58 protein-coding genes (2 of these 58 running past the window's edge) are annotated in these 57,671 nt (G+C 45.0%); 44 read left to right on the forward strand and 14 right to left on the reverse strand.

Translation table 11 applies throughout. From position 1 onward, the window contains the following. Positions 1 to 371, reverse strand: partial view of a hypothetical protein gene (locus C0638_RS25735; protein ID WP_233902209.1) — the 5' portion only. 52 nt of this gene lie to the left of the window's left edge; the window shows 371 of its 423 coding nt (coding positions 1–371); the start codon lies at positions 369 to 371; its stop codon lies beyond the left edge, outside the window. Positions 372 to 397: 26 nt separating this feature from the next. Then, a complete protein-coding gene (locus C0638_RS25740) occupies positions 398 to 799 on the reverse strand; it encodes a copper amine oxidase N-terminal domain-containing protein (protein ID WP_233902210.1) in 402 nt (133 codons plus the stop codon). A gap of 492 nt (positions 800 to 1,291) precedes the next feature. On the opposite strand from C0638_RS25740, the gene C0638_RS15185 reads away from it, so the two are divergent. The 8 genes from C0638_RS15185 (at position 1,292) to C0638_RS15220 (ending at position 10,838) form a co-directional block, all read left to right on the forward strand. Further along, positions 1,292 to 2,164, forward strand: a complete 873-nt coding sequence (locus C0638_RS15185) for an AraC family transcriptional regulator (protein ID WP_058712324.1) — start codon at positions 1,292 to 1,294, stop codon at positions 2,162 to 2,164. A gap of 444 nt (positions 2,165 to 2,608) precedes the next feature. Then, complete coding sequence (locus tag C0638_RS15190) at positions 2,609 to 2,914, forward strand: hypothetical protein (RefSeq protein WP_051718051.1); 306 nt, start codon at positions 2,609 to 2,611, stop codon at positions 2,912 to 2,914. A 402-nt stretch (positions 2,915 to 3,316) separates the two neighbouring features. Next, positions 3,317 to 4,711 carry a TldD/PmbA family protein gene (locus tag C0638_RS15195; protein ID WP_058711617.1) on the forward strand — a complete coding sequence of 465 codons (1,395 nt, stop codon included), beginning with the start codon at positions 3,317 to 3,319 and terminating at the stop codon, positions 4,709 to 4,711. Positions 4,712 to 4,714: 3 nt separating this feature from the next. After that, positions 4,715 to 6,058: a TldD/PmbA family protein gene (locus C0638_RS15200; RefSeq protein WP_058711616.1), complete on the forward strand. Its 1,344-nt coding sequence runs from the start codon at positions 4,715 to 4,717 to the stop codon at positions 6,056 to 6,058. 213 nt (positions 6,059 to 6,271) lie between these two features. Beyond that, entirely contained in the window at positions 6,272 to 7,663 is a 1,392-nt protein-coding gene (gene thrC / locus C0638_RS15205; protein ID WP_058711615.1) for a threonine synthase, read from the forward strand. A gap of 419 nt (positions 7,664 to 8,082) precedes the next feature. Next, complete coding sequence (gene gdhA / locus C0638_RS15210) at positions 8,083 to 9,459, forward strand: NADP-specific glutamate dehydrogenase (protein ID WP_025679301.1); 1,377 nt, start codon at positions 8,083 to 8,085, stop codon at positions 9,457 to 9,459. A gap of 282 nt (positions 9,460 to 9,741) precedes the next feature. After that, entirely contained in the window at positions 9,742 to 10,134 is a 393-nt protein-coding gene (locus C0638_RS15215) for a MarR family winged helix-turn-helix transcriptional regulator (protein ID WP_058711620.1), read from the forward strand. A 50-nt stretch (positions 10,135 to 10,184) separates the two neighbouring features. Beyond that, positions 10,185 to 10,838 (forward strand): nitroreductase family protein, encoded by a 654-nt coding sequence (locus C0638_RS15220; RefSeq protein WP_058711614.1) that lies wholly within the window; start codon positions 10,185 to 10,187, stop codon positions 10,836 to 10,838. Between the two features lie 143 nt (positions 10,839 to 10,981). On the opposite strand, the gene C0638_RS15225 is transcribed toward C0638_RS15220, so the two are convergent. Both C0638_RS15225 and C0638_RS15230 read right to left on the reverse strand, forming a co-directional pair. Next, entirely contained in the window at positions 10,982 to 12,139 is a 1,158-nt protein-coding gene (locus tag C0638_RS15225) for a VanZ family protein (RefSeq protein ID WP_102163584.1), read from the reverse strand. 7 nt (positions 12,140 to 12,146) lie between these two features. Then, positions 12,147 to 13,490, reverse strand: a complete 1,344-nt coding sequence (locus C0638_RS15230) for an amino acid permease (RefSeq protein WP_013372423.1) — start codon at positions 13,488 to 13,490, stop codon at positions 12,147 to 12,149. A gap of 272 nt (positions 13,491 to 13,762) precedes the next feature. Here C0638_RS15230 and C0638_RS15235 point away from each other — a divergent pair, with 272 nt between their 5' ends. Next, positions 13,763 to 15,757, forward strand: a complete 1,995-nt coding sequence (locus tag C0638_RS15235) for an AraC family transcriptional regulator (protein WP_082689657.1) — start codon at positions 13,763 to 13,765, stop codon at positions 15,755 to 15,757. A gap of 117 nt (positions 15,758 to 15,874) precedes the next feature. Here the strand turns inward: C0638_RS15235 and C0638_RS15240 are convergent, their stop codons facing one another. Next, positions 15,875 to 16,927, reverse strand: coding sequence for a 2,3-butanediol dehydrogenase (locus C0638_RS15240; RefSeq protein ID WP_058711612.1), 1,053 nt, complete (start codon positions 16,925 to 16,927; stop codon positions 15,875 to 15,877). Positions 16,928 to 17,268: 341 nt separating this feature from the next. On the opposite strand from C0638_RS15240, the gene C0638_RS15245 reads away from it, so the two are divergent. Next, positions 17,269 to 18,306: a LacI family DNA-binding transcriptional regulator gene (locus C0638_RS15245; RefSeq protein WP_013372419.1), complete on the forward strand. Its 1,038-nt coding sequence runs from the start codon at positions 17,269 to 17,271 to the stop codon at positions 18,304 to 18,306. 87 nt (positions 18,307 to 18,393) lie between these two features. Then, the gene (locus C0638_RS15250; protein ID WP_058711611.1) at positions 18,394 to 19,029 is read left to right on the forward strand and encodes a hypothetical protein; all 636 of its coding nucleotides are present in this window, start codon (positions 18,394 to 18,396) and stop codon (positions 19,027 to 19,029) included. Between the two features lie 97 nt (positions 19,030 to 19,126). Here C0638_RS15250 and C0638_RS15255 read toward each other — a convergent pair whose 3' ends face one another. Then, the gene (locus C0638_RS15255; RefSeq protein WP_058711610.1) at positions 19,127 to 20,056 is read right to left on the reverse strand and encodes an AraC family transcriptional regulator; all 930 of its coding nucleotides are present in this window, start codon (positions 20,054 to 20,056) and stop codon (positions 19,127 to 19,129) included. 350 nt (positions 20,057 to 20,406) lie between these two features. Between C0638_RS15255 and C0638_RS15260 the strand changes: the two genes are divergently transcribed. The 3 genes from C0638_RS15260 to C0638_RS15270 all read left to right on the forward strand — a co-directional run bounded on the left by C0638_RS15260 (position 20,407) and on the right by C0638_RS15270 (position 22,898). Then, a complete protein-coding gene (locus tag C0638_RS15260) occupies positions 20,407 to 21,144 on the forward strand; it encodes an SDR family oxidoreductase (protein WP_040103170.1) in 738 nt (245 codons plus the stop codon). A gap of 229 nt (positions 21,145 to 21,373) precedes the next feature. Beyond that, positions 21,374 to 21,652: an ArsR/SmtB family transcription factor gene (locus tag C0638_RS15265; protein WP_013311367.1), complete on the forward strand. Its 279-nt coding sequence runs from the start codon at positions 21,374 to 21,376 to the stop codon at positions 21,650 to 21,652. A 73-nt stretch (positions 21,653 to 21,725) separates the two neighbouring features. Beyond that, on the forward strand, positions 21,726 to 22,898 hold the full coding sequence (locus C0638_RS15270) for an MFS transporter (RefSeq protein WP_058710331.1): 1,173 nt from the start codon (positions 21,726 to 21,728) through the stop codon (positions 22,896 to 22,898). Positions 22,899 to 22,998: 100 nt separating this feature from the next. Here the strand turns inward: C0638_RS15270 and C0638_RS25745 are convergent, their stop codons facing one another. Both C0638_RS25745 and C0638_RS15285 read right to left on the reverse strand, forming a co-directional pair. Then, a complete protein-coding gene (locus tag C0638_RS25745) occupies positions 22,999 to 23,469 on the reverse strand; it encodes a GNAT family N-acetyltransferase (protein ID WP_233902211.1) in 471 nt (156 codons plus the stop codon). 429 nt (positions 23,470 to 23,898) lie between these two features. Further along, a complete protein-coding gene (locus tag C0638_RS15285; RefSeq protein WP_013311365.1) occupies positions 23,899 to 24,078 on the reverse strand; it encodes a hypothetical protein in 180 nt (59 codons plus the stop codon). A 182-nt stretch (positions 24,079 to 24,260) separates the two neighbouring features. Here C0638_RS15285 and C0638_RS15290 point away from each other — a divergent pair, with 182 nt between their 5' ends. Beyond that, positions 24,261 to 24,632 carry a hypothetical protein gene (locus C0638_RS15290; protein ID WP_058710332.1) on the forward strand — a complete coding sequence of 124 codons (372 nt, stop codon included), beginning with the start codon at positions 24,261 to 24,263 and terminating at the stop codon, positions 24,630 to 24,632. Between the two features lie 210 nt (positions 24,633 to 24,842). Here the strand turns inward: C0638_RS15290 and C0638_RS15295 are convergent, their stop codons facing one another. Continuing rightward, positions 24,843 to 25,844 (reverse strand): chitosanase, encoded by a 1,002-nt coding sequence (locus C0638_RS15295; RefSeq protein ID WP_058710333.1) that lies wholly within the window; start codon positions 25,842 to 25,844, stop codon positions 24,843 to 24,845. 420 nt (positions 25,845 to 26,264) lie between these two features. Here C0638_RS15295 and C0638_RS15300 point away from each other — a divergent pair, with 420 nt between their 5' ends. The 4 genes from C0638_RS15300 to C0638_RS15315 are packed head-to-tail and all read left to right on the forward strand — an operon-like array spanning position 26,265 to position 28,459. Beyond that, the gene (locus tag C0638_RS15300; RefSeq protein WP_058710298.1) at positions 26,265 to 27,068 is read left to right on the forward strand and encodes an isocitrate lyase/PEP mutase family protein; all 804 of its coding nucleotides are present in this window, start codon (positions 26,265 to 26,267) and stop codon (positions 27,066 to 27,068) included. A gap of 20 nt (positions 27,069 to 27,088) precedes the next feature. Continuing rightward, entirely contained in the window at positions 27,089 to 27,649 is a 561-nt protein-coding gene (locus tag C0638_RS15305) for a bifunctional transcriptional activator/DNA repair enzyme AdaA (protein WP_058710297.1), read from the forward strand. Positions 27,650 to 27,672: 23 nt separating this feature from the next. After that, positions 27,673 to 28,200 (forward strand): methylated-DNA--[protein]-cysteine S-methyltransferase, encoded by a 528-nt coding sequence (locus C0638_RS15310; protein WP_013372407.1) that lies wholly within the window; start codon positions 27,673 to 27,675, stop codon positions 28,198 to 28,200. After that, a complete protein-coding gene (locus C0638_RS15315) occupies positions 28,172 to 28,459 on the forward strand; it encodes an antitoxin Xre/MbcA/ParS toxin-binding domain-containing protein (protein WP_058710296.1) in 288 nt (95 codons plus the stop codon). Before C0638_RS15310 ends, C0638_RS15315 begins: the two co-directional genes overlap by 29 nt. A 114-nt stretch (positions 28,460 to 28,573) precedes the next feature. On the opposite strand, the gene C0638_RS15320 is transcribed toward C0638_RS15315, so the two are convergent. Then, positions 28,574 to 29,131: a YdhK family protein gene (locus C0638_RS15320; RefSeq protein WP_058710295.1), complete on the reverse strand. Its 558-nt coding sequence runs from the start codon at positions 29,129 to 29,131 to the stop codon at positions 28,574 to 28,576. A 288-nt stretch (positions 29,132 to 29,419) separates the two neighbouring features. Here C0638_RS15320 and C0638_RS15325 point away from each other — a divergent pair, with 288 nt between their 5' ends. Both C0638_RS15325 and C0638_RS15330 read left to right on the forward strand, forming a co-directional pair. Then, on the forward strand, positions 29,420 to 30,259 hold the full coding sequence (locus tag C0638_RS15325; RefSeq protein ID WP_025679282.1) for a MetQ/NlpA family ABC transporter substrate-binding protein: 840 nt from the start codon (positions 29,420 to 29,422) through the stop codon (positions 30,257 to 30,259). 66 nt (positions 30,260 to 30,325) lie between these two features. Next, a complete protein-coding gene (locus C0638_RS15330; protein WP_058710294.1) occupies positions 30,326 to 31,501 on the forward strand; it encodes an aminotransferase class I/II-fold pyridoxal phosphate-dependent enzyme in 1,176 nt (391 codons plus the stop codon). 193 nt (positions 31,502 to 31,694) lie between these two features. Here the strand turns inward: C0638_RS15330 and C0638_RS15340 are convergent, their stop codons facing one another. From C0638_RS15340 to C0638_RS15355, 4 genes are all read right to left on the reverse strand, one after another. Then, positions 31,695 to 32,180, reverse strand: coding sequence for a DUF5381 family protein (locus tag C0638_RS15340; protein WP_058710293.1), 486 nt, complete (start codon positions 32,178 to 32,180; stop codon positions 31,695 to 31,697). Further along, complete coding sequence (locus C0638_RS15345; protein WP_058710292.1) at positions 32,173 to 33,009, reverse strand: hypothetical protein; 837 nt, start codon at positions 33,007 to 33,009, stop codon at positions 32,173 to 32,175. The genes C0638_RS15340 and C0638_RS15345 overlap by 8 nt, the downstream gene beginning before the upstream one ends. A gap of 34 nt (positions 33,010 to 33,043) precedes the next feature. Next, positions 33,044 to 34,129, reverse strand: a complete 1,086-nt coding sequence (locus tag C0638_RS15350; protein WP_025679278.1) for a WXG100 family type VII secretion target — start codon at positions 34,127 to 34,129, stop codon at positions 33,044 to 33,046. A gap of 274 nt (positions 34,130 to 34,403) precedes the next feature. After that, positions 34,404 to 35,153 carry an MORN repeat-containing protein gene (locus C0638_RS15355; RefSeq protein WP_058710291.1) on the reverse strand — a complete coding sequence of 250 codons (750 nt, stop codon included), beginning with the start codon at positions 35,151 to 35,153 and terminating at the stop codon, positions 34,404 to 34,406. A 157-nt stretch (positions 35,154 to 35,310) separates the two neighbouring features. Here C0638_RS15355 and C0638_RS15360 point away from each other — a divergent pair, with 157 nt between their 5' ends. The 23 genes from C0638_RS15360 to moaA all read left to right on the forward strand — a co-directional run. Next, positions 35,311 to 36,237 (forward strand): cell division protein ZipA C-terminal FtsZ-binding domain-containing protein, encoded by a 927-nt coding sequence (locus C0638_RS15360; RefSeq protein WP_058710290.1) that lies wholly within the window; start codon positions 35,311 to 35,313, stop codon positions 36,235 to 36,237. 11 nt (positions 36,238 to 36,248) lie between these two features. Further along, the gene (locus C0638_RS15365; RefSeq protein WP_233902212.1) at positions 36,249 to 36,959 is read left to right on the forward strand and encodes a DUF1963 domain-containing protein; all 711 of its coding nucleotides are present in this window, start codon (positions 36,249 to 36,251) and stop codon (positions 36,957 to 36,959) included. A 24-nt stretch (positions 36,960 to 36,983) separates the two neighbouring features. Next, the gene (locus C0638_RS15370; RefSeq protein WP_058710288.1) at positions 36,984 to 37,454 is read left to right on the forward strand and encodes a DUF6097 family protein; all 471 of its coding nucleotides are present in this window, start codon (positions 36,984 to 36,986) and stop codon (positions 37,452 to 37,454) included. Positions 37,455 to 37,504: 50 nt separating this feature from the next. Next, complete coding sequence (locus C0638_RS15375) at positions 37,505 to 37,975, forward strand: hypothetical protein (protein WP_058710287.1); 471 nt, start codon at positions 37,505 to 37,507, stop codon at positions 37,973 to 37,975. 34 nt (positions 37,976 to 38,009) lie between these two features. Further along, positions 38,010 to 38,807, forward strand: a complete 798-nt coding sequence (locus tag C0638_RS15380) for a hypothetical protein (protein ID WP_058710286.1) — start codon at positions 38,010 to 38,012, stop codon at positions 38,805 to 38,807. Between the two features lie 123 nt (positions 38,808 to 38,930). Continuing rightward, a complete protein-coding gene (locus tag C0638_RS15385) occupies positions 38,931 to 39,719 on the forward strand; it encodes a YwiC-like family protein (RefSeq protein WP_043886028.1) in 789 nt (262 codons plus the stop codon). A 15-nt stretch (positions 39,720 to 39,734) separates the two neighbouring features. Next, positions 39,735 to 40,841, forward strand: coding sequence for a TIGR04053 family radical SAM/SPASM domain-containing protein (locus tag C0638_RS15390; protein ID WP_025679268.1), 1,107 nt, complete (start codon positions 39,735 to 39,737; stop codon positions 40,839 to 40,841). Beyond that, entirely contained in the window at positions 40,834 to 42,255 is a 1,422-nt protein-coding gene (gene hemY / locus C0638_RS15395; RefSeq protein ID WP_058710285.1) for a protoporphyrinogen oxidase, read from the forward strand. The genes C0638_RS15390 and hemY overlap by 8 nt, the downstream gene beginning before the upstream one ends. Positions 42,256 to 42,364: 109 nt before the next feature. Continuing rightward, a complete protein-coding gene (locus C0638_RS15400) occupies positions 42,365 to 43,072 on the forward strand; it encodes a DUF542 domain-containing protein (RefSeq protein ID WP_058710284.1) in 708 nt (235 codons plus the stop codon). A 46-nt stretch (positions 43,073 to 43,118) separates the two neighbouring features. Continuing rightward, on the forward strand, positions 43,119 to 43,970 hold the full coding sequence (gene modA, locus C0638_RS15405) for a molybdate ABC transporter substrate-binding protein (protein WP_058710283.1): 852 nt from the start codon (positions 43,119 to 43,121) through the stop codon (positions 43,968 to 43,970). Continuing rightward, entirely contained in the window at positions 43,967 to 44,644 is a 678-nt protein-coding gene (gene modB / locus C0638_RS15410; RefSeq protein WP_102163588.1) for a molybdate ABC transporter permease subunit, read from the forward strand. The genes modA and modB overlap by 4 nt, the downstream gene beginning before the upstream one ends. 198 nt (positions 44,645 to 44,842) lie before the next feature. Continuing rightward, positions 44,843 to 48,517 (forward strand): nitrate reductase subunit alpha, encoded by a 3,675-nt coding sequence (locus C0638_RS15415; protein ID WP_102163590.1) that lies wholly within the window; start codon positions 44,843 to 44,845, stop codon positions 48,515 to 48,517. Continuing rightward, complete coding sequence (gene narH / locus C0638_RS15420) at positions 48,507 to 50,096, forward strand: nitrate reductase subunit beta (RefSeq protein ID WP_016324613.1); 1,590 nt, start codon at positions 48,507 to 48,509, stop codon at positions 50,094 to 50,096. The genes C0638_RS15415 and narH overlap by 11 nt, the downstream gene beginning before the upstream one ends. Next, positions 50,089 to 50,655: a nitrate reductase molybdenum cofactor assembly chaperone gene (narJ, locus tag C0638_RS15425; RefSeq protein ID WP_013372382.1), complete on the forward strand. Its 567-nt coding sequence runs from the start codon at positions 50,089 to 50,091 to the stop codon at positions 50,653 to 50,655. The genes narH and narJ overlap by 8 nt, the downstream gene beginning before the upstream one ends. Further along, positions 50,652 to 51,335, forward strand: a complete 684-nt coding sequence (gene narI / locus C0638_RS15430) for a respiratory nitrate reductase subunit gamma (protein WP_013372381.1) — start codon at positions 50,652 to 50,654, stop codon at positions 51,333 to 51,335. Before narJ ends, narI begins: the two co-directional genes overlap by 4 nt. Before the next feature lie 45 nt (positions 51,336 to 51,380). Further along, positions 51,381 to 51,833 carry a GAF domain-containing protein gene (locus C0638_RS15435; protein ID WP_013372380.1) on the forward strand — a complete coding sequence of 151 codons (453 nt, stop codon included), beginning with the start codon at positions 51,381 to 51,383 and terminating at the stop codon, positions 51,831 to 51,833. Between the two features lies 1 nt (position 51,834). Further along, complete coding sequence (locus tag C0638_RS15440) at positions 51,835 to 52,899, forward strand: PAS domain-containing sensor histidine kinase (RefSeq protein WP_102163592.1); 1,065 nt, start codon at positions 51,835 to 51,837, stop codon at positions 52,897 to 52,899. 7 nt (positions 52,900 to 52,906) lie between these two features. Continuing rightward, positions 52,907 to 53,554: a response regulator transcription factor gene (locus tag C0638_RS15445; RefSeq protein ID WP_040103856.1), complete on the forward strand. Its 648-nt coding sequence runs from the start codon at positions 52,907 to 52,909 to the stop codon at positions 53,552 to 53,554. 208 nt (positions 53,555 to 53,762) lie between these two features. Then, complete coding sequence (locus C0638_RS15450) at positions 53,763 to 54,959, forward strand: nitrate/nitrite transporter (protein WP_013372377.1); 1,197 nt, start codon at positions 53,763 to 53,765, stop codon at positions 54,957 to 54,959. Between the two features lie 108 nt (positions 54,960 to 55,067). Further along, on the forward strand, positions 55,068 to 56,087 hold the full coding sequence (locus C0638_RS15455; RefSeq protein ID WP_013372376.1) for a ThiF family adenylyltransferase: 1,020 nt from the start codon (positions 55,068 to 55,070) through the stop codon (positions 56,085 to 56,087). An 86-nt stretch (positions 56,088 to 56,173) separates the two neighbouring features. Then, the gene (locus C0638_RS15460) at positions 56,174 to 56,617 is read left to right on the forward strand and encodes a molybdenum cofactor biosynthesis protein MoaE (RefSeq protein WP_058830144.1); all 444 of its coding nucleotides are present in this window, start codon (positions 56,174 to 56,176) and stop codon (positions 56,615 to 56,617) included. Beyond that, positions 56,610 to 56,843: a MoaD/ThiS family protein gene (locus tag C0638_RS15465; RefSeq protein ID WP_025679245.1), complete on the forward strand. Its 234-nt coding sequence runs from the start codon at positions 56,610 to 56,612 to the stop codon at positions 56,841 to 56,843. The genes C0638_RS15460 and C0638_RS15465 overlap by 8 nt, the downstream gene beginning before the upstream one ends. Before the next feature lie 69 nt (positions 56,844 to 56,912). Next, on the forward strand, positions 56,913 to 57,671 hold the 5' portion of the coding sequence (gene moaA, locus C0638_RS15470) for a GTP 3',8-cyclase MoaA (RefSeq protein ID WP_102163594.1). Its footprint extends 258 nt past the window's final position; only the first 759 of its 1,017 coding nucleotides appear in the window; the start codon lies at positions 56,913 to 56,915; the stop codon falls past the right edge of the window.

The raw sequence follows: 57,671 nt of genomic DNA on the forward strand, positions 1-57,671 counted from the left end.
AAATTGTTGGAAGAACTTGTAGACGAAAGATCTATTTTGTTCCAGGTACGCGTAAAAGTTGCTCCTGCTTGCACTGCAGGTCGATCTCTATCCTGCTTATCGTATTGGTAGCTTATATCTGTAATGAAAGTGGGCCGAAGGTCTTCGCTACCTAATTTCAAATCCTTACCAGATATATTTCGAGCGGTTATAGATAATGTTGCCATTTTTGAACTGCTACCATCTCCCGGTAAGGTTAGCTCATAAGATAGCGGGCGAATTTTATTGGTATCTATGTCCGTGCTTAAGGGGATTGTATTTGGATCGTAGCCGCCCTCTAAATAGGAAATCACTTTACTTTTTTTGAATTTATTATCTTTAATCGTTAACAATTGATCCTCCCAGCTGCCCTTAATGTTTAAGCCGTCAAGTAGTACCTTGGAGGAATAAAAACTTGTTTTTGTTTAAGAACAGGTACAGTATCAATTTTTGTATTTTTTCCATTATACGTTACATTGTTAGAGTTAATTGTAACTTCTATATTCTTGTGATCCCAAGAAATTGTGGCTGTTTTTTTAGGCACATCGTAATTTACTGTCGCTCCAAGCAACTCGCTTACTGCACGTAATGGAATCATAAAGCGCTGTTGTTTGTCGATGTATGGCGCGTCAGGTGATGTGTATAAGATGTAATATTGGTTGATTTTAAGAATCACTGGTGCCTTAATGACAGTCGCTTTCGCATCTACGTTCCCCATGTTTAACGAAAACAATAATAAGGACATCAAAGAAAATAAAACAATACTTTTACATAATATCATATAACATTGCCCTCCATTCATTTATACTGCACTAGATATTTTACTCCAATAATTACAGTTTAGAGGGCTAGCTATAAAGGTTCCCCTTAATGAAATTGCCCTGTGCTAACATTTCTTACTCACAAAAAAACCTAATTTTACCTATAATACCATGAATAACAAATTAAAATACTTCAGATTTAAAATTCGGTGACAGTCAAACGCTTGCTGGAAAAGGGCTTGCAGCCATCTATTCCTGATAAGTACCTCAAACGCCAGAATGTGAAGCTCTATGGTTGCATCGGCTACATGCTGATTCAAATGTAATTGAGAATATCAAGATTTTTACAAGGCTGAATTGAAAAGTTAAACTGATACATATGGTGAATAGGCTCTGTTATATATGTTTTCGCACTAAATTTATGAATAAGAATAGACCCTACATAATCGTGCAGGAATTATCGGATGGATACATTCAACTACTGTTATTCTATTGATGAAGGAGGTCATATAGTGGATTTGCTTAAGAGCATGAATGAAGCAATCAAGTATATTGAAGAAAACCTGACTAACGAAATTGACTTTAAAGAGGTAGCAAGGCTGGCTTACTGCTCTGAATTTCATTTTAAAAGGATGTTTTCTTTTCTTGCAGGTGCTACGTTATCAGAATACATCCGCCGCAGACGCCTCACTCTTGCAGCATTTGAGCTTAAAGATAGCAACGTAAAGGTCATAGATATCGCGATTAAATACGGGTACAATTCACCAGATTCTTTTGCAAGAGCTTTTCAAAATTTACATGGCTTAACGCCGTCTGAAGCCAGAATTAATGGCCGTTCACTTAAAGCATATCCACGAATGGCTTTCCAGTTATCAATTAAAGGGGGAAGTGAAATGAACTATCGAATTGAAGAAAAAGGGGCATTTCGCATCGTTGGTATCCAAAAAAGAGTTCCCATTATTTTCAACGGAGTCAATCCAGAGATTGCTGCGATGTGGGAAAGTTTAGATGGTGAAACGATCAATAATCTTAAAAGAATTTCTAATATCGAGCCTATGGGGTTGCTTAGTGCATCCACGAACTTTTCTGAAGGTAGAATGGAGGAAAAAGGGGAGCTTGATCACTATATTGGCGTTGCAACAACAAAGGAGTGTTCGGATAACCTAACACAACTTAAAGTTGCTGCCTCAACATGGGCAGTATTCGAAGCAATCGGATCATTTCCTGATGCGCTACAAGATGTGTGGGGACGTATTTATTCCGAATGGTTTCCATCCTCAAACTATGAACAAATAGAAGGCCCGGAAATCTTGTGGAATGAGAATAAGGATATAACCTCACCGAATTTCAAAAGTGAAATATGGATACCAATCTTAAAAAAGTAAAATAATGCGTGTGATTATGATGTATCCCTTGAGCTGTTTCGGCAGCTCTTTTTTCAATTGTTACAATTGAAGCTTATTTTGTGAAGAAGGTATTTTTTTAAGGTACAGCCATTTGGCGAGAAAGATCAGGTAATTTATTTTACGGGACTAATGGTTTGAAAAGAAATAATACCTATGTAATTGAAATATAATGTAGCGACTGACTGAGAGCAGCGTAGAGAGGTTTAAGGTGTTGAGATAATATTATTTATTTAGTTGTACTTTTATAAAGTTTGATGTAATCGCTTATCTAGGAATGATGTCTAAGAGTCTTATTTTATCTTGCATATAAATTGTTCTAATTTGTTCTAATAATCTTATCTACTATTCTACCATTGCTACGTATCTACGTACCACCTTCGTTATCATCCTTTGCTACACTTTGAATAAAAAGGAGATGATAACTTGGACACCCAACCCAAGATACTAAAGAGCGTGGAACATACAAGCTCATCTGGAAATACAGCTGAAGAATATGAAAGTTTGGTACAGCAGGAAGACGAACACATAGAGAGACTTAAAACATGTACAAAGCTTATTTGGGATGCGCTAGCTATTATTTCTCAAAAGGCAAGTGTACTTCACATGGAAACCGTCAAAGAAGCAGCCGATCATCTTCATATCATGGAACTGGATTTACGAAGAGAACTGTTTAAAGTTCGTTTGAAAAAAAGTATATTGGCAAACAAAATGAAGCAAACCCAAGCATAGCAGCGGAGGGGACGGAATCGTTCTGAAGAAGCGGAGCGCTCGCCTTTGAACCCGGATTTTTACCATATAAAATATATTTAAAAAATCTGGGGACAACAGCGATCGGAAGAATGATCCGTCTACGTAGCGGCCTCATATGCACGTACTTGCTCAATCCACCCAGTACTCAATTTGCTCAAATAACCCGACATGACCTTTCACGGTCTGATCGGGTTTTCTCATTTCAATCCCTCTATCCCACACATTGAATCTTTAAGCTCCTCCCAACACTTGCCACCCAGATAGTTACACCCACTCCCACATCATGTATAGTAAAGTTATGGGAAATAAACATGAACCCGCATATGTTCTTGATCGCTTAGACGTACAATATGAAACATGGCAAAAATGAGGAGGAACGTGATGATACATCCAACACAGATTCAGGATATGCTGCAAGCCGCGCTGGAGACGGGCGGGGATTTTGCAGAGGTGTTCGTCGAGGACCGTACCAATGGACAACTGGGCATGACCGGAGGAGTCGTGGATACGGCGTTGTCAGGCCGGGATTTTGGGATTGGTATTCGGATCATGAAGGAGCATTTTTCGGTGTATGCCTACACCAGTGATATGAGCAAGCAGAGCCTGATCAGACTGGCCAAATCGGCCGCCAAGGCTATTCGCGGAGGTGGAGCGCCAGGTACACACACGATTACACTCCATCCTCATGTGATCCCTAACCAACATCCGATTGCGATCATTCCTGAAGGTTCGCAGAAGCGCGCCAAGATCGACATGATGAGACGGGCGCATGAGGCGGCAAGCCAATACGATCCTTCCATCACGCAAACCTCTGTTGGGATTAGCAACTCAATCCAGAACGTCTTAATCGCCAATAGCAACGGGCTGCTGGTGGAGGATACCCGTACGTATACACGCATGAGAATAAGCGCGATTGCGACTGATGGGGAGCATAGACAATCCGGGTTCCGTGGGCCGGGAGCGTATGCTGGGACTGAATTTCTGGAAAATCTGAATATCGAAGAAAATGCCAGACACGCTGCTCGCATTGCGTCCACAATGGTCAAAGCAGGATATGCGCCTAGTGGCAGACTGCCTGTCGTGATTGAGAATGGCTTCGGCGGCGTTCTTTTTCACGAGGCGTGTGGGCATGGGCTGGAATCTACGGCGGTGGCGCATGGAACCTCCGTGTTTGCCAATAAAATCGGGCAGCAGGTCGCTTCACCGCTCGTCACAGCTATAGATGATGGAACGATTCCGAATGCGTGGGGCTCGCTCAATATTGATGATGAAGGAGCACCGACACAGCGCAACGTATTGATCGAGAACGGTATTTTAAAAGGATATCTGATCGACCGCATGGGCTCGCGTCAGATGGGTGTACCTGCGACAGGGTCAGGACGTAGACAGTCCTATAAATTCGCGCCTGCATCCCGTATGAACAATACGTTCATTGCGAATGGCGAGTCTACTCGTGAAGAGATCATTGCCAATACGGAGTACGGGATCTATGCCAAATCGCTGGGCGGTGGTTCGGTGAATACTTCGACGAGTGAGTTTAATTTTGCAGTCGAAGAGGCGTACATGATTCGCAACGGCAAAATTGCAGAACCGGTCAAAGGCGCAACGCTAATCGGCAAAGGCATTGAAACCCTGCAAAATATTGATATGGTCGGCAACAATCTGGATCATGGTCAGGGGATGTGCGGCTCGGTCAGTGGAAGTCTTCCGGTCAACTGCGGACAGCCTACTATACGGGTGTCCGAGATGACCGTCGGTGGACGGAAGGGGGAATAGGCGATGAATATTCAGCAATTTCAGGAAGCATTGTTCGCCAAAGGCCGGGAAATGGGCTATGCGGATATGGAAATCTATTATGTAAATGGACGTTCTACCTCGGTAAAGGTACTGAAGGGAGAAATTGACCAATATACCATCGTAGAGAATGGCGGACTTTCCTTCCGTGGTGTCATTAAAGGGAAAATGGGCTATGCCTCTACGGAAAAGCTGGAACCGGATGTGATCGACTTCTTATTGGAGGAAGCACGCAGCAACGCGGACATATTGGAGAGCGAGGAGCAGGATGAGCTGTTTGCAGGCTCTGAGAGCTATCCTGAGCAGCCTGCTTATGCCTCAACGCTTGCTGACACAGTTCCTGAGATTCTGATTGAAGCGGCGCTGGAAATGGAGCGTACAGCGCTTGCCGCAGACCCACGGATTGTGATGGCTCGGCATTGTTCGGTCAGCATTCGTGAAAATGAAGTCCTGATTGTGAATACCAAAGGACTGCACTGCCATCGTCGTAAAAGCCTAGCGACCGCTTATGTGTATGTGATTGCAGCAGACCATGGCGAGACCGTTACCGGGGGCTGGCATGATTATTCGCTGCGGAGCGTGGAGGAGATCGATATTGCGGATGTGGCGCATAAAGCCGTACAAGAGGCCGTTTCCAAGCTGAGGGCGTACACGATTCAATCGGATAACTATCCGGTCATTTTCCGTCATGATGCAGCCGCGCAATTGCTGGCTGCGTATACGTCGGTATTTTCTGCGGAGTCGGTGGATAAAGGCTTTTCACGCTTGGCTGGGAAACTGGGGGAAAAGGTGGCAAGCGAGCGTATTACGCTGATTGACGATCCGCTGATGGAGAACGTTCCGGCAGGCAGCACGTTTGATGCTGAAGGCAGTGCGACACGCCGCAACGAGATCATCAAGGATGGGGAACTACGGACGTATTTCCATAACCGCAAGACGGCTCGCAAGGCTGGGGTGCAGAGTACCTCTCATGCTTCCAAGGGCAGCTATAACAGTAAAATTGGGGTGTCGTATCATAATCTGTACGTAGCTCCAGGCACATCTACGTTGGAAGACATGATTCGCAAGACGGATCGCGGGTTGATGATCGTCGAGCTGCAAGGGCTGCATGCGGGTACGAATACGGCGTCTGGTAATTTTTCGCTGGCTTGTCTGGGCTATTGGATTGAGCAAGGGCAAGTGGTTAGAGCGGTTAATCAGATTACGGTATCAGGTAACTTCTTTGACGTACTACAGCAGGTAGAGGAAGTTGGCAACGATTTGCGTTTTACGGGAAGCTGCACATCTCCTTCGCTCAAGCTGGCTGCACTCTCGATTTCAGGCTCCTAGTGGCTGGAGCAGCCTTCCTTTTCACACTTACGGCCTGTTCCTGACGTTCTAATTGACTAGTGATGATAGATGCTTGATGCATCAGGGTATGGTAAAGTAGGAGAAAGTCTTTGAAATATGAAAAAAAGGCTTGGTTACAGCACCGCGACAGGGTATTATAGACAATAATATATTCGAAAAAGGTTCGAATTGAATTTTTATTGGGGGATGTATATGAGATATATAAGCACTAGAGGTCGAGTAGAAGCCAAGGGATTTATTGATACCGTGCTCATGGGGTTAGCTGACGATGGAGGTCTGATGGTACCGGAGCAGATTCCGACGGTGTCGGCAGGTACACTGGAGCAATGGGCGACATTGAGCTACAGAGAGCTGCTGCTGGAAGTTTTTGCGCTGTATATCAATGATGAGATTCCTCGTGAAGATTTGGAACAACTGGTGGAGCGCAGCTATGCGAGCTTCCGTCATCCGGAAGTTACGCCAGTGAAGAAGATCAACGATTCCCTCTCTATTTTGGAGTTGTTCCATGGACCTACGTTCGCGTTCAAGGATGTGGCGCTGCAATTTATGGGTGAGTTTTACTCCTACGTGTCCAAAAAGCAGAATGAAATCATTCACATTTTGGGTGCAACCTCAGGCGATACTGGGGCGGCAGCCATTCAAGGCGTACGAGGCAAGGAAGGCATCAAAATCTGTATTTTGCATCCGCATCAAAAAGTGAGTAAGGTACAAGAACTGCAAATGACGACGGTAGACGATGAGAACGTGCTGAATCTATCTGTAAAAGGAAACTTTGATGATTGTCAAAAAGTGATTAAGGACCTGTTTGCCGATTTGGACTTCAAAGCCAAACATCATCTGCGGGCGATTAATTCGATTAACTTTGTGCGTATTTTGGCGCAGACGGTATATTACTTCTATGCTTATTTCCGGGCGCAGGAGTCATCGGGTGCAAAGAAGATCAATGTCAGCGTGCCTTCCGGCAACTTTGGCAATATCTTTTCCGGCTTTCTCGCAAAGAAAATGGGTCTGCCAATCCATAAGCTGATCATTGCCACGAACGAAAATAATATTTTGGAGCGCTTCGTGAAGACAGGCGAATACAAGCCAGGCGACTTCAAAAGCACATACAGTCCTTCGATGGACATTCAAGTGGCGAGCAATTTCGAAAGATACCTGTACTACTTCCTCGGAGAGGATGCGGCCAAGGTATCTGAATACATGAATAACCTCAAAACCGAGGGACGGATTGTGATCGGGGCAGAGGATTTGAAACGGGTACAGCAGGATTTTGAAGCGCTTGGTGCTTCGAATGAGCAGTGTCTGGAGCTGATCAAAAAATACAAGGCTGAATACGATTATTTGCTCGATCCGCATACGGCTTGCGGTATTGCCGCGTATGAGGCGTATAATGGCGCGGACGAAGTCTGTGTGACCTTCGCGACAGCACATCCGGCCAAATTCGATGAGGCGATCCGTCTGGTGGATATTAAGCAGGAGTTCCCGGCGCAAATTGAACAATTGTTCTCCAAGCCGCAGCACCAGCAGGTGGTAGAGCATGACGAGGCGGAAATTGTGCGTCAGCTTGAAGCCTTTTATGTGTAACAGAATATTTCCGTAACGGTGAGTGGTTACATTCTTGCGGATGAGAAAAGAGGCTGCGCCCTGTGCGCTAGCCTCTTTTTTTATAATCCATATTTTCCAGATATGATGTATGTTTTAGTTTCAATTTGTTCACATTATAATGCCATATCGAGTAAGGTGTTAGACCTTGGAAAATCGTGAAAAAAGCCCGTAAATCAAGGGATTTGGCTTTAGGAATATAACAGGCAATGGTAGGTTCATAGAGTTATTTAATGAAGGATACAAAAATCTTTTATAAGCGAATTGGATGTATTTATATAAAAAATCATGTATAGTTAACTAAATTTTATGAATACATAAAGTTCCACTCTCAAGGGTGCAGAATAAAGTCATTCCGTCATTTAACAGAGGGGCTAATTATAAAAGGGGTGTATTAAATAATGACCATGATCCGTCCAGAGCAGAGTCAACAAGCAGCAGCCGAATATGTGCAGTCCGTTTTTGAGAAGGTTATCGCGCGCAATCCTCATGAGAATGAATTCCATCAGGCCGTCAAGGAAATTTTGGATTCGCTAATTCCGGTATTGGCTAAGCATCCTAAGTATATGCAGCAGGGGCTTTTGGAACGGTTGGTGGAGCCCGAACGTGTCATTACCTTCCGTGTACCTTGGGTAGACGATGCAGGCAATGTACAGGTCAACCGTGGCTTCCGCGTACAGTTTAACAGTGCGATTGGTCCTTATAAAGGTGGACTTCGCTTCCATCCATCTGTATATCTGGGTATCGTTAAATTTTTGGGTTTTGAACAAATTTTCAAAAATGCGTTGACGGGTCTTCCTATCGGTGGTGGTAAAGGCGGTTCGGATTTTGACCCCAAAGGTAAATCAGATAACGAAGTGATGCGTTTTACACAAAGCTTTATGACCGAGTTGTATAAATATATCGGCCCAGATGCCGACGTTCCCGCAGGGGATATTGGCGTAGGTGGCCGTGAGATCGGTTACATGTTCGGGCAGTACAAGCGGATTCGCGGAGGACATGAGGGCGGCGTCCTGACGGGTAAAGGGATTCATTACGGAGGTAGTCTCACACGTACGGAGGCAACTGGTTACGGTTGTGTGTATTTTGTCAACGAGATGCTGCAAGCTCAAGGTTTGTCCTTTGAAGGACAACGTGTCGTCGTGTCGGGCTCGGGCAACGTATCCATTTATGCGATTGAAAAAGCACAGCAGCTTGGTGCTACAGTCGTGGCATGTAGTGACTCGAACGGCTATGTCTATGATCCAGACGGTATTGATCTCAAGCTGGTGAAGCAGCTTAAAGAAGTGAATCGTCTGCGGATTAGCGAGTATACGAAAGAGCGTCCAGGCGCAATCTATACAGAAGGCTGCTCGGGAATCTGGTCAATCCCATGCGACATCGCATTGCCATGTGCGACACAGAATGAAATTGACGAGCATGCAGCGCAGTTGCTGGTCAGCAATGGCGTAAAGGCTATCGGCGAAGGTGCAAATATGCCGTCCTCACTATTGGCCATTGAAGTATTTTTGGAGAGCGGGGTTTTGTTCGGACCAGCCAAAGCTGCCAATGCAGGCGGAGTTGCGGTGTCGGCGCTCGAAATGTCGCAGAACAGCATGCGCCTGTCATGGACCTTTGACGAAGTGGATGCCAAGCTGCATGATATTATGAAAAATATTTATGCTAACAGCGTGAAGGCAGCTGAGGAATACGGCGTGCCAGGGAACCTGGTGGTTGGAGCGAACATCGCCGGATTTGTGCGTGTAGCTGATGCTATGCTGTCTCACGGGATTATTTAACTCAAGGCCACAATTCCTTTTCTCAACTGTACAATGATTAATAACCTAGCTAATAAAAGCAAACTTGAAGCTGAGCGGCTCCCTGCGAGTCGCTCAGCTTTTATTTGGAATGAGGCACTTTATTTTTCTCAGGGACTTGATTTATTGTTAAAGAGGCTGTATATTACTTGATAGATCAATAATTGATGGATCAAAGGTTGAATCACGAGACCCAGCGATATGCTAAAGGGAGGAGAGATTGATATCACCCAGACACCATCCGAGGCTGAGTATATTTTTGATATGCTGCTGCTGCTGAACAAGCAGATTAGCTCCAAGTTTGAGCGGTGTGCAGGGATCAGCGCATCCAGATTGCAGTTGTTATGCAAGTTGTATCAAGTGGAGGAGATTAGCCAAACGCTGCTGCAAAAAGAGATTGGCATCGACGGTGCGGCCGTAACGCGCCATTTGAAACAACTGGAGGCGACTGAAATGGTCACACGACGCACGAAGCCAGAGGACAACAGGGTTACTTTGGTAAGCCTGACCGATTATGGACGTGCGCGTATTGTCATCTTTAAGCAGGAGCGCTCGCAGTTTGTAGCTCAGCTGTTACAGAGCTTTGACGAGACGCAGCGGAATCAACTAGCCGATATGCTGCAAGTGATGAATAGTCATATATCCAGTATGGACTGACAACATTGTCATATTACGATTACCCACAGAGGAATAAAGGAGAGATTGGAATGAGTAATACGAATACATCTAATTTTATGAAAACAAATGATTTTAAAGAAATCGCATTGGGACGCCGTTCGGTAAAAGTATACGACCCGTCCGTGAAGATCAGCCGCGAGGAAATGACTGAGATTTTGACGGAAGCTACACGCGCTCCATCTTCCATTAACCTGCAACCTTGGCGTTTTCTCGTCATCGAAAGCCCTGAAGGTAAAGCAACACTGGCGCCATTGGCTCGTTTCAACCAACGTCAAGTAGAGACATCTTCGGCCGTGATCGCTGTGTTTGGAGATTTGAACAACTTTGATAATTTCGAACAAATCTTCGGAGAAGCTGTAGAACTGGGCTATATGCCAAAAGATATTAAAGAAATGCAACAGGAAAAAGTAACAGCCCATTTTGCTACCCTTGATCCAGTTGTGAATAGAGAAACGGTCCTGATCGACGGTGGATTGGTGTCTATGCAGCTTATGCTGGTGGCACGTGCTCATGGGTACGACACTAACGCTATCGGCGGTTATGAAAAGGATAAAATTGCTGAAGCCTTTGGTCTGGACAAAGATCGTTATGTCCCTGTTATGCTCATTTCGATGGGTAAAGGAATCAACGAGGGTCATCCGTCCACACGTCTACCAATTGATCAAATTGCACAGTGGAAATAAGTTGAGTTAACATCTATACGCAACATAAAATATAAGCAACATAAAAAAACAGGTGGAGCAAGGACATCCCTTTGCTCTCACCTGTTTTTTATTTGCCTGGATGCAGTGTAGATCCGGGGCTTGATGACGTGTCGATCCTCTGGTTATTTTTGTACTATATTCGCTCCCGACGTCTGTGTTGGGTCAGCGATGTCATTCTGAGTAGGATGGTAGCGCTTGGGCCATATAATCTGGTGCGAAGTATGGCTAAGCTCCTCATAAAATAACAGGCCTTTCTTGAATAGGCGTATGACTAGATGGAAAAAGAACCATCCGTTCATCACCAACAGCACAAGGCTGATCAGAACATTTATCCAAGGAGACAGATGAGATCCCAGTACAGATCCACCTAGTACGTAATTCAGTCCAAAATACAACCAATACAAGAGACTGTAGCGCTTCATGAGCTCCCACAGGGAAACTCTTTTTCCTCTCCCTGTCAGATGAATGCGTACCAGCCACTTCCCCGGAGTTCGTCCATTCGTTAGGTAAGGAACCACCATAAAGTAAATTCCACTGGAAACCCAGAAAGCAGCAGATACATGCATGGACTCCATAATGCTGAGCAACCCCGCCCAAAGGATAGAATCCACTAAATAGGCTACTCCTCTTCTCGTATAGGACACCCGTTTGGTCGTAATGTCCAAGTGCTTGTCCAGATGTTCCAAACGGGGAAGGAAGCGTGAAAACCATTCGCCGAGCAGAAAGCCCAGCATACCGCCCAATGTGTTAGCCATCAGATCATCCACGTCAAACACACGATACGCATGGTCAAAAAATCCATACAATCCTGTCAGCTGTGTCACCTCAAAGAAGAGGGACAAGGTGAAGGACAGAATGAGACACCATCTCCATCGTGCGCGGAAATAATAACGTAAGAACATACCGAAAGGCATGGTCATCATCACGTTAAAAACCACTTGCAGAAAAGCACGCTCCTTCAGCAAATGAACATAACTGGAGGGATGAGCAGGTGAAACGGATGTTTCTCTTATAATGTCTTGCACGAACTGCAAGGGCATCAATTGCAACGCTCCCCCGGCCAAGGCTGCATTATGACGCGATGCTGGAAGCGGTAGTATGACCAGAAAGAAGGCGTTCATCAAGTATAACAGCATCAAGTAAAGCAACCACGCTCTAGCCTTGTGAATATAGCCATGTCTGCGATATTGCACGATGAGAAATGGTAGTGTAAACAGTAACGCAGCAACAGGGAAGGCTAGAAAAGCATATGAAACTGGAAACAGATACGATTGAATCATGAGCTGTTTAAGCCTGCTTTCTCCGGAACTTCACCAAAGACCAGATGATTAAAAATGCCATGAACGCCACGCATACGCTGATACTGATCCGATTTTGCGGGTCAATCAAGAACAGGAAGGCAATGACCCATAGGCATCCCACTGTTACCGCCGTTATATAAGGGTATCCCCATATCTTGAAAGTAGGCTCTACTGGATAAGATTTGCGCAGTTTCAATTGGGACAGGCAGATACAGCTCCAGACAAGCAGCACGACAAAGCCAGGTACAGCCATCAAAATACGGAACAGCCCGTCCTGAGCGACGTATGCGACCATGGAGCCAACAATCAGGATGACTGCGCACAGTTTGAGACTGTTCACCGGAACTCCATTTGAAGACAGGCGAGCGAGTGACTTGGGACCTTCTCCATTAATCGCCAGCGAATGGAGCATGCGTGTAGCCCCGTAAATTCCCGAATTGGCGGCAGACAGTACAGCAGTGATCAGAATAAAGTTCATGACATGAGCTGAGCCTTGAAGCCCTACAGAAGACAATACCTGTACAAACGGGCTGGTACTTGCATCCAATTGGTTCCAGGGAATCAAGCCACAAATAATGAGAATTGGCAGCGTATAGAACAAAACAACGCGAAGAATAAAACTTTTAACCACTTTAGGCAGTACCTTTTCTGGATTTTCAGTCTCCGTCAACGTCAATCCGATCAGCTCAGACCCTCCGTAAGAAAAGGTAACGACCAGCAACGCCGAAAAGATAGCCAGCCAGCCATTGGGGAGAAACCCGCCGTGCTGCGCGTAGTTGCTCAGATAAGGTGGAGTTTCAGTGGGAATAATTCCGAATAGTATACAGCCACCCAAGGCGATAAAGATAATAATCATGGCGATCTTAATACCCGCCAACCAAAATTCCAGCTCCCCTAAACCGCCGACACTCAGCATGTTGACGACAATAATGAAAGCCGCACTTGCTAAGCTGAGGAGCCATAGAGGAACATCTGGCAACCAATATTGCAGAAAGCTTCCAGCAGCAATGACCTCAATGACACAGACGGCCAGCCACATGAAGCAATACAACCAGCCGATAATAAAAGAAAGTCGCTCTCCAAAAGCCTTGCGAATAAAATCCTTCATATTCATGTTGGGATAGACGGTAGCCATCTCGGCAATCGCGCCCATAACGACCAGGAGCAGGAGTCCTGCGAAGACATAGGACAAAATAACTCCAGGTCCTGCCAGGCTAATCGTCTCGGTACTTCCTTTAAAAATACCCGTCCCGATGACTCCACCCATAGCCATAAAGGTAATATGCCGTGGTCGAAGCTTTTTGTGTAAAGTTGCTTCATTTGATTTCAATATGAAATCCTCCTTCATCATAGTGTATAGCTTCAGCATAGCCCAAGCAGGGTTACTTCAATTAGACTTATACTACATGAAAATATCCAATTAGGAAATGAAAGAAATAGGATCTGGTAGGAAGAATGACATAGATAGGGGACAAACTGGTGAACAGAGGCAGAATGATATCGTTGACGATTGTTGTATTATGATATCATTCTGTCTTTATGATATATAATGAGGTTGGTTTGAAAAAAAGTATGATATTTAAGAAGCGGAGGCTTGGATACGTGAAGCAGGATCGGCAAAAGCAGACAGGTTCCCATTCCGGGATGAGTAAGGGACATGAAGCTGATGAGCTGAACAAGCTGCTGTCCGTATGGCTTCATTCGTCGATCCGTGTCATGGATGTCCGGCACATTCGACTGGAAGCGGAAGAGCTGGCTCAACCCTATCGTCTCCCAGCGCATGCTTTTGTGTTTATGCTACAGGGTAGCGTACGCTTGGCTGGTGATTGGAAGGATGCACCCCATTCAGGTTATGTACTGCATGGCAGCAAAGGCTTTGAACTGAATATAAAGCCCTCGCCATGCGGAATCGAATATATTCTTGTACTATATAAAGCGGCTTCTCTATCGGGACACACAGTTTATCATCATCCTTCGATATCTTATGGTTTCAGACCGTCCTATCCGGTTATACTTTATCAAAAGCTGCAACTACTGGCAGACGCCTGGCAGGATCAAGAGGCGTTATCGAAGATTCAGGCTCAGGGTCGGTTCTATGATTTTGCATATGAATGTATGCGTCAATTGCAGGAACCACAGGCTCGGACTTCCACGCGGGATGTCGTGGCACAGGCAATTCGATTTATGCAGGCTCATTATGCGGAGTCCATCACGCTGGAACGTCTGGCCGGATTATTGGAATGCAGTCCGCGACACCTGACCCGATTATTTAAAAAACAAACAGACTGTAGCCCGATTATGTATCTGATTCAACTACGGATGGACAAGGCGAAGGAGCTTTTGCGGAAGACGGATGCCACTTTACAGGATATTGCTGTGAGTGTGGGGTATTCGGACGTCTATTTCTTTAGCCGGGCTTTCAAAAAACATACTGGCGTATCCCCGGTTCATTATCGGGACAGCTTATATTCATCTGCTTTTGTTAGTGATATGCGTCTGGATAATCCATCAAGCATGTCTGAATGTTCCATTGATTCGATAGGTGGGGCCCTGCATACTGTTATTGAGGATAATAATCATTATCAAAATCATGATGAAGGGATTTTACGAATGAATAGAAACGCAAAGCATTCCATGGCATTTATTTTATTGCTTAGTTTTACCTTGCTTCTGAGCGCGTGCTCAGGCTCATCCACTCCTGCGACAACCGATGGCGCGTCGCAAGGGAACAATAATACATCAGCGGAACCAACATCACAGGAAAGGGTGCTGAAGGATGCACTTGGGCATGAGGTGAAGGTTCCGGCTCAGCCTCAGCGTGTGCTCGCTTCTTATCTGGAGGATCATCTGGTGGCGTTGGGTGTTAAACCGGTAGCCCAATGGTCGGTAGGTAAAAATTCAGTTCAAGCTTACCTACAAAAAGAATTGAAGGATGTTCCTGCCATCGCTTCAGATCTTCCGTTCGAGGCGGTTCTGAACTTCAAACCTGATCTGATCATTATGGACAGTGCGAGTATGGTCGAAGGTGATAAATATGATCAATACTCCAAAATTGCTCCGACCTATGTTGTAGGCAGTAATATGAATAATGATTGGCGCCAAGAGCTGCTGACCGTGGGTGAGGTGCTGAATAAGAGCAGTGAAGCGAAGCAGGCATTGAGCGAGTACGACAAAAAAGCAGCAGAAGCGAAAGCCAAGCTAAGTCAGACGGTAGGACAAAAAACCGCTGCGGCATTGTGGGTAACGGATAAAAACGTATATGTGGTGAACCAGAATCTATCCAGCGGTGATGTATTGTACAAGGATTTAGGATTTAAGATTCCACAGGTCGTACAGGAGATTTCCAAAACAGCCAAGGCGAACTGGAGCAACTTATCCCTGGAAAAACTGGCTGAGCTGGACGCTGATTATATCTTTATCGTGAACAGCAAAAAAGTGAGCAAGGATGAGATTATTAAAGATCCAGTCTGGGCAGGAATACCGGCAGTTAAAGAAGGGCACGTATACGATTTTGGTAAGGATTCCAGCTGGTTGTATACAGGTACAATCGCAAACAGTCAAATGATTGACGATGTTCTGAAAAATGTAATGAAGTAAGCAAAACGGTAATCAAAAAACGCTGCTCATCTTGACGACAGTATGTCGCAGGAAGGAGAGCGTTTTTTTATATAAAAAGATGCCTGCAAAGGGCAGACATCTGATTTATATTCGATATTAGGATTGCGGAGATACCAGGATTTTAACCTGATTTTTCTCTTTCAGGAGACCTTCAAAACCTTGCTCGATCACTTCTTCGAGCTTAATACGTTTGGTCACAAGTTTGTCAGCAGGGAAATATCCTTTTTCCATCAAGCTGATGACAGCCGGGAATACATCGCGGTAGCCGATAATACCAGTCAGATTGCGTTCCTTCATAACGATATTGTTCGGTTTGATTGGAGCTTCTTTTTCAAAAATGCTGACGATCATGATTTGTCCGCTGATTTTAGTGGATTCAATCGCTTGAGTCAGCACAGGAGGTACTCCAGTGACTTCATAGGCTACATCTACGCCACCGTTGGTGCGTTTGTGCAGCTCTTCCACAACATCATAAGTTTTAGGATCAAGCACAATAGCACCCAGCTCTGCAGCTTTAGCTTTACGCTCTTCGGAAAGCTCTACTGCATAAATCTCAGATGCGCCCGAAGCTTTCAACGCTTCAATCACGAGCAAGCCGATAGGACCAGCGCCAAATACGACAGCTTTATCGCCGACTTTCAATTGGCTTTGACGTACAGCATACAAAGCAACAGCCGAAGGCTCTACCAAAGCGCCTTGCTCGAAAGATACGCTTTCTGGAATTTTGTGAACCATGTGCTCGTCAGCAGCCACATATTCAGAAAATCCACCGCCGCCGCCTGCCAAACCGAGGAAGCCCATTTTATCGCAAAGGTTATATTTGCCTTGTTTACATGCATCACATTCTCCACATGCAAAAACGGGTTCAACGACTACACGGTCGCCAACCTGAATTTTGGTTACGCCTTCACCGATTTCAACGACTTGTCCAGAAAATTCATGTCCCATCACGACCGGAGCCTTTTCACCAGTCAATGGATGCTGAGCATTTTCAGGAATGAAGATCGGTCCTGCTACATATTCGTGAAGATCACTTCCGCAAATGCCACACCATTCGACTTTGATTTTTACTTTTCCGGGAAGAGCAGCGGGCTGCTCAATGTTTTCCAAACGTAAATCTTTTACTCCATGCCATCTCAATGCTTGCATGTTTTGTCATCTCCTTGATGATTATATGATCATTGCCGCTATAAAAGTGAATGAATTAGGAAACGTTTCCGAAAAATAATATGTCACAATTTTTACACATTGTCAAACCAAATTAATGCAAAAAGCACTTGATTTTTTTGTGAATATAATCACTTGTGACTATGGCGCTATATTTGACTCATTGCTTAATACAAAAGAATTTTTGCGAATTTTGCAAGTGAAGCAGAGGCTAGAAGAAAACGAATTCAATTTTTAGAGAACTATTCTGTGGTATAATATCTATATTAGAGAGTTTATGTGCATAGATAGAAAACGATTCCGAGCGTGAAAGGATTTTGGGTGTGTCAGAGCAAAAGAAAGTAACCATAGAAGATGTAGCTAAGCGGGCAGGGGTCGGTATTGCGACTGTCTCTAGGGCTATTAATGATAGTGAGGGCATCAGCCCCAAGACGAAGGCATTTATTTTGCAAGTGATTGAAGAAATGGGCTTTACGCCCAATACCTCAGCTCAAAGTCTAAAGGTACGGCAGACACGTCAAATTGCGTTGGCTGTACCGGATATTCGGAACGCGATCATTCCAGAGATTGCTTGGTCCGTAGAACAGGCCGCCAAGCAGCACGGTTATCGTGTTGTGCAGATCAATACGGCCGGGAATGCCAGAATGGAGCTTGAAACAGTGCGTGAGGTTAAGAAGCTGCATGTAGACGGGCTCATCATTATGCCGCTGGCATATCCTAAAATGCTGGTAGACCTGATTAATAAAGCCAGCGTTCCGGTGTCGATTATTAACTATGGTAAGAAGCTGGGTGAAGACGTTAAGGCGGATATCGTCAGTCTGGCCCGGCAAGAGGGAAGACTTGTGATGGAGCATTTGCTTAAAATCGGGAGAACGAGAATTGCTTATGCAGGTGCGGCGAAGGACAAAATCGAAGAGAGATACTTTGCTTACGAGCAGTCTCTCCAGCATGTGGACCCTTCACTGGTGTATTTTGGCGATGACTTTTCCTTCGAGACTGGGCTACGGGCAGCCGATTATTTTTACAGCTTGAAAAATATGCCGGATGCCATTTATGCAGTTAATGATATGGTGGCCATAGGAATCGTAAACCGCTTTAAGGATTTGGGTGTAAAAGTACCGCAAGAGGTTGCAGTGGTTGGTATTGACAACAATTTGTGGGCGACCGTAACGACCCCACAGATCAGCTCAGTTTCTATTATGGGGGAAGAGGTGGCACGCCTGGCTGCGGAACTGCTGCTTAAGCGAATTCAGGACCAGACCGTGGGAGATTATGAGCGTGTACAGTTCGAGCCTCGTTTGATCGTCAGGGAATCCAGCGTCTCTGTGATCCGTAAGCCTACGGTTGGGCGTGACGAGTAGAAGATAAGTCTAGATCTGAATCCTGCTCCGTCATACCAATAGATGAGCGGTCGCAGGTGTAAAAGGTGTGGATAGGAGAGTGGATTCGTGTCAAAAGGTAGCGTGTTTGTTTCTGTAGCTTGTACTATACTATTGCTGGCTGTAATCATAGGGTGTACTCCCCATGCTGACCCTGCGGCGCCGTCTGAAGCAAGCAATGAGGTGTCTAAGCATAGCGCAGTCAGTACGCAGCGTGCCCAGCAAAGTAAAGAGGAGCTTGTGCTGTCCTTTTATAAGGATTCCTCTCTCAATGATGAAGTAAAGGTACGTCACATTACGGACCAATTGGCAGGTATTGATTGGAGGAAGATGAACGAAATCAGTGAACATCAAAGCATGGAAATTATCGAATATTTGTATAAGCAGCGTGCTTTGATTCCTTCGGAAAGTTTCCCCAATGTGATTAAGGGCACTGCCGGCTTGGATGGAGCGTTAACTGAAGAATACGATAATCTTATGGGAGATTTGTTCACAAGAGACAGAACTGCGATGACCCGAGCATTGGCAAATATGGACAAAGCCAACCGTGTACAAGGTATAGGGGGCATCGGGTATGCTCTCAGCTATAGAGACCCCAAGGAAGTCAAGAAAGAGATTCAACAATGGCAGGCTGGGCAACAGCTTACTACGGCAGAGAAGGATGTTATTCGTGCTCTGTTCGCCAAGCTGGATAATCCCTATTGATGCTGAATGAGTGATGAGCTTTGCCTCGAAGTATATAAAATGAAAAGCTGCTTCTCTACCCGAGGCAGCTTTTTTGTGCTGTTTTTACATCCTGCGATTATGATTGGAGGTGATCCTGGTCTACACGCAAGCGCTTGGTATCACGAATTGGAGGCAGGCCGAACAAGCGAGCGTATTCACGACTGAATTGAGAGGGACTCTCGTAGCCTACCTGAAAACCGACATCTGCCGCATCTGCTGATTCAGATAACAACAGGCGACGAGCTTCTTGCAGACGTAATTGTTTTTGATATTGCATGGGGCTCATAGCCGTAACCTCTTTAAAATGACGATGTAGCGACGAAGGACTCATACTAGCCAGTTGGGACAATTCCTCAATTCGCAACGGCTTATCATAATCTTGTTTAATTCGCTTTATGACTTCTGCGATCCGGCTTGAATGGCTGCCAGTCATGACCAGTTGTTTTAAGGATTCCCCCTGCTTCCCCTGTAAAATCCTATACAATATCTCACGAATGACTAATGGAGCCAGCACCGGAATATCCTGCGGTCTTTCCAAAAGATGTACGAGCCTTACCACGGCATCCAGCAGTAGGGAGTTGGTTTGACTTACATACAAGCCTCGTCTGGAATCAGGTATTGAGGTAGTAGGAAAAGTAGACTCCTTGATGAGATCCAAAACCTGATGTGGATCAAAATTGAGTCGAAGACACAAATAAGGAGCATCAGTTGATGCTTGTATGACCTGCCCGGAAATGGGTAAATCCACCGAAACCACAAGGTAGTCGGATGTGCCGTAATAGTAACTTTCCTCTGCGAGTATCACAACTTTTCTCCCCTGAGCCACAATGCATAAGGCGGGTTCATGAACCTGATAAATCGGAACGGTGGTATTCGAACTTCGGACGAAGTAAAGTGAAGGGATATCTGTAGCGTGAACTCCGTCGTGACTTGTAAATTGTTCTATGAGACTGGGCAATTCGGCTTGCTTTTCCGTAGTAGAACTCCTAATTTCGGTTGCTTTCACTAGGACCCTCCCTTTTTCACAACGTAGCTAATCTTCACTCTTCAGTGGACAATTCACTTTAAGATGCGCTTTGTTTTTCGATATCGATTTGAATTCATATTAAGTGTATTTGGAGGATTAGGCAATAATTTGCTCTGATTCTTCTACCAGCCCGATGGACATTCCTCTCATAATAAGATGCAGATACAACACCTAATGAGCAATTAAGAAAAATAAAAGTGCAAAGGAGTGAAATAGTCATGGAGAGCAACAAAGCGGAAAAAAGTGTACACGCTTCTCAGTATCCCTATATAGGGATGTGGGTAACTTATCGTTTTTCAGTAACATTTTAAACTAAAGGAGGAACAAGCATGTTAAATATTAAAGGGAAAGTCGCAGCTATTACAGGGGCAAGCAGTGGAATCGGTGAAGCTACTGCTCGTTTACTTGCTCAACATGGGGCTCATGTGGTATTAGGGGCCAGACGCACAGAACGATTGGAGGTTCTTACCTCCGAAATTCGTTCAAAAGGGGGATCCGCTGATTATCTGCAACTGGATGTGACCCAAAGGGAGCAGATGGAAGCGTTCATTAAGTATACTGAAAAACGATTTGGACGTGTGGATGTCATTGTGAACAATGCGGGAGTGATGCCTCTTTCAAAATTGGAAGCCCTGAAGGTAGAAGAATGGGACCGCATGATTGATGTTAATATACGAGGCGTTCTGCATGGGATCGCGGCAGGGCTTCCCATTATGAAAAAGCAAGGATTTGGTCAGTTTATCAATATTGCCTCTATTGGCGCGTATAGTGTAACTCCGACTGCAGCAGTATACTGCGCAACGAAGTATGCAGTTCGGGCCATTTCCGAAGGATTGCGTATGGAGGTTGGAGGAAATATTCGTGTAACACTGGTATCACCGGGAGTAACTGAATCCGAGCTTGCCGACAGTATTTCTGATGAAGAGGCCCGGCAGGGAATGAAAGAATACCGCCGTATTTCAATTTCGCCGGATGCCATTGCTCGTTCCATTGTGTATGCCATGGAGCAGCCTACAGATGTAGATGTGAATGAAATCATTGTCAGACCCACGGCAAGTCCGAATTAACACCATGAAATGAAATCCGTAGTTCATCTTTGCATTTAGATTGTTTGGTCCTCTATCTTTATGGATGGGGGATTATTTTATTATAAGTATGAGAAAGACCATTATTCACACTATAGAGTTCAAAAAAGATGTGACTTTACCATAACGGGTTTACTTTTACCAAAGTTTGTGTTAACTTAATTTCGACAAACATCGAAATTAAGGCTGGAACTGAAGGGAGACGAACAGGGTGAAAGATACAACAGAGATGCAGCAAGCTGTAAAAATATATAAAGCACTTGGAGAACCGACTCGTCTCAAGATAGCACTTCTGTTAAAAGAGGAAAGTGACCAATGCTGCTCTGTGCTGGGCGAGAAGCTGAACAGTGTAGCTATTTCAACGCTATCGCACCATCTGAAGCAAATGGCAGAGTCGGGGCTGCTCACATACCGTAAAGAGGGGACGTTTATTTATTACAGTTTGGATGTGGAAGCAGCACAGAAATATGCCCCGTTTCTGATCACATAATTTTTTTTAGTCTTTATTTCGATATTTGTAAAAATATAAAAATACAAAAAAGGAAAGAGGCGTTATTTACAAAATGCAGAGCACGTGGAAAGTGTATATTTTGGCAATTGTTAGTTTTTTGGTAGGCACATCCGAATACATTATCTCAGGCATTTTGGATCAGATTGCGACAACCATGGGGATTACAGTGTCCGCAGCGGGCCAGCTAATTACAGTCTTTTCTCTTGCTTACGCGATTGGCACGCCGATTCTGATGGCAGTAACCGCTAAATGGGACAGACGCAAGCTACTCTTGAGTTCCCTCGGATTATTTGCCGTAGCCAATGTCCTCTCCTTTGTTTTGCCGGGTTTTGGAATGTTTATCGCTGCACGTATTCTTATGGCCCTCGGGGCAGGGATGGTTGTGGTTACAGCATTGAGCATTGCTGCGAAAATTGCCCCAGCTGGCAAGCAGGCTAGTTCTATTGCTACGGTCACTATGGGTTTTACAGCCTCGCTGATTATCGGGGTGCCGCTTGGAAGAATGATATCTTCTGCATATGGCTGGAAAACCGTATTTCTCGGCATCGCTTTGACAGGGATTATTGCTTTGATCGTTATCGCTATGACAATCCCTCGCTTAAAAGGAGATCAACCGATTCCCTTAATACAGCAGTTTGCTCTTCTGAAGAAGCCTGAAGTTGCTTTGGGATTAGCGATTACCTTCTTTTGGGGAGGGGGATATTCCCTCGCGTATACTTACATTTCACCGTACTTGCTGAATGTATCAGGTGTAGGGGATAATATGCTAAGCTCAGTATTACTTGCCTTCGGGATTGCCAGCCTGATCGGGTCGAAAATCGGTGGATACAGCGCAGATAAAAAGGGTATTTCCTTTACATTATTCGGGGGCATGGTGTTGCATGTCTTTTCCTTGCTTTTACTTCCTGTCGCCGCTCATTCTCTAAGTGTAGTATTTGTCTTACTGATGCTGTGGTCGTTCGCAGCCTGGACAACCGGACCTACTCAACAATATAACTTGGTCACTCTCATACCGGAATCTTCCGGTGTGATGCTGAGTCTCAATCAGTCTATGATGCAGCTTGCTATGGCAGCCGGAGCTGGTATTGGTGGTGTGGCTGTTAGCCAGGTTTCGCTGGCTTCTATCACTTGGTTTGGAGCAGCTGGTGTCGCCATCGCTATGGTAGCTGTATATTTACTTTCACGAAGATCTTCGGTTCACACGGAATTGGGTGTGATAGAATAAAGAAATATAGATAATTGAAGGATGAGCCCAGCGATAGATGGCATCGCTGGGCTTGTTTATTTTGAATGAGCAATCATATGCTCTCTTACAGCAGGAGGGTTTATCCAAACGCAATATCAGTAATTCTGCCGCCTTCCTTAAAACCGATATTTTTATAAACTTGATTGGAAACCGAATTTTTTAAATCTGCATATAGCATTGGAACTAAATGTTCATTTTCTAAAATGGAACATAGCTCTGATACAATTGCGCTGGCAAACCCCTTTTTTCGCAAATTAGGTGGAGTATACACAGCATTAATACGACCATGTCTCGGCGAGCGGTGAGCAATATTGGCCATGGACACGGGTATGTTATTTACAACCCAAAGAAATAAATTCTCTGTCCTGATCGCTGCCTCCGCAGCTGAAATCTGACTTGCTGGATCAACTGAATGGTCTAAAGCCTCCTCTGCAAAGCCAGCTAGAAACTGGGCAACTAACTGTACGTCCTTTGAAATGGCTTGTCGCAGGATTCCCCCAACGCCTGAAGGTTTTTTGTATTCAGGACAGAAATAAGATTCCATGACCATGTGTGTATGTACCTGAGCAGTATGCCGCTCGGCGTAAGCATTTGCGAACTTCTCGACGGTTTCGACATCACCACAGACACCTGGTAGGTTGTTTCCTTTTAAATAACGTAATAGTTGTTCGATATAGGTTAACTGATGGTTGCCGATGATTTGCTGTGAAATCTATAGCCAAGCCTTATGTCCGGGTGATTGAGCGAAAATCATATTTCCATCAGACGTTTTAAGGCATGTTGATTCTTCTGACTCACATATTCGATGAAGCAAATTATATCGAACCTCATCAGCTAAAAATGGATTGTGATTTAATAGATCGTCGTATGGGACTAGCTGCTCAATCATGGATTTGCCTCCCTAAAAATGAGGTTTGATCTAATGTACTTGTATATGCTATGAAAATTAAACTGCTACGAAGTACTGTTGTTATATCTACTAGGACTTAAACTTCCGCGCTATAAGCTTCTTATTCTTTTGTCGCCAAATCCATCTTTCGATAAAGTTTTTTTCTTTTCTTTCCTGAAGCGTTTCTTTCATACCCTTAATGAGAAATTCGGATCTTCGCTTGTCGTTCCTGCTAATTTCACGTAGTTCCTCAATAAATTTATCGTCCATGTCTGCATCTCCGTTAGTTCAGGATTTTCCAAATTACTAAGCTAAATTATACAGAACATATGTTCCTTTTTCAAGTCTGCGTCTACTCTATACAACACATAACCATTTTTAGAAGGATGCGGTGAGGCCCGCGCCAATTCGATAGGGAAGCATATGCTAGATTTGAAAGGAGGAATTACAACATGACTAATAAAGCATATGTATCTCAAACGTATCCACGCCTTACAGTCTACAATGAAGAAAATTTCCGGGGTTCCAGTAGAGTATTCAGAGGGAACCTAGGCATTCGTAATACCGATAACATTCTCGACGGCATCGAAAGTCTGCGTTTCTTTTCTACCAGCAGCAATGCTACACTTGTACTCTTTACTGGCACGCGGTTTAGAGGTAACTTCCGTGTGTATAGGGGAAATCGCAGCATCGCCGACCTGGATGATCTGATTCGCGGGAATGATGTGGAATCTATTATCTCTACCAATCAACGTTTGACATTGCAGCAAATCCGTAATATCCGCAGTACTGGCAGACTGCCAGCTGGCTATCGGGTCATCTAACGGACTCCATTCGACACAATAAACATTTTACAAGACTACTTCAGGAGCTTGCAACTTTCGGGCTTCTGGAGCAGTTTTTCTATTTGTACACAATGCCTACATAATAGAACGATGAGAAGAACTGTATGGAAGAATGAATGGAATGTTATTTTCATGAAAATAAAATAAGGAGGGCATACGATATGCTCTCCTTATTACGTATATGGTTATTTACTTCATTTCCCAATTAGTTACTTTGATTATGGCTACATCTGCGTTCTTAAGATCTGTTTCGCCAGAAGCTAAAAGAGAACTCCATTGTTTCACCCGATTCTTACCATTAGGAGGTTGGTTATAATCGTTGGTATCGACAACCAATGTACGCTTAGCATAGAAGTTAGTCATGAATGTCTTTTCATTCGTGCTATTGCCAGATCGTGAGAGGACTCCTTCAAGACTACCGTCATCACCCGTAGCACCTTGATTGAGTGCAGTGTCGACAAATGATCCAATCGTCAGAGCAGTATTAAATCCGCGCTTCCGGGCTTGCTGCACACTATATTCGATATAGGTGTCATAGAACGTACGCCACATGGCTTCTCTCCAAGCTTCATTATTTTGGAGAGCTTTGATCTTCTTTTTGATTACACTATCGCTATCGCTGAGTTTTAAAATCGAGCCACTCATTTTCCCCTTCAGTCCAGCACGGACTAATCCACCTGCAATGGAAGGATTGCTAGCTCCACTAGCAGCATCAAAAGCTTTGAATAAGGCCGGACCGTCTGGTCCCGTATCATTGGAACCGCCTGTTGTTGCTCCAAAAATACCAATGGTATATCCACGATCATCGCCAATATCTTCGGCATAGCCATAGAATTCAGTCCATTTCAAAGAATCCTGCTCTGGCTTGTTCACTAGCTTCATAATATTATCCCATTGCTCACCGTCGAGTCCTGTATTATCCTTCAGAAACTGAAGTGTTGAAGGTGAGAAATTAGCATCATGATCAATAGCTGTAACCGCTGTTTGGCTAGTAGTCTCCTCGCTGGTGAGGGGGATTTGCTGTATATTTGATTCATTTGTTTCTTGTACTGGAGTTCCGTTTTCTTCAGCAAGAGCCTTGGCGGGTAAGGGGCCGTACAAGCTAGAGAATGAAGCGATTACAGAAAAGCTTAGCAATATCATAAAAAACTTCGTTTTATGGGAAATGAGTTTACTGCTGATTTTAAACATATAACTCCTCCTCTAATAATGTAATTGTGAAAGGCTAAAAGAAATGTTACATATAAAAAAAGTGATGCTGTGTCAGTAGTAAGTAGCAACACCAAATACACTTTTAAAGCTTACGTAGATTAGCATCTAACTCGAATTAATTTAGCAAGATTATAGATAAGAAACATATGATTGAACAGTGCTCGAATAACCATTTTTATTCCATTTTTGTGAATTGTAACTGGATACATTGGCCTAAATCTTCTGTTTTTTAATTCAAAATTAGATTCGTAGAGTGTATGAAAAACAGAAGGAACACTTTAACAGCTCGTTTGCATTCAAGTAATTAGATTAACACAGACCATAAACGCAAGAATGAGGACGAAAACCAATACAGCCTCTTGATAGAATGAGATACATCACCTAACAGGAGGTTATAAATTGAACAAAATACAAGAATTTAACGATTTGCATACATCAGAGGAAATTTTATTTCTAGGGAACGCCTGGGATTTGCTATCTGCCCTGGCTCTGGAAAAAGCAGGCTTTAAGGCGATAGGTACGACAAGTTGGGGAATTGCCAATACGCTTGGGTTTTCAGATGGAGAGCTTATTGATTTTGAACAGCATGTAAGCATCATTCGGACGATTGCAGAGCATGTTCAGATTCCAGTGTCGGCAGATATTGAGGCAGGATATGGGAAGGATGTAGCAACGATTGTTGAGCATGTATTAAGGACAGCCGATGTCGGAGTGGCAGGGATTAATATTGAGGATTCATTAAAACAGCAAAAGGGGCTTCGAGAAGTGAGGGTGCACAGTAACCTGCTGTCCAAAATAAGAGCTGCCTTGGATGTTCATGGGTTTAAAGATTTTTTTATAAACGCAAGAACGGATACATTTTTGCAGATAGAAGCTCCACTTTCGGAGACCATAGAAAGGGCCAAAGCGTATGTGGAAAGTGGTGCGAACGGCATTTTTGTGCCAGGGTTAAAGAATGATGAAGAGATCAGAAAAGTTGTATATCATATACATGCTCCGCTTAATGTTTTATCCTTGCCAGGTCTGACGAATGTCCGCCAGCTTCAGCAGTTAGGAGTCAAAAGGTTTAGCTTTGGAAATGCGTTTTCTGATAAGATAATAGTTGCTTTGCAAAAGAATGCGGAACAGTTGATCAACCTTCGAGATACGTCACATTTATATGATGATTTTGCAAATCCTGAACTAGATGAGTATGAACTATAGAAGGGACGGAATCTTCGATCATGGCTAACCTTAGTCTTTCTTTTGAAGAAATGTGGGATAAAATTATAGCATGTGATCGTAAATATGACGGGGTGTTTTTTACCGCTGTGAAAACAACTCGTATATATTGCCGACCTTCCTGTCGATCCCGAAAACCGAAAAAAATCAATGTCGAGTTTTACTTTGATGTAGACACCGTGGAAAAAGCAGGTTTTCGCGCTTGCAAAAGATGCCAGCCTCATATAGATCATTCGCCGTATATCAGGCTTGTCCAGAATGTGGTTGCTTTTTTAATCAATCATTATAAAGAAAAACTAGTATTGCAGGATATTGCAGACCATGTTGGAATAAGCCCTTTTTATTTGGATCGGATTTTTAAACAGGAAACCTCCGAAACCCCGCGTACGTATTTGGAAAATATAAGAGTAGATAAGGCGTCCTATCTTCTTAAAAATACAGATCTTACGAATCTTGAAATTTGCTATGAGACAGGCTTCCAAAGTCCCTCAAATTTCTATAAGTCGTTTCGCAGCTTGAACCAATGTTCTCCTAGTGAGTATAGGAAGTTACATAAAGATTAGGAATGGAAGGTGGTTATCTTTTTATGAGCAAGCTATCCGTATTGAATTATGTATCGCCGATTGGAGAGATAGAGATACAGGGCACCAAAGAGGCTGTCTATTCTATTATGTTCTCTAATCGGAATGAGCCCTTAACGAGGCTTACAGAAGAGGCTCCAGTCCAAGTATTAGAGGAATGCGCCAGCCAGCTTGACGAGTATTTTAAAGGTGAGCGCTTTAAATTTTCGTTTCCTTATGCTTTTGAAGGTACAGACTTCCAGCAAAAAGTATGGAATGCGCTGGTGACCGTAGGTTACGGTAGAACGACAGCTTATAAAGATATTGCTCTTGCTATTGGAAATGAAAAAGCAATCCGAGCTGTTGGCAGTGCGAATGGCAAAAATAAGCTGAGCATTGTGATTCCATGTCACCGAATTATCGGATCGAATCAGAAACTAACTGGCTATGCAGGGGGCCTATGGAGAAAAGAATGGTTGCTTCAGCATGAGAAGCGTTGTCTGGGATCAAAAGGAGGGCTCATGGATGAGAGAGATATATTTGAAAGAGTTTAAGCCGGAAAGCTGGGCCAACATGGTTCAAATCTATCAGGAGCGATATGATCAGGTAGATCCAGCGGTAAGAGCAAAGGTGGCCAAGAGTGAAATTCCAAAGGAGATTCAGATTGTGCTGCTGCCTGACATGGGCGAATATTTGCTGACTTGGATGGATCGAAAGGTTCCCGCACTTGGTCACGAAACACCGTCGGATTATTTAAAAAGCGAAGAAGGGACCAAAGCACTGAAGGCAGCCATTCTGCGTATGCCGCGTTAAACAACGGACACAAGGAGATACATATGAACACGTCCAAACCCCAATCAAGCTATACAAAGGGAGCCGTTGCCGTGCTCCCTCTGGCGATCACAAGCAACCTGTGATAAAAGAGTTCTAATTGGCTGAAAGCTCACTCTCCGTCACCCATTTATGATTTTTGACAGGCTCTCCTCCTGTAGTCGGCGTGTAATCTACCATATATACGGTCGTTGGTTCAGCGGAATCTATGGTAGCCTTAGCCCCATCCATCCCCTTCATATGATCTGCCGCCAGGATAACTTCCGTTCCCGGTTCATAGGGCTCGCTGCTTGCATCCTTAATCTCTTCATGGATAACCCACTTATGATTAGTCACTTTTTCTCCTCCAGTAGTTGGAGTATAGGAGACTGTATAAGCAGTAGTCGTATAAGCACCCACAATCGTGGCCGTAGCGCCGTTCATGCCTGCCATATGATCGGCTTGCATGGTCGCTTGACTGCCAATTTTGAAGGCTGGATGTTCAGCTTCTTTTAGCCCAGCAGGAAGCTCACTGGAAGTGGAATGGTTCATATCTGATGTGTCGTGCTGTTGACTGCTGTTTGTCGTATGCTCCTGATCTGGCGTGTTACTGTTCCCGCACCCACTCAAAATAATCATGACTGCACCAGCAAGCAAAGCCCATTGTTTTTTCATATTTAAATAGCTCCTTTAGGATTGTATTTACACACTCAATTATACCCCATGGGGGTATAATTGAAACAGAATTATATTACAAACTTGTGAAGTGTTTTGCCTTCAAGCGGAGCGCCTGATGTGATCCTTTTGAGTTATGCGGAAGATGCGTAATTAAATATTGTTGACAGTGAATAAAAAATCATTGTAATATCTACAAAACATATCAAATTACTATGTTTTAAAAAGTTGTAAACATTTTAACTCACTAAAAGTAGATCATAACAAGGAGCAGGGGGAGACATCAAAATGAAGAAACAATGGATTTCATTTATATTGCTACTGGGAGTAGTCATGCTTTTTATTTCAGGCTGTGGCAGCAAGAATACGTCGGGCGGCGCTGCTGGTGAAGAAAAGAAAACACTGCATATCAGCTTTAATCCCGGCCCATATAGCGATCAGTTTAAGAATGGTGTGGCTCCATATTTGGAGAAGAAGGGGTATAAGATTACATATAAAGAGTTTACAGACGGGGTTCAGCCCAATGTAGCCGTGGCTAATGGTGATATTGATGCCAATGTGTTCCAGCATTCGCTCTATCTGGATTCTATGAATAAGCGGGAGAATATTGATCTGGTTGGTGCTGTGCAGGTCCCGACTCCTCCAATGGGATTGTACTCCAGCAAGCATACCAGCCTTGACGAAATCAGCGCTGGCGCCCAAATCAATCTGCCCAACGAGCCAGTTAATATGCTGCGCGCGCTGAACATTTTGAAGGAAGTAGGTTGGATTACGTTAAAGGACAATATCGATCCATTGCAAACCTCGGTGAATGACATCACCTCTAATCCGCATCATCTGCAATTTGTTGCTACCGACCCGGCACAGGGGCCACGTGTACTGGAGGATGTTGATTTTGCGGCTATACAAGGGAACTTTGCTGTATCGAATGGAATGAAGTTGACCTCGGCATTAAAGCTTGAAAATATGACAGACCCGTTCACGAACGTGGTGGCTGTGGACAGCAAGAATAAGGACAAGCCATTTGTCAAAGACATTATTGAGGGATATCATTCAGATGAATTTCAACAGTACATCAAATCGAATCCTGCGTATGAAGGCTACAAGCTGCCAAGCTATTTTAAATAAATGGGTATGATCCTGGCGGGCTGACATTCTCAGTCTATATCTTATGGATAGAAGGTGGAGATAAACGTGATTTTTTCATCCTCTGATCTCGTCAAGGCTCTGCCTGACAACTATTTTAGTGCAATCGATGACAAAGTGAATCTGTATAAAAGCAAAGGAATAGATGTAATTAATTTGGCAGCCGGCAACCCGGATCAGCCAACACCGCCGCATATCATCGACGCTTTGAAGGATGCGGTCGATCAACCGATCAATCAGGGCTACCCGCCTTTTCATGGAAAAAAAAGTACACTGGAGGCAGTCGCTGCGTTCTATAAACGGGAGTATCAGGTGGAGCTGGACCCTGAACGGGAAGTTGCCATATTCAACGGCTCTGCCATAGGTGTAATGGGGATTCCACAGGCGTTGCTGAATCCTGGTGATTGGTTATTGACCACCGATCCGGCATATCCCCAATATTATTCCGCTGCTGCGCTGGCAAGAGCCCATATTCATACGATTCCACTGGATGAGAAGCATGGATTTTTGCCTGATTATACAACCGTGCCGGAAGAAATCGCAGAGCAGGTCAAACTGCTCATGATTAATTATCCGAACAATCCGACAGGAGCCGTAGCTACTGTAGATTTTCTGACGAAGACACTGGATTATGCTGCTCGGTACCAGTTTCCGGTTATGAATGATTTTGCTTACGGTGCTCTTGGCTTTGGCGGACATAAGCCGATTAGTCTATTGCAAATCCCTGGCGGCAAGGAGTATGGTGTCGAGACGTATACAGCTTCCAAAACGTATAACATGGCTGGATGGCGCTTCGGCTTTGCGGTTGGAAATGCGTCCGTCATTGGTGCACTCAAGCATTATCATACGCATGCCTACAGCACTGTTTTTGGTGCGGTACAGGATGCAGGAGCTGTCGCATTGCTGGGCACCCAGGAGCCAGTACGGGAACTCGCGGCGTTATATGAGCGGCGACGTGATGTTCTCATTGCAGCGTTACGAAATATTGGCTGGGATGTAGCTGCTCCCCAAGGGTCCTTTTTTGCCTGGTTCAAGGTGCCGGAGGGGTATACATCGGCTTCCTTTGCAAACTTTTTATTGGATGAGGCGCATGTTGCGGTTGCCCCTGGAGAAGGCTTTGGTCGTGCAGGAGCTTCTCATGTGAGGGTCAGTCTGGTGAATAGTGAAGAAAGACTGCTGGAGGCGGTACAGCGCATCGCAGCAACGGGTGTTTTTCAAGCTTAAGCTGGAATAAAAGAAATTCATGGAGGGATCGAGAAACGAACTTTGAGTATAGCCATATCGGAGCCATGGAAGAAGAAATAGCAGGTTTGAGAGCGCAAATCGAAGGGATAAAGATGACCCAGATTGCGAACGGGATTTTTTATACGGGTCATCTTCAAGGCAAGGAAGTTATTGTGCTGCGTCCATGCAATGTTCAGGAACGTATTTTCTTTGGCTTGCCATACTGGTTAATGAGAGTTCGAAGTTGTTTCCCGGCTTGATTCAATTCCATATCATTCAACACATAATCGGTGCTGACTTCCCAGGTGCTGCGGTCATTCAGATAAAAAATAAAGGCGGGGAAGCGAGGGCGCAGCCATTTACGGATGGAGGCCCCCTCGAATTCGACTTTAGTGATTGCAGACCACGGGACAGTTCGAATACCATCGGAAATACTGTGTTCGTCAAAGATGAACAGGAAGGCTTCCTTACGAAGCGTTCTGCTCAAACAGACCACCAAATAACTACCGAAAAAAGGAATTCCAATAATGGCGGACGTAATAAAGAAGAAGATTTGCAGAGCAGAGATATCTTCGTCGATAAAAATGAGCAACAGCAAAAACAGACAAATCACCACAAACATCAAGCTGCCCAGGGCTTTCCAAAATGCCAAAGATCTGCGATATACAATTTTATCCACGGAATACCGCCTCGTCGGGTACAAACGCCTGAATGAAATGAGTGATCCGTTCTCTCCAGTCTGATTCGGTCACACTTTCAATTCGCAGGCATGGGGTGGCCTGCATATCCAGTTCTGTATTTCTTACAACCCACACATCATTCGTTCCTTTAAGAACAAATAGCAGATTCGTAACGGAAGGACCCTCTTCATCCGTGTCCGTGTATACCATCTGGCTCAAATTATCCAGGCTGCAGTGATTACGATTAAAATCCTCTCGCCAGTCTTGTATCATTTGTTGATCCAACTCTTGAAGTTTCCACGTTGCCATTTGCTGCATCGTGAAGTTGGATGAGGTCAACTCATTCCACTGTTCTTCTGTCAGATCGACGTATCGGCTGTGACCATTGAAGCTGGGAGCCGACAGGCCGAACAATTGATCAATATCGTGATGCCAGTCTTCTGGAGAAGACCAGCGAAAGAAATGGAGTTCATTGTGGCTGGAAAAGTGATACAGAAAACGTTCGTTTCCATGGTGTATCGTTAATGTATTTTGCTTGTCCTGCTGCTCCTTGTATCCACGCAGCATTTGGCGGCTTTGTACCAGATGAGCTAGCATTTCAACAATGAACGCATCAAATTCAAGCTGCTGTTGCCCGTCATCCTGCTGTTCCAACAAGCCTTTGGATACCAGGCTATGTGTTGCAGCATGAAAAAGCAGTTCCCAGCGATCTTCGGTTAGTTCCCCGTAATAGGATTGGAGCAGACCCGAAGCCATATCCTCTGCACCCAGCGCGGTCAAGGCAAAGCCTAGTTCCTCAAGCGTTAAAATTACCGTTTGTTTGTCCATAGTCAGGCTCCTTCTCCATCTGTTAAGTGTATGTTTATTTAAATAGTTTGCTGGCCCAGCGTATCCCTTTTTCGGCGAATTTGGCGACTTTTCCACCTGCCCAGCTCCCCACTGTACCGCCGACGTATGCACCGACGGCTGCACCAACCGGACCGCCGATAGCACCGCCTATGGACCCCAAAACGACAGCTCCGCCATAAGTTGCGGCGGTTTTAATCGCTACGTTAGAAGCAGATACAGCCACATCCGTTCCGGTAAGCTTCCCGCTTTTCCATTTTCCAGCCAGACTGATGCCCTCGCCCACAATATTCATGGTGGCATTAATTGGATATAGCTTTTTGGCGATCATGCCCGGAATTTGGCGTGTTGCTATGCCGTAGCGTCCTTTTTCCACCCCGGCGATGACGTTGCGCGTCCACTGAGGAAAGCTGTTGGCTTTGTTAAACCCAAGGCCGAGCTTACCCATTTGCAGCTTTCCAGCTAAACGATCGAAACCTTTCAAGCCCTTCATCACAATACCTGGTTTAGCGAACTGGCGGTTTATGCTTTTGCCCAAATTACGCATAAAAGCATTGTTACCTTTGCCTTTCACCCATGCCGCATTATGTATAACCGCTCGAGTGGGATTTTTCAGACTTTTCTTGAATTCTACTGTTTTGGTGAGCACAAGTGTGGAAGCCAGACCGCTATAGATCGCTGTTCCGGCAAAGCCCAGTTGCCCTCGCCATTTATTGGCCTCTGACAGGCTGTTAATGGCTATATCTGCGGGATCGTTTCCTTTTTTTCCGGAAGTTGCTCCTTCACTGCTCTTAATCTGTCCGCTTTGATCTCCTTGGTTAATCCCTGTGTCTGCTTGGGTATCTATTTCCTTGAATTTTACTGCAATCGAACGCAGCTCTGTGCTGACAGAACCGACGGTTTGAGTAAAAGCGTCCATTTGTCCACGTGCTTTGTGAAAATCCTGATAAAAGCGCTGCTGTGTCGTTCCTGCCCAGCTATTCTCTAGCATTTGAATATGCTGTGACAGTTGTCCGCAAATTTGTGCCCCCAGCTCACGTGCCTGCGCGAACTGCCTGGAAACCGCCTCTAGTTTCTCAGGAGGAACCATAATTTTAGCCATGATGTCCACCTCGGATGATTAAAATAATTACTTTATATTTTAGTGATTCTAGCGGGAGTTAGCAAAAAAAGGAGGGGGTTTGAGCGAAAAATAAGTCATTTGTATGAGTTCATTGATGGGCATAAGGGAGAATAGTAGGAGTCGTTATGATCCGAAGTTCTTATATGTCATTCATGAAGAAAATGGAAAAAGCCTCTCTTTCTAGTAGGAATTTCTATAAGAAAGAGAGGGCTTCTTGCGTAGAGGCTATTTATATACTGTGCGATACTCTAACTTATTTGAGGGGGACCTGCTTGGACAATTTTTCAAACTGCTGCAAGTGAGGGGTGACCTTGGCGGTAATCCCTTTGAGATACTTGATGGCCGCTTGTCTTTGACGTTCTTTGGTTGCGACCTCTTCAGGGAACATGGAGTATTCCTTTTGAACAGAGCCATTTTTATAATTTACGGAGAAGAGCTCTCCTTGCTGCCATCTTTGGACCAGATCCTGATTACTGTGCAAGATGTTTAGCACTTCTTTTCCATTTTTATAAGTGAAGCTATAGTCTGGATCGGCTACAGCATGGATCACTTGGTAGCCGTTCTGTAATCCATTATCCTGAAAAGTACCTACTTGGATCTGATTCGAACGGATCGTTCCATCCGATTGCGTCACTTTTTCAGTCTGCGTACCCTTACCGCTCATCGTGTCATTGCTCCATGTTCCGTTGTATACGATTTTATGATGTTGTCCATCTGCATCTGTGTATTGATTCATATATTTTCCAGTTCCTGATCGCTTGCCATTCACAAAATCGCCCGAATACTGCTTGTATTCGCTCCATTTGATCGTACCACGTCCATTTGGCTGTCCATTCTCAACTTCTCCGTAGTAAGTCGTCTGTCCGGATAACTGAAGCAGTTCCTTGGTCGCAGCCGCATTCACCGTAGGTATATTATTTACCAACAGCGTTCCTGAAATCAGCGATGCAGACACCACTATAGGCAGGGACAGAGCCTTTCCTTTTTGCCAAAGTTTTTGCATCATGAGTTCTCCCCTTTCGAAGCTTTGAGTTTCTACGAGTCATGTTCAACAACCCAGCACTTTTAACCTATTTTGTGCTTGGTGGTTTATAGTTTAATATAGATTGAGAATTATAGGAAACTATAAAGTAAAAAATAGGTAATAAGGAGGAGGGAATTTGATTTTACCTGAATATGGAAGTGAGGATGTATCGAGCATCCTTGCCGTAGAGTTGGATCATGGGTCTAGAAAGACAATAAAAGGAGTCCATGAAGTGGAGCCTGATTCTAATATCTACTGGCTGATTGATGTGGAATTCAATGGTTTTACGTTGTCAGATGAAGACATTTTGCAATTGCTCAAAGGATATATCGTATACGGGCATGTCCAAGATTTGCAGATATGGACTAGCGTCGGGCGTAGACTAGAAGGCGAATGCCGTTATGATAAAATCTGTATTTGTGTGGATATATTCAACAATGTAGAGATGCAGATTTGTTTGGAAGAAGCCAAGGTTGCTGATTTTATGAACACACTACCGGCGCGATTTCAGGAGAAGGGGACCATTCGTGTGCTTCCTCGGGAGGATGCTGCCCATGCACGTGCAAAAGCGGAAAAGCTACAAGCCTTTACAGATCAGGAGGGTGAGAGGGAACACTTTGTCATGCTTAGGCTGGTAGCGGATCAAGGTCAATCTTATCGTGGAGCGGACATTTGGGATGTCATGCTGAGCCTTGGAATGAAGTGGGGAGATATGGATATTTTCCATGCACACCATCACGGTCCGGGAGGCAATGATGAACTATTTAGCGTACATACGGGAACAGAGCCTGGATTTTTTTGGCTGAGTACACTTGCAGAGGATCGGTTTGCAGATTTGATTTTCAGTATGGATGTGGTAAGAACGGTGCAGCCGCAAGCTGTGTTTGAGGCGATGTGGAAAAGTGCCGAATATGCACGCGCCAGACTCGGCGGAACATTAGTCAATGAACAAGATTTGCCAGCTGTACCGGAAGATTATCTTTGTCAAATTCAAGAGATGGAAGACCGATTAAGTGAGTTTGGATTTAAAGCAGGCGAGTATGCTGTTGCGTTTCTACTCTAGCCTAGAAAGGGGTGATTTCGTTGTCCAGCAAATCTATCGAGAAGCTAAGAACGATTCTAAAACGTAAAGCTACTATTTTTCATACAGGGGGCCGCAGACCGTTAGATTCCCTGGAACAGAGCTGGATTGGCAGAGTTACAGTGGCTTTGCCGGCGGAAGAACAACCCGTTGATGTACAGGGGAATGCTATGGCTCCGATCATGCAATTGTATTTGCCTGCTATGCCTTTTGTTCCACAAGCTATGCGTGATGTCAAGCTGTTGACGGTCTTCCTGTCACCCGATGTTCTGGATCATGAGGACATGGAAGGATATATGTGTATTCGTGAGTATACGTCGGTAGAGGATTTGGTCGAAAAAGATTTTGGGGAGGCATTCATGCATATCAAGGCATTCCCGTTATTCCCCGAGCTCATAGAGAATGACTATCCCGTTTGGGACGGGGAAGACATCCCTGAGGAATATGGTGATGCCCTCAACAACATGGATGAGGAGGAACCCGACTATTTTGAGGACATCGTGGAGGAAATACATGCGGTTCACAAAATCGGTGGCTATCCCAGCTTTATTCAACCAGGCATCGACTTTGGCGAAGGCTATGAATTTATGTTTCAGATTGCGTCAGATGCCAAAGCTGGATTGAATATTGTCGATGGGGGCAGCTTTTATTTTGCCAAGCATCAGAATGAGGGAATCTGGCGGGGTTACTTTGATTTTTACTAAATATTGAAATGGGGTAAAAAAGAGATGAATGTTTTAGGTCAGTTAGGATCTGCCATCCAGAGCAGTCTATTTATTCAATCCGAACTGAAGAAAGCACATGCCTTGATTCAGAAGCACGACCTGCCTGTAGAGCAGGTGGAGGATGATTTTCACAAGCAGATCATCTTGCTGGAGCAATATGCCGGCACTCGCATTTTTCAGCAAGGGCTTGCCAGATACAAAGTAATTAATACAATGCTTTTGATCATATCTGTGATTATATTGCTGGCAGCAGTTATCGTTGCGGCGGTGGAATATTTGCAGCCGGAACGACATCTGCTGCAAGTGTTGGTGAATGCCATGTTCGACTACTGGGTTCCCTCTATTACCATACTTAGTGTTGTATTCGTGGGTGTGATCGTTCTTGCCATCGTTAGAAATGTTTATGCCAGACGATTACATACGCGTATGCTGGATCGGTCCTGGCAGGCCATTTTCCAACATGTGGACAAATGAGGCTAGAGAGCAACTAGTAGATTGTCATACCAGCTTAAGGAGTGGCAGCAATGAATGACTGGGAATCGGGAATCATTCAAGTTGATAATGAGCACGCGTTTTATTCTTCTTTAACGGAAGATCAGTTGTTAGAGACTGCTTTGTACACGAAATATTTTCATTCTGTAAGAAAGCTAGGAAATGGGTACATTTGGTACCATTTTGATCAGGTTCCTTTGCTGCACCGGCATTTTTTTGTGTCTGTATGCTTTAAGGATACAACCCTAATTGTTGTGGAGATTTCGCTCCAGGGCAATGAATTTCCAACCTCATGGGATAATTGGTCTGAGGAAGGGGAGAGAAAGCGGCAAAGGGAGCATGATCGTTTGTTAGAACAACATTTGTCCATGAAGCCGAGCTATCGTCAAACCAAGCCCTACCCCTATATGGAATATGAACTGAACTGGGGGAAAATCTCTTCTTATTTTGACCCCCGGTCGGGAAATACGGCCATTGCTTTTAAGTATAAAGATGATTGTTGAAGGTGAGAGTGTCAGACGAGTAAGGAGAAGTGTGATGGATAAAAAAGCAAAGAAAATACTTATGAACACTTTCTGGTCCTCCAGCGGCTGGAAGCAGGAGAGGGAACCTTTTTCGGGTGAGGATTTTGAATATGCCAAAAGTATGGGCTTGATGTTCGATCCGATCACCATTACACATGATGAGATTATAAAAAGGTTATATGAGCTGCACCAGCAAAAGGCTACAAAAGAGCGAGTGGCAGCAGCGTTTTTACACAGTCTTTCCACGAAAAAAGTCCATTTACGAAGCGCCTTATCGAGCTGGGCATTAACCGTAAAACTGCCTTTGCACACCTATAGGGAGCGGCCTGTCGTCCTGCCCAATTACAGCAGCTGTGGGGATTGTAATTTTCATAAACTAATGTCCGATAAGGAATACGTCAATAAGGATTTGAATGTACTGAATTTTGAACGAATCAAATGGGGAGGTATTCGGCTGAATCACCTTCTTTATTGCTGGATGGACCTTGAATTGTTCAGTCAAGAGGAGGAGTTCCAGGTTACTGATGAGGATCTTGTAATACTTCACAGCATGCTGGAAGCGGTTCAGGACTGTGAGGCTCAGAACGGTCCACGACAATTGGAGAAGCGCTGGAAAGATGTGCTCCCATCCAGTAAAAATGAACGCGATGTGGCTATGGAAGTATGGGGATATGCAGGATTGCTCACACCACGGGACACACCTCGCAGGCGCCGCGGCGGCAATGATGATTTTTGTTCGGTAGCAGCCTGGCAAGGAGATGACGGATACTCACAGGAAGCGCTCGACTATTACTTCGGTACGTTTTTATAAAGAAAGTGAAGGTTTATCTTCAGGTTAGGCTATTCCCCCAAACAAATAAGGGAACTCCCTGATTGGTTCAATTGGACAGAATACTTAGAATTAAAGTAGGGTGAAAAATTGAACTTTGGGGGAATGGATGATGAGTCGATTAACCGTAGCTACAAAGATGTTACACATTGTGAAAAAAGGATCAAGACTTTGAAAGGGATCAGTAGATACATCCCCAATCAGCATGGAGCTTGGGCAATGCTCATTCTTCCATTTTTGTTTGGCTTAGCTGCTTCTCCAAAACAATTCATTCATATACCTCTATTCGTATGCTGGTTTTTTATCTATTTATTTAGTTTTCCTGTTCTCCAATGGATCAAAACAGGAAACAGTAAAAGATACCGTAAACCTGTTGTTATTTACGGAGCAATACTCCTTCCTCTTTTAGCTTCTCTAGTATGGGTTAAACCTGCGTTGATCTGGTATGGAGTTCTGCTTCTGTTCTTTTTTATGGCTAATATGTATTACGCCAAAATGAAGAATGAGCGTGCTTTGTTAAATGACATTGCCGCGATTCTGCTTTTCTGCTCTTTTATATATCCTGTTGTTCATATTGGAGAAGGCGGAGATTGGACGCTAACCACAGAGCTGTTTTTGCTGTTGGTGTGTTATTTCATAGGAACGGCTCTTTATGTTAAAACGATCATCCGTGAAAGAAAAAATCCACGTTACTATTATGCGTCTATTATCTATCATCTGATCATTGTGCTGTTTGCCGCCTGGATCAAGGTGTTTTTGGTTATTCCATTTTTAATTTTGTTCATACGAGCTATATGGCTTCCTAAGTTCGAGTTAAAGGCAAAGCATGTAGGCATGGCTGAAATTGGATTTTCATTGATGCTCTATGTATCTGTGCTGTTTTTATATTTTTAAAAAGGAGAGACATCAATGATATCTTTGCAAACGCCACGAGATTATCGCGTAGACCCGTTTATCGTCATTTGGGAGGTAACAAGAGCTTGCGCATTAAAATGCCTTCACTGTAGAGCGGAAGCCCAATATAAGCCTGACCCTCGTCAGCTGACATTTGAAGAGGGCAAAAAGCTGCTTGATCAAATCGCCGAAATGAATCATCCATTAGTGGTTTTCACAGGTGGAGATCCGTTATCGCGTCCTGATTTGTTTGAGCTGGCTCAATATGCAATTGAGGAGAAAAAGTTATCAGTTTCAATGACGCCCAGTGCTACCCCGAAAGTGACACGAGCAGCAGTCGAAAAAGCAAAGCAGGTTGGCTTATCACGGTGGGCTTTTAGCCTGGACGGTTCATGCGCGGACATTCACGATCATTTTCGAGGGACTGTGGGTTCTTATAATACGACCATGCGGGGAATTGGCTATTTGAAGGAATTGAACATTCCTATCCAAGTGAACACAACCGTGTCCCGATACAATCTTCACGATCTGGAGCGAATTGCAGAGAAGGTAAAGGAAATGCAGGCGGTGTTATGGAGCTTGTTTTTTCTCGTTCCAACCGGGCGTGGTATGGAAAAAGATATGATTACTCCTGATGAGCATGAGGCTGTAATGAAGTGGTTGTATCAGATACAGCAACAGATGCCCTACGGTGTAAAGGCTACCGAAGCACCTCACTATCGAAGGGTTGTCCTACAGGAAAAGCACAAAGCAGGACAGCATAGTGCAACGTTCGAACAAAAAAGGGCAGATGTTCTGGGGCGTGCCCCTAAAGGTGTAAATGATGGAGATGGATTTGTTTTTATCAGTCATATCGGCGAAGTGTACCCGAGTGGTTTCCTGCCGCTAACATGCGGGAATGTACGAAAGGATAGTTTGGCCCATATTTATCGGAACTCTCCGATTATGAATAATCTTCGGGATAAATCTCTGCTTAAAGGAAAATGTGGAGTCTGCGAATTCAATACAGTCTGTGGAGGCTCCAGAGCAAGGGCTTTTGCCATCACAGGAGATTACTTAGAGAGTGATCCATATTGTGCATATATGCCTGGAGTGGGGAAGGAAACGTGCGCTTATGAATAAAAATGCTAAAAAAGTTGTGATCCTCGGTGGAGGAATAAGCGGTTTAAGTGCTGCCTTTTATGTGAAAAAGCTGGCGGAGGACAGGCAGCTTGAAGTGGAGATTACATTAGTGGAGAAAAGCGACCGCCTGGGAGGAAAGCTGCAAACGGTTCGCCAAAATCATTTTATGATCGAAAAAGGACCAGATGCTTTCCTGGCCAGAAAGACGAATATATTGGATCTGACTATGGAGTTGGGACTGGAAGCTGATTTGGTGTCAACAAACCCGAAGGCCAAGTCGGCCTCCATTTTGCATAAAGGCAAGCTGCATACCATGCCGATGGGCTTTATTTTAGGTATTCCAACCAAGCTAACTCCCTTCATTCGGACAGGGTTAATTTCTCCATTGGGAAAAGCGCGCGCAGCCATGGATTTGATCATTCCAGCCAAGAAAGGCGATATGGATGAATCTCTGGGAGATTTTATCAAGCGGCGTCTAGGTAAAGAGGTGTTGGAGCAGATTACAGAGCCTTTGTTATCTGGTATTTACGCTGGCGATACGTATTCTCTTAGCCTCAAGTCAACCTTCCCTCAATTTAAGCAGATGGAACAAAAGCATGGAAGTCTGATTATAGGTATGGCTAAAGGGGCGGGGAGAAAGTCGGGTGCACCTAACAAATTGCCGGAAATCGCCAAGAAAAGCATGTTTCTTTCCTATCGACATGGATTATCGACCATCGTGGAGCGGTTAAAGGAAAAGCTCGACACTGTCCAATTTGTGATGGAGCAGCGTGTGGCTGAGATAAGAAAAGAGAACGGTTATCAGGTAGTCCTGAACCAAGGACAAATCATAGATGCAGATGCAATAATCTGCGCTGTTCCAGCCTTTGAGGCGGCTAATTTATTTTCCAGTATCGCAAGTGTGAGCTGGCTTCATAAGATCAATTACGTTTCGGTAGCGAATATTTCCCTGGCTTATAAAAATTCAGACCTTCGCCTTGCTTATGAGGGAACTGGATTTCTCGTTCCTCGTAAAGAAGGGAAAATGATTACGGCCTGCACTTGGTCATCTACAAAGTGGAGCCATACCGCACCTGAAGGGTATACACTCTTACGGACTTACATTGGTCATGCAGGTGCACAGGAGTGGGTTCAGATGTCAGACGAGGAACTAGTGGAAGCAGCCCGCAAAGACCTGAAAGATCTAATGGGGATCGATGCTCAACCTGAAATGACCGAGGTCAGTCGGTGTAATCAATCCATGCCACAATATCCGATTGGGCACAAAGAGCAGATGGCGAAGGTGAGACATGATTTGTCACAGTATTTTCCGAATGTATTTCTTTGTGGCGCTGGTTATGGAGGCGTTGGCATTCCAGATTGTATCGCTCAAGGCAAAGAAGCAGCTGAACAGCTGGTCTCAGGTTTTTTATAATCAGGCTCTTTCCACGAGTGAAAAAGGGATCACCCTAATTGGTTCAGCCTTGAGAGAGACATAGAATGAGAGTTGAGTATAAAACTGAAGTAAGATGGGGGAATGAAAAATGAGCCAGTTAACGGAAGAAACATGGGTAGCGGACATTGTGAAAGAAGTACCCAAAACAAGTGACTTGTTCCGTAAACTACGGATTGACTTCTGCTGTGGCGGGAAAATATCACTCCGTGAAGCAGCTGCCAGCCGGGGGCTTCACGCTGGTGAACTGCTGGCGCGGGTGCATGAAGTGGAGGAAAATCAGGCACGGCACAAGCAAATGCAACCTTCCTCACTCGAACCCAAAGAACTGATTGCCTATATTCAGAATGAGTATCACACAAAGTTATGTGAAGAACTAGCGGCGCTCACACCGTATATTACCAAACTAACGCGGGTTCACGGCGAACGTTATTCGCACCTAAAGCGAGTGAATGAACTTTATACCTTGCTTAAACAGAAGTTAACGATACATATTCAATTCAAGGAAAGCCTCCTGTTTCCGTTGATTCAAGCGTTTTTTCAAGACTCGGCATTTGAGCGTGTGGACGCACTTCACTTTCATTTATCCGAGTTGCAAGAGGATCATCAAGCGGTTGTGGATATACTGCAGGAGCTGCGCTTGATTACCAATGGCTTTGAGCCGTTACAGGAAGCTTGTGGTACGCATCGACTTGTATTGAAGCGTTTGGAGGATCTGGAAGCGGACATTTATAATCATATTCTTCTTGAGAATTGTACCTTAGTTGAACGTACCAGACAGGCACAACTCCATTCATAATGCAACCTCTCACTTAATGACAGGCTGAACGTAAGGAGCCAATAAAATGAAGAAATTTGTTAAACATAGTCAGGCACTCTTTTTTATTTTTGCCATTGTGTTATTACTTGCGGGGTGCGGTGTGGGGCAACAATCAGCTTCAAGTGGTAGCAGCACGGCCCAGAATGAGGTCTCCGGCCAGGATTCATCGAACAAGGCTGAAACTGTTGATCTGACCATTTCCGCAGCCGCGAGCTTAACAGATGCACTCAAAGAAATTCAACCGTTGTACGAATCATCCCATAAAGGTATTGAATTGAATTTCAACTTTGGTGGTTCTGGTGCACTGGAAAAGCAGATTGAGCAAGGAGCTCCATCGGATTTGTTTTTGTCTGCTTCGAAGAAAAACATGAAGTCTCTCGTAGATCAGCAGTTAATCGAGAGCAATCAACAAAAAACATGGCTGACGAACGAGTTGGTAGTGGTGATCCCTGCAGATGGGACGATGAGCATCACGAGTGTAAAGGATTTAACGCAAAGCGAAGTGAAAAAGGTAGCAATCGGTATTCCTGAGAGTGTTCCTGCAGGCAAATATGCACAGGAAGCACTGACGAACGTAAAGCTTTGGGATGTGCTACAGGACAAGCTCGTTCAGGCAAAAGATGTTAGACAAGTGCTGCAATATGTGGAAACGGGTAACGCAGATGTCGGATTTGTGTATAAGACAGATGCGTTGACTTCGCAAAAGGCGAAAATTGCCTTTGAGGTGGACTCTAAAACTTATTCAACGGTTGAGTACCCTATCGGGATTATCAAAGCTTCCAAGCACATCCAAGAAGCCGAAATCTTCTATGAATACCTTCAATCGCAAGAAGCTCTGAATATTATGGCTAAGTATGGATTTACCATACCGAAGTGAGCATGCAGGCTATAGATTGGAACGAATATTGGCCTCCGATCCGATTATCGTTACAGGTTGCACTGTTATCCAGCGTTTTGGTGATCCTACTTGGCTTGTTTGCGGCATGGTCCATGTCGCGGTTAGGATTATTCAAAGGGAAAACACTCGTTGAAACCGTGCTTATGCTGCCTTTGGTACTCCCACCAACGGTAGTTGGATTTTTACTGTTAATCTTACTCGGACGAAAAAGTTGGTTTGGACGTTTGGTGGAGCAATGGTTTGGCGAGCCTATTGTATTTTCATGGTGGGCTGGGGTTGTAGCCGCGGTGGTTGTGGCTTTTCCTCTAGTCTATCGAACACTGAGAATGGGATTCGCTTCAGTGGATCAGGACTTGGAAAACGCGGGACGCTCAATGGGGGCAAATGAATGGCAGGTCTTTCGATATATCACCTTTCCGTTGATTTTCTCTTCTTTTAAAGCGGCCTTTATACTCGGGTTTGCCCGTGGGCTGGGCGAATTCGGGGCTACGCTGATGATTGCCGGAAATATTCCGGGTAAAACACAAACGATCCCTACAGCCATCTATATTGCAGTAGATTCTGGTCATCTTCCTATGGCCTGGGTATGGACATGCTCTATTATACTGATTTCCTTTATGATGCTCCTGTTAACAGGCCAAAAGAAAAATTAATTTATTCATACAAGCTTCCCTCTGGTAGAGGGGGCTTTTTTTGTATCTTTCCATAGAACGAGGGATTTTCTATAGCGCTATAGGACATTCCCTAATGGGAACGGAGATGAATGAATTACATAATGAGAGTAAGCGAATGAATCTTCCCCGTGAGTTTGCGATGGGCTGATTCATTCTGAAAAGGAGCGTTGATCACCGATGAAAAAAAAATACAGTCTCAACTTCTTCAAGCCAATCGAGAGCTATTCTGGAAATTGGTCAATCCTTGAAGAAAAAAATAGAGAATGGGAAAACGTGTATCGCCAGCGTTGGTCTCATGACAAAGTGATTCGTACGACGCATGGTGTTAACTGTACCGGCTCCTGTAGCTGGAAGGTTTTTGTTAAGAATGGCATCATCACCTGGGAAAATCAGCAAATCGATTACCCCTCCTGCGGTCCAGACATGCCGGAATTTGAGCCGCGTGGATGCCCGCGTGGGGCTTCATTTTCTTGGTATGAATACAGCCCGTTACGTGTGAAATATCCATATATGCGCGGTAAGTTATTGCGACTCTGGCAAGCTGCCCTCAAGGAGCATAGCAATCCGGTAGACGCATGGGCCAGCATTGTGGAAGATCCGGAGAAAGCCAAGCTCTACAAATCGGCTCGCGGCAAAGGCGGGCATGTTCGTGTGGCTTGGGATGATGTTCTGCACCTGATTTCGGCTCAATTAATTTACACAATCCGTAAGTACGGTCCTGACCGGATTGCAGGCTTCACACCCATTCCGGCGATGTCAATGATAAGCTACGCCTCGGGAGCACGGTTCATTTCATTGCTTGGTGGGGAGATGTTGAGCTTTTACGATTGGTATGCCGATCTTCCGCCTGCTTCTCCTCAAATTTGGGGTGAGCAAACGGACGTACCTGAATCCTCAGATTGGTACAACGCAGGTTACCTGATCATGTGGGGATCGAATGTGCCGCTTACCCGGACGCCGGATGCCCACTTTATGACGGAAGTACGCTATAAAGGAACGAAGGTTGTGTCGGTAGCACCCGATCTGGCGGAAAATGTGAAGTTCGCTGACAACTGGCTTGCGCCCAATCCAGGTACAGACGCCGCTGTGGCACAGGCGATGACGCATGTCATTCTGGATGAGTTCTATCAAGAACGCCAGGAACCTATGTTCATTAACTATGCCAAGCAATATACAGATATGCCATTCATGATTCTGCTTGATCCCCACGAAGGAGCCTGGAAAGGCGGACGTTTTCTGCGGGCCAGCGATCTGGGGGATGCTTCACAACATGCAGATTGGAAACCGGTCATATTCGATGAAGTAGCAGGCGAAATGATGGTTCCGAACGGTACAATGGGACAGCGCTGGGAGCAAGATAAGAAATGGAATCTGATCTTGGAGCGGGAAGACGGAACAAAGGTTGAACCTGCGCTCACGGTGGTAGGTCATGACGAGCAATGGGAAGAAATCGTATTCCCTTATTTTGATAACACAGGTAACGGAACGTTCAAACGTGTCATTCCAGCGAAAAAAGTACGTCTGGCTGATGGTTCAGAGCGTTTCGTAGCCACCGTATATGATTTGATGATGAGCCAGTATGGTGTCGCTCGCAATGATAGCCCTCATAATGCAAAGGATTATTACGATGCAGCTTGTCATTATACTCCTGCCTGGCAGGAAAAGATCACGGGAGTCAAGGCATCGGTTGTAGTGCAAGTTGCTCGCGAATTTGCTCAAAACGCAATCGACACCCAAGGACGTTCTATGATCATTATGGGGGCGGGTATCAATCACTGGTTCAACAGTGACACCATTTATCGCTCCATCTTGAACCTGGTCGTGCTGACTGCTTCTCAAGGTGTCAACGGCGGAGGCTGGGCGCATTATGTAGGTCAAGAGAAGTGCCGTCCTATTGAAGGCTGGTCAACGATTGCCTTTGCAAAAGACTGGCAGGGACCGGCTCGATTGCAAAATGCTACTTCATTTTTCTATTTTGCAACAGAACAGTGGCGCTATGAAGAAAGTGGCACCGACACATTGAAATCGCCGACTGCGGGAGATGTCAGTTACCAGCATCCGGCGGACTACAATGTGCTTGCTGCCCGGTTGGGTTGGATGCCTTCTTACCCGCAGTTTAATAAAAACAGCCTGCTATTCGCTGAAGAAGCAGCGCAATTAGGCAAGAAGTCAAACGAGGAAATCATTAACCACACTGTGGAAGAGATTAAATCGCGTAAGACCCGTTTCGCTATTGAAGATCCAGGGGCAGCAGAGAACTTCCCGCGTTCACTCTTTATTTGGCGGTCCAACCTCATTTCCAGCTCGGCCAAGGGACAGGAATATTTCATGAAGCATTTGCTCGGAGCCTCCGACGCGCTGCTTGCCCGACCGAACGAAGATCAGAAGCCAGAGGAGATCGTTTGGCGGGAAGATGTAGAAGGAAAGCTTGATTTGATGGTCGCACTTGATTTCCGGATGACCACAACGCCATTGTACGCGGATGTCGTACTTCCGGCGGCAACCTGGTATGAGAAAACGGATTTGTCCTCAACAGACATGCACCCGTTCGTACATCCATTTAATCCGGCGGTAAATCCGCTTTGGGAATCCCGCTCAGACTGGGATATTTACCGTCAGCTGTCTGAAACCTTCTCGAACATGGCCAAAGTGCATCTGCCGGGAATATATAAAGACCTTGTAACTGCACCGCTTGGACATGATTCTATAGGCGAAATTTCGCAGCCGATGGGTCTTGTCAAGGATTGGACGAAGGGCGAGGTCGCTGTTGTACCGGGTAAAACTATGCCTAATTTCAGCATCGTAGAACGCGATTACACGAAAATCTACGATAAGTATGTCTCGCTCGGTCCCAATTTGGCTACAGGAAAAACGGGCGCGCACGGCGTTAGCTTCTCGGTAGCGGAGGAATATGAGGAATTGAAGAAGCTGAACGGGGTCTATTACGATGAGTCCATCAAAGATGGACTGCCGAAAATCCAGACAGCTCGCCAAGTGGCCGATACGATTCTCCATCTGTCGTCGGCAACCAATGGTCGTGTCTCCCAAAAAGCCTACGAAGAGGCGGAAAAGGATCACGGGGTGAAGCTGATGGACATCTCAGCCGACCGCGCAGCCGAGAAAATCACGTTCCAAAGCATTACAGCGCAGCCGCGTGAAGTTATACCGACACCGGTATTCAGTGGCTCCAACAAACAGGGACGTCGCTACTCGCCATTTACCACAAATATTGAGCGTCTCGTTCCGTTCCGGACTTTGACAGGAAGACAGCATTTCTATATCGATCATGAAATCTTCCAGCAGTTTGGGGAGTCGCTGCCTATCTATAAACCGACTTTGCCATCGATGGTATTCGGCACGCGTGATCGGGAAATCAAGGGCGGCCAGGATTCACTTGTGCTTCGTTATCTGACTCCACACGGGAAATGGAATATTCACTCCACCTACCAGGATAATCAGCATATGCTTACGCTATTCCGCGGAGGTCCTACGGTATGGATCAATAACGAAGATGCAGCAACTCATGCTATTGCCGACAATGACTGGCTGGAGGTGTACAACCGTAACGGTGTCGTAACCGCCCGGGCAGTTGTCAGCCACCGGATGCCAAGAGGAACGATGTTTATGTACCATGCTCAAGATAAGCACATTCAAGTGCCAGGCTCCGAAATCACGGATACACGCGGGGGCAGTCATAATGCGCCAACAAGAATTCATCTCAAACCGACCCAGATGGTTGGTGGATACGCTCAGCTTAGCTACGGATTCAACTATTACGGTCCGATCGGCAACCAGCGCGATGTGTACGTAGCGGTACGTAAAATGAAGGAGGTTAACTGGCTTGAAGATTAAAGCTCAAATTGCCATGGTCATGAACCTGGATAAATGTATTGGCTGCCATACGTGCAGCGTGACGTGTAAAACAACTTGGACAAACCGCAAAGGTGCGGAATATATGTGGTTCAACAACGTGGAAACCAAACCTGGTATTGGGTATCCAAAACGCTGGGAAGACCAGGAGCAGTATAAGGGCGGCTGGCAGCTTCGCAAAGGGAAGCTTGAACTGAAGTCAGGGAACAAGCTGTCCAAGATAGCGCTAGGTAAAATTTTCTACAACCCCGATATGCCTGAAATGAAAGATTATTATGAGCCGTGGACTTACAATTATGAACATTTGACCAACGCTAAAGAGCAGAAGCATTCTCCGGTAGCACGTGCACAATCTGCTGTAACAGGCGAAAAAATGGATCTGAATTGGGGACCAAACTGGGAAGACGATTTGGCAGGCACCCATGTGACAGGACCTCTTGATCCCAATATTCAGAAAATCGAAGAAGAGATTAAATTCAATTTCGAAAAGTCGTTCATGTTGTATCTCCCTCGGCTTTGCGAGCACTGTCTGAATCCGAGCTGTGTCGCGTCCTGCCCTTCGGGTGCTATGTACAAACGGGACGAGGATGGCATCGTGCTCGTGGATCAGGAAGCATGTCGCGGCTGGCGATATTGCATGACGGGTTGTCCATACAAGAAAGTGTACTTCAACTGGCAGACGAACAAAGCAGAAAAATGTACCTTCTGCTTCCCGCGCGTGGAAGCCGGGTTGCCAACCGTCTGCTCCGAGACATGTACTGGACGAATTCGTTACCTTGGCGTTCTATTGTATGACGCGGATAAGGTGCAAGAGGCTGCTTCTAAAGAGGATGAGAAAGATCTGTATAAAGCACAGTGTGATTTATTCTTGGACCCAAGTGATCCGGCAGTGATTGCGCAGGCCAAAAAAGATGGGATCTCGCAAGACTGGATTGAGGCAGCGCAGAACTCACCGGTCTACAAGCTTGCGATTGAATATAAGCTGGCATTCCCGCTTCATCCGGAATACCGCACGTTGCCGATGGTCTGGTATGTACCACCACTTAGTCCGATCATGAATTACTTTGAAGGGAAAGACTCCATCGAGAATCCGGATATGATCTTTCCAGCTATCGAAGAAATGCGCACGCCTATTCAGTATCTTGCCAATATGTTGACGGCGGGCGACACCCAGACGGTGAAAGAATCGCTGCAGCGGATGGCTATGATGCGCTCCTATATGCGTGCCCAGTCCACAGGACAATCTTTCGATGAAAGCCGTCTGGAACGCACTGGCATGACAGCACGTCAGGCAGAGCAAATGTACCGGCTTCTGGCCATTGCCAAATACGAGGACCGTTTCGTCATTCCGACATCGCATAAAGAGGGTTATGCCAATCCATATCGCGCCCAAGGAGCTGCCGGTTACGGTGATACTTTAGGGACTATGGATAGTTGTGGAACTCAAGGAGCTGGCTGTAGCGGTTGTAGCCTGGGAAGCTCCACAGGAATGGAAGAGCCTTCGAAAACAGGCAAGCAAATGTATGAAGAAAACTTCTACGGGGGTATTTGGCGTGATTAATGTAGCGAAACTGTATGAATTCAAGCCTTCATTCGGGTTTTTCGCCCAACAGCTCATGTACCCAGAAAAGCTGGATTTTCATCCGGCTTTTCTGGAAGCATCCTTTAATCCGGATCATCCTGCGTATACGCATGCTAATATGTACTGGTCTTTGATGCAAGAGTTTAGTATGGAAGAAATCCAGGAAATGTATACGGAAACTTTTGATTTTCAAAAAAATTGCGCACTATATATGACTTACTTCAAGTTCGAAGATGCAAAGGAAAGAGGACAAATGCTGGTCAAGTTAAAGGTCCTCTATGAAATGTATGGTCTTGAAATGCCAGATGGAGAGCTGCCTGATTATCTGCCGCTCATGTGTGAATTTTTATATGCCGCTGAATGGGTGCAGGATGCAAAGACGACAGAAAACTTCCGCATGCCCATCGCGATTTTGGAAGACGGCACCTATCATTTGCTTAAAGCGCTGGAAAAAATGGAAAGCCCGTATTTTCATCTGGTCAAGGGACTGCGCGAAACGCTTAAAGCTTGCGTAGAACAGGAGGCAGCCGCGTTATGATGATGGAGCAGTTTTTATGGGTCATTTTCCCTTATATGTGCGTGGTCATCTTTATCGTAGGTCATATCTTCCGCTATAGAACTGACCAGTTCAATTGGACGGCAAAATCGAGTGAATTTATTGAAAAGAAACAATTGATGATTGGAAGTCTCTTATTCCACTTGGGGATTATTCCTGTTATATTTGGTCATGTGTCTGGTCTGGGCATACCCAAAACCTGGATGCATGCGCTGGGTGTAAACGATCATCTATATCACATTGGAGCGGTCTATATTGGTGGAATATTTGGGGCTATGACGTTCCTGGGGATGTTGATACTTACCTCTCGACGTTTTACAATTCGTAATGTGCGCCGTTTAAGTACAGCTTCTGATTTGATTGTAAATGTATTGCTGTTGGCGCTTGTATGCATGGGGATGTTTGCAACTCTCGTAACGAATGCGGTACAGCCTGAATTCGATTATCGGGAGACGATCTCAATCTGGTTCCGCGGCCTGTTCATATTCCGTGTCGACCCGACACTGATGAGAGATGTACCGATTTCTTTCAAGCTTCATGTACTTATGGGTTTTGCGATTTTTGCGTTCTGGCCGTTTACCCGGCTTGTACATGTGTGGAGCGTTCCGTTGAATTATGTGCGCAGAAGTTATATCCTGTACAGAAGACATAAATCGAACTAGGAAAGCGGGCCCTGCCTTCTTTCCTAGTTTTATTAGGAGAGAGTGATGAATAATAAGATGGATTATCAAAGGGAGCTTGAGCGAATACGCGAACATTTCGGTTATGATTTTATGGCACTTGCTCTGGTTGAACCGGCCGAATATCAATACGTCATTAAATGGAAAAATGCCGCTGGCAATTTAAATGATCGATTTAAGCGGATTGTGCTGCAATCTGGAAAGGGCATAGCAGGAGTCGTGTTTAAAACCGGGAAGTCTGTCTTTATTCCATCTGTTCATCAATATGTTGGGGCAGAGAACCTATTTAACTATCCGATCGTTCAATCCGAAAAGCTCAAGAGTCTCGGGGCTGTGCCTCTGTGGAACGATGCTCGCGTCGCGGGCGTACTATTGGGTGGATTTCGAGAAGAACAACTGATGACCGAAGCCATGATGCGTGATTTGGAAGCCTTGGCACATGAGGGATTTGGAGAGTTGAACGGGAAGGAAGTGATTTGAATTGACATTGTCTATAGGGACAGACTCTTTGAGTGCGCTAATGGTGAAGATGTTTGAGAACAGCACAGAAGCTATCTTCTTTTTTGATAGGGAAGGGAAAACCCTAGCCATGAACCCGGCGGCTGAGGAGATTGTAGACGATGACGTTCTCATTCAACTCTATGAAGGACAGGACAGAGCTTTATGCGGAACATGCAGGGGCTACACAAGCGACACAGAGCCCCGCACCTGCCTTGACTGTTATTTCAATGTGCCTGAATCCGACAAATTTGCTTCTTTTCAAGTCTATTTGGAAACAAAAAGCAATGGTATGGTTCCCTATGCCGCTTCTTTTCACACCGTTGATTCTACAAATGGAATCCGGGTGCTGATGCTGAGAGACTTGACCCCGCAATTTCAGACGCAGGAAAAATTGTATCAAAACAAAATGATGAAGCATGTCATTGAAGCACAGGAAAACGAGCGTAAACGGCTTTCCAGAGAGCTGCACGACAGTGTCGCCCAGGAATTGATGAGCGCGGTTGTTGAACTACGAGTGTTAAAATACATGACGAATGATGATCAGCTCATTAAAAACATGAAGCAGACGGAAGCATCCATGACACGCTTGCTGGATGATATCCGTAACCTGTCTGTGGAACTCCGGCCTGCCACCCTTGATGATTTTGGACTTGAAGCGGCATTCCGTTCCCACTTTAAGCGGGTCGAGCAAAGCTTTGGTCTAGTGGTTGAGTTCGCATCAGATCTTCCCCAAAAGCGGTATGGAAGCGAAAAAGAAACAGTCATTTACCGCGTCTGCCAGGAGGCTGTGCTCAATGCGTTGAAGTATGCCCAGGTCGATACCATTAAAGTTTCTTTGTCTGAGCATGAACATTCGCTTCGTTTAACTGTAGAGGATGATGGGATTGGCTTTGATAAAGGGGGCAAACCTATTGGAACGGGACTTGGTCTGTATGGTATGCAGGAGCGAGCAGAGCTGGTAGGCGGAAGTTTTGGCGTCCTTTCTAATGTTGGTCAAGGAACCAAAGTCTTTTTACAAATTCCGATTGGACATGAGGAGGAATAGAAACTTGATCAAAATTGTATTAGCGGATGACCATGCCATTGTACGAAGTGGATTTTCCATGATTCTCAACTTCCAATCGGATATGGAGGTTGTAGGAACGGCTGCGGACGGTATTGAAGCGTATACTATGGTAGCTAAACATAAGCCGGATATTCTCATTATGGACCTTAGTATGCCTCCAGGCGAAAGTGGATTGATCGCTACAGGCAAAATTAAAGAGGACCACCCCGATACTAAAATTCTGATTTTAACCATGCATGATGACGAAGAATATTTATTTCATATTTTGAAGAACGGTGCTTCAGGGTATGTTTTGAAAAATGCACCCGATGAGGAGCTATTGCTTGCCATACGCACCATTCATGGGGGTGGGACGTATATCCATCCTAAAATGGCTACTTCTCTCGTGCGTGAGTTCATCAAAAAAGACACAACCTCACAAACCGAAGATCCTTATGAGATCCTGTCCAAGCGTGAGCTGGAGATTCTCCCTCTGGTCGCAAAGGGATACGGTAACAAGGAAGTTGCCGAAAAGCTGTTCATCTCTGTCAAGACCGTGGAAGCGAACAAAGCTAAAATTATGGAGAAGTTGAACTTAAAAAGCCGGCCTGAGCTGGTCCAATATGCCTTAAAGAAAAAAATGCTGGATTTTTAGTTTATGAAGAAGATCATTTTTAGTCCAATAATATATCTAGAATGAATCAAGCAGCTTCTTACGAGAAGCGGCTTTTTTTATTTTCAGGGACTCCCCTGACTGGGAAAGGGGAGTCCCCTATATTCGAAAGGAAGGGCTAGCGGCTACAATGGGAACAGAAAAATACAAATCAAACATTCGACAGAATAAAGTTGAAAAGGTGAGTTAAATGATTAGAAAAATGCAGTTGCCACTACAAACATTGAACTTGATTCTTGGATTCATGGTGTGGGTCATCATTTCTTCCCTCATGCCGTTCATTACGGAGGATATCGTGATTCCACCCGGAAAACTGGCCATGGTTACGGCGATTCCGGTCGTGCTTGGATCGATTCTGCGCATTCCGCTTGGTTATTATGCCAATATTTTCGGGGCGAGAATCGTTTTCCTCGTTAGCTTTGTTTTGCTTTTGTTTCCGGTCTACTATATCAGTGAAGCTTCTACGATGACGGATTTAATTATCGGTGGCTTGTTCCTTGGAATTGGGGGAGCGGTGTTCTCGGTTGGGGTGACTTCGTTGCCAAAGTATTATCCGAAGGAAAGACATGGCTTTGTCAACGGGATGTATGGTGTGGGCAACTTGGGGACAGCGGTAACGACCTTCTCCGCTCCGATTGTAGCGACGCAGGTAGGATGGGCACTTACAGTTAAGCTGTATCTGATCCTGTTGCTTGTTTTTATCGTTTTGAATTTCTTCTTTGGGGACCGTCATGAAACTAAAGTCAAAACCCCCATTATGGAGCAAATCAAAGGGGTTTACAAAAATGAAAAGCTTTGGTTTTTCTCGCTCTTTTATTTTATTACGTTTGGCTCATTTGTAGCTTTTACGGTGTATCTACCGAATTTTCTCGTATCGAACTTTGAACTGGATAAAGTGGATGCAGGGATGCGTACAGCAGGCTTTATCGCGATTGCCACATTCTTCCGCCCTATCGGTGGCTGGCTGGCGGATCGTTTTCAGCCCTTGTTCCTGCTGGTAGGTACGTTTGCTGTGTATACGGTTGCTGCGATTCTTCTGGCTTTTTCACCAGACATCACACTGTATACCGTAGGGTGCTTGGCTATCGCTGTGAGTGCAGGAATCGGGAACGGTGTCATTTTCAAGCTAGTTCCATTTTATTTTAATAAACAGGCAGGTATAGTGAACGGAATTGTATCCATGATGGGTGGCCTGGGGGGCTTTTTCCCTCCGATCTTGCTATCGACGATTCATGCCGCTACTGGCCAATATTCCATTGGGTTCATGCTGCTCTCCCAAGTGGCACTGGCTAGCCTGATTCTCGTCATATGGCTATATTATCAAGCACGTTTCCCTGTAGCTGCCGAGCAGAACCACTTTGAGAAACAAAAGGAACTTCAGCAGTAAAGCATTAAGAGTGAAGAAATTATAAAGGCACCTTTAACGTTTCTAGCGAGAGCCACAGGAATAAGCACAAAGTTAACGATCGCTCTTCAACGTTAGGGGGACATTGTGATGAAGGAACGTTATTCAAGACAGATCTTATTTAGACCTATCGGCAGTGAAGGACAACGTAATCTGTCTGAAGCTGTTGTCACCATTATCGGCTGCGGGGCACTAGGTTCTGCCATTGCTGAAACATTAGTAAGGGCGGGCGTCGGAGAGATTCACCTGGTTGACCGTGATTATGTGGAGACGTCGAATCTGCAACGCCAGCAGTTATTCACGGAGCAGGATGCTGTACAAATGCTCCCCAAGGTTATGGCTGCTGAAAAAAGGCTGAAGGCGATACGAGAAGACGTACGCTTGTATACCTATCTCGACAGCCTGGATGCCGGGCTTGCTCAAGAGCTTGCTGGTAAAAGCACATTGCTGATGGATGCAACGGACAATTTTGAAACTCGGTTACTTATAAACGATGCTGCACTAAAGGCTGAAATTCCATGGATTTACGGCGCCTGTGTTGGAAGCACAGGCGTTGTTTTTCCATTCGTGCCGGGCAAGTCGGCATGTTTTCGCTGCCTTCTGCCTTCGCTGCCAGCGATCAATCAGACCTGTGATACGGCTGGAATCATATCGCCTGCTGTCCAAGTGACGGCCGCCCTCCAATGTGCAGAAGCCATGAAGTGGCTGAGCGGCAAACGTGATAAGATGCGCAGCAAGGTTCATCTATTCGATCTATGGGAAAATACGCAAATGGACATAGGGATTTCCCGCATCCGGAATCAGGATTGTCCAACCTGTGGAGAACAGCCTGAGTTTCCTGCACTGACAGCAACCCATCGCTCGGCATATGCGGCGCTGTGCGGGCGGGATGTGGTGCAGGTTCTTCCAGACCCTCATCGTCCGATCACGCTGGACGATGCAGAGAAGATGGGCAGGCTTATGGCGGAACATGTAAAAAGGACCCCTTATTTCGTTGAATTTTATGCCTTTAAGCATCGAATGATTTTATTTAAAAACGGAAGACTCCTCATTCACGGGATCGGAAGTGTTGCCAGAGGTCAAAAGCTATACCATCAGTTGTTTGGTTGAACAAGAGATATAGATCTGATAAATGTAAATAATGTATAGAGTTTTCATAGCAGAGTAGCTTGTTAGGTGGCTGGAAGGTGGAAAAAATGAGTGTATTTGAAATCGTGACGGAGCCCATTCTCCCACAGGCCTATGCGGATTATGTCTTAAGACCGGAAGCAGGAGCAGTGACCCTATTTACAGGGCATGTAAGAGAGTGGACCCAAGGCGTACGGACGTTATACCTTGCATACGAAGCTTATGTGCCTATGGCCGAGAAAAAGCTTGCAGAGATTGGCCGCGAAATTGAACAGAAATGGGAAGGGACAAGAGTAGCAATTGCACATCGGATTGGTGAACTTCAGATCGGTGATATTGCCGTTGTCATCGCCGTCTCCTCACCACACCGCTCGGATGCATATCAGGCGAATGAATACGCAATCGAGCGAATCAAGGAAATCGTTCCAATCTGGAAACGAGAGATTTGGGAAGACGGAACGCAATGGATCGGACAACAAAAGAAAAAACCGGAGGAAATCAGTCATGATTAAGCTGTACTATTTTGCAGGACTCCGTGAGGTGACGGGTAAATCTGAAGAAATGGCAGATTTGGCAGGACAAACTGTAGGAGAATTATGCAGTTGGATTACAGATAAATATCCGGATATGCCGATCAAGTCTACACGAATTGCAGTAAACGAAGAGTACGCGTTGCTTACAGATGTACTGCAGGATGGAGATATTGCAGCTTTTATTCCGCCTGTTAGCGGTGGCTAGTGAAAATGCTCGTCATGTGTCCATTTCTGCAACGTCAAATACAGCTAATGAAAAAAAGAAGGTGGTCACATGAGTTCACATTCACTGAAAGACCTATTGCGGCGTCCGATCCGCGATTTACGTATATCTGTTACGGATCGCTGCAATTTCCGCTGTTCCTACTGTATGCCAAAAGAAATTTTCGGCGACGATTTTGCCTTTCTTCCCAAAAGCGAATGCCTATCGTTTGAAGAGATCCATCGCCTTACGGAACTCTTTTTAGGCCTTGGGGTCAAAAAAATCCGGCTCACAGGCGGTGAGCCATTAATGCGGCCGAATCTTCCCGACCTTGTCTCTCGAATTTTGTCTATCACCGGAGTGGAGGATATGGGGTTGACCACAAATGGCTTGCTACTAGGGCAACAGGCTCAGCGCCTCTATGATGCGGGGCTGCGACGACTGAATGTCAGTGTAGACGCTCTGAACCCCGAGCTATTTGGGCGGATGAATGGACGGGGCATTAAGCCTGCTTTTATTTTGAAGCAGATTGATTGTGCAAGAGAAATCGGATTTGAGATCAAAGTCAATATGGTGGTTCAAAAAGGTGTTAATGATTCTGAAATTTTACCAATGGCCGCTTATTTTAAGGAGCAGGGAATAACCCTTCGTTTTATTGAGTTTATGGATGTAGGTAACGATACCGGGTGGAGCTTCAAAAAGGTAGTAACAAAAGAAGAAATTATTGAGCGTCTTAAGAATGCGTACGAGCTGGAGCCGATAGATCAAAATTACTTTGGAGAAGTGGCAAAACGTTACCGTTATAAAGACAGCGACGCGCAAGTTGGCTTT

Source organism: Paenibacillus sp. lzh-N1 (genome assembly GCF_002872435.1).
Classification (GTDB): domain Bacteria; phylum Bacillota; class Bacilli; order Paenibacillales; family Paenibacillaceae; genus Paenibacillus; species Paenibacillus polymyxa_C.

What these genes read in the sequence shown, in the direction of transcription:
- thrC (WP_058711615.1), top strand. Translation starts at nt 6,272, where the DNA reads ATGAGATATATAAGCACTAGAGGTCGAGTAGAAGCCAAGGGATTTATT.
- C0638_RS15240 (WP_058711612.1), bottom strand. Translation starts at nt 16,927, where the DNA reads ATGCAAGCATTGAGATGGCATGGAGTAAAAGATTTACGTTTGGAAAAC.
- C0638_RS15460 (WP_058830144.1), top strand. Translation starts at nt 56,174, where the DNA reads ATGAGTGTATTTGAAATCGTGACGGAGCCCATTCTCCCACAGGCCTAT.
- C0638_RS15435 (WP_013372380.1), top strand. Translation starts at nt 51,381, where the DNA reads ATGAATAATAAGATGGATTATCAAAGGGAGCTTGAGCGAATACGCGAA.
- modA (WP_058710283.1), top strand. Translation starts at nt 43,119, where the DNA reads ATGAAGAAATTTGTTAAACATAGTCAGGCACTCTTTTTTATTTTTGCC.
- C0638_RS15325 (WP_025679282.1), top strand. Translation starts at nt 29,420, where the DNA reads ATGAAGAAACAATGGATTTCATTTATATTGCTACTGGGAGTAGTCATG.
- C0638_RS15400 (WP_058710284.1), top strand. Translation starts at nt 42,365, where the DNA reads ATGAGCCAGTTAACGGAAGAAACATGGGTAGCGGACATTGTGAAAGAA.
- C0638_RS15370 (WP_058710288.1), top strand. Translation starts at nt 36,984, where the DNA reads ATGAATGTTTTAGGTCAGTTAGGATCTGCCATCCAGAGCAGTCTATTT.
- C0638_RS15285 (WP_013311365.1), bottom strand. Translation starts at nt 24,078, where the DNA reads ATGGACGATAAATTTATTGAGGAACTACGTGAAATTAGCAGGAACGAC.
- C0638_RS15225 (WP_102163584.1), bottom strand. Translation starts at nt 12,139, where the DNA reads ATGATTCAATCGTATCTGTTTCCAGTTTCATATGCTTTTCTAGCCTTC.
- C0638_RS15320 (WP_058710295.1), bottom strand. Translation starts at nt 29,131, where the DNA reads ATGAAAAAACAATGGGCTTTGCTTGCTGGTGCAGTCATGATTATTTTG.
- C0638_RS15290 (WP_058710332.1), top strand. Translation starts at nt 24,261, where the DNA reads ATGACTAATAAAGCATATGTATCTCAAACGTATCCACGCCTTACAGTC.
- C0638_RS15260 (WP_040103170.1), top strand. Translation starts at nt 20,407, where the DNA reads ATGTTAAATATTAAAGGGAAAGTCGCAGCTATTACAGGGGCAAGCAGT.
- C0638_RS15375 (WP_058710287.1), top strand. Translation starts at nt 37,505, where the DNA reads ATGAATGACTGGGAATCGGGAATCATTCAAGTTGATAATGAGCACGCG.
- C0638_RS25740 (WP_233902210.1), bottom strand. Translation starts at nt 799, where the DNA reads ATGATATTATGTAAAAGTATTGTTTTATTTTCTTTGATGTCCTTATTA.
- C0638_RS15380 (WP_058710286.1), top strand. Translation starts at nt 38,010, where the DNA reads ATGGATAAAAAAGCAAAGAAAATACTTATGAACACTTTCTGGTCCTCC.
- C0638_RS15270 (WP_058710331.1), top strand. Translation starts at nt 21,726, where the DNA reads ATGCAGAGCACGTGGAAAGTGTATATTTTGGCAATTGTTAGTTTTTTG.
- C0638_RS15305 (WP_058710297.1), top strand. Translation starts at nt 27,089, where the DNA reads ATGGCTAACCTTAGTCTTTCTTTTGAAGAAATGTGGGATAAAATTATA.
- C0638_RS15385 (WP_043886028.1), top strand. Translation starts at nt 38,931, where the DNA reads ATGGATGATGAGTCGATTAACCGTAGCTACAAAGATGTTACACATTGT.
- C0638_RS15355 (WP_058710291.1), bottom strand. Translation starts at nt 35,153, where the DNA reads ATGCAAAAACTTTGGCAAAAAGGAAAGGCTCTGTCCCTGCCTATAGTG.
- C0638_RS15200 (WP_058711616.1), top strand. Translation starts at nt 4,715, where the DNA reads ATGAATATTCAGCAATTTCAGGAAGCATTGTTCGCCAAAGGCCGGGAA.
- C0638_RS15455 (WP_013372376.1), top strand. Translation starts at nt 55,068, where the DNA reads ATGAAGGAACGTTATTCAAGACAGATCTTATTTAGACCTATCGGCAGT.
- gdhA (WP_025679301.1), top strand. Translation starts at nt 8,083, where the DNA reads ATGACCATGATCCGTCCAGAGCAGAGTCAACAAGCAGCAGCCGAATAT.
- C0638_RS15350 (WP_025679278.1), bottom strand. Translation starts at nt 34,129, where the DNA reads ATGGCTAAAATTATGGTTCCTCCTGAGAAACTAGAGGCGGTTTCCAGG.
- C0638_RS15310 (WP_013372407.1), top strand. Translation starts at nt 27,673, where the DNA reads ATGAGCAAGCTATCCGTATTGAATTATGTATCGCCGATTGGAGAGATA.
- C0638_RS15345 (WP_058710292.1), bottom strand. Translation starts at nt 33,009, where the DNA reads ATGGACAAACAAACGGTAATTTTAACGCTTGAGGAACTAGGCTTTGCC.
- C0638_RS15315 (WP_058710296.1), top strand. Translation starts at nt 28,172, where the DNA reads ATGAGAGAGATATATTTGAAAGAGTTTAAGCCGGAAAGCTGGGCCAAC.
- C0638_RS15220 (WP_058711614.1), top strand. Translation starts at nt 10,185, where the DNA reads ATGAGTAATACGAATACATCTAATTTTATGAAAACAAATGATTTTAAA.
- narI (WP_013372381.1), top strand. Translation starts at nt 50,652, where the DNA reads ATGATGATGGAGCAGTTTTTATGGGTCATTTTCCCTTATATGTGCGTG.
- C0638_RS15215 (WP_058711620.1), top strand. Translation starts at nt 9,742, where the DNA reads ATGCTGCTGCTGCTGAACAAGCAGATTAGCTCCAAGTTTGAGCGGTGT.
- hemY (WP_058710285.1), top strand. Translation starts at nt 40,834, where the DNA reads ATGAATAAAAATGCTAAAAAAGTTGTGATCCTCGGTGGAGGAATAAGC.
- C0638_RS15390 (WP_025679268.1), top strand. Translation starts at nt 39,735, where the DNA reads ATGATATCTTTGCAAACGCCACGAGATTATCGCGTAGACCCGTTTATC.
- C0638_RS15465 (WP_025679245.1), top strand. Translation starts at nt 56,610, where the DNA reads ATGATTAAGCTGTACTATTTTGCAGGACTCCGTGAGGTGACGGGTAAA.
- C0638_RS15450 (WP_013372377.1), top strand. Translation starts at nt 53,763, where the DNA reads ATGATTAGAAAAATGCAGTTGCCACTACAAACATTGAACTTGATTCTT.
- C0638_RS25745 (WP_233902211.1), bottom strand. Translation starts at nt 23,469, where the DNA reads ATGGTCATGGAATCTTATTTCTGTCCTGAATACAAAAAACCTTCAGGC.
- C0638_RS15195 (WP_058711617.1), top strand. Translation starts at nt 3,317, where the DNA reads ATGATACATCCAACACAGATTCAGGATATGCTGCAAGCCGCGCTGGAG.
- C0638_RS15415 (WP_102163590.1), top strand. Translation starts at nt 44,843, where the DNA reads ATGAAAAAAAAATACAGTCTCAACTTCTTCAAGCCAATCGAGAGCTAT.
- C0638_RS15295 (WP_058710333.1), bottom strand. Translation starts at nt 25,844, where the DNA reads ATGTTTAAAATCAGCAGTAAACTCATTTCCCATAAAACGAAGTTTTTT.